The sequence below is a fragment of the Paenarthrobacter sp. NPDC091711 genome (assembly GCF_044756605.1).
In the GTDB taxonomy this organism is placed as follows: Bacteria; Actinomycetota; Actinomycetes; order Actinomycetales; family Micrococcaceae; genus Arthrobacter.
In genome coordinates this window covers 1-55,754 of the sequence record NZ_JBIVTF010000019.1, presented here as the reverse complement: position 1 = coordinate 55,754, position 55,754 = coordinate 1, and the positions used below count along the sequence as shown (strand labels likewise).

General features: G+C 62.1%; 58 protein-coding genes (1 of these 58 running past the window's edge). 26 read left to right on the top strand and 32 right to left on the bottom strand.

Annotation, left to right across the window (positions count from 1 at the left end):
- The 7 genes from ACIQH5_RS20355 to pxpA all read right to left on the bottom strand — a co-directional run.
- A protein-coding gene (locus tag ACIQH5_RS20355; RefSeq protein ID WP_400407039.1) for an alpha/beta hydrolase crosses the window boundary here: on the bottom strand, positions 1-574 show its 5' portion. Its footprint begins 446 nt before the window's first position; only the first 574 of its 1,020 coding nucleotides appear in the window; the start codon lies at positions 572-574; its stop codon lies beyond the left edge, outside the window.
- Positions 571-933, bottom strand: a complete 363-nt coding sequence (locus tag ACIQH5_RS20350; RefSeq protein ID WP_400407036.1) for a DUF1622 domain-containing protein — start codon at positions 931-933, stop codon at positions 571-573. The genes ACIQH5_RS20355 and ACIQH5_RS20350 overlap by 4 nt, the downstream gene beginning before the upstream one ends.
- A 113-nt stretch (positions 934-1,046) precedes the next feature.
- Positions 1,047-2,027, bottom strand: coding sequence for a biotin-dependent carboxyltransferase family protein (locus tag ACIQH5_RS20345; RefSeq protein ID WP_400407033.1), 981 nt, complete (start codon positions 2,025-2,027; stop codon positions 1,047-1,049).
- Positions 2,017-2,922 (bottom strand): allophanate hydrolase subunit 1, encoded by a 906-nt coding sequence (locus tag ACIQH5_RS20340; RefSeq protein ID WP_400407030.1) that lies wholly within the window; start codon positions 2,920-2,922, stop codon positions 2,017-2,019. The genes ACIQH5_RS20345 and ACIQH5_RS20340 overlap by 11 nt, the downstream gene beginning before the upstream one ends.
- A complete protein-coding gene (locus ACIQH5_RS20335; RefSeq protein ID WP_400407027.1) occupies positions 2,919-4,271 on the bottom strand; it encodes an acetyl/propionyl/methylcrotonyl-CoA carboxylase subunit alpha in 1,353 nt (450 codons plus the stop codon). The genes ACIQH5_RS20340 and ACIQH5_RS20335 overlap by 4 nt, the downstream gene beginning before the upstream one ends.
- Positions 4,272-4,280: 9 nt before the next feature.
- Entirely contained in the window at positions 4,281-4,520 is a 240-nt protein-coding gene (locus tag ACIQH5_RS20330; protein WP_090820234.1) for an acetyl-CoA carboxylase, read from the bottom strand.
- A 49-nt stretch (positions 4,521-4,569) separates the two neighbouring features.
- The gene (gene pxpA, locus ACIQH5_RS20325) at positions 4,570-5,364 is read right to left on the bottom strand and encodes a 5-oxoprolinase subunit PxpA (protein ID WP_400407023.1); all 795 of its coding nucleotides are present in this window, start codon (positions 5,362-5,364) and stop codon (positions 4,570-4,572) included.
- Positions 5,365-5,485: 121 nt separating this feature from the next.
- Here pxpA and ACIQH5_RS20320 point away from each other — a divergent pair, with 121 nt between their 5' ends.
- A complete protein-coding gene (locus tag ACIQH5_RS20320) occupies positions 5,486-6,931 on the top strand; it encodes a PucR family transcriptional regulator (protein WP_400407020.1) in 1,446 nt (481 codons plus the stop codon).
- 191 nt (positions 6,932-7,122) lie between these two features.
- On the top strand, positions 7,123-8,454 hold the full coding sequence (locus ACIQH5_RS20315) for a purine-cytosine permease family protein (protein ID WP_400407017.1): 1,332 nt from the start codon (positions 7,123-7,125) through the stop codon (positions 8,452-8,454).
- 97 nt (positions 8,455-8,551) lie between these two features.
- On the opposite strand, the gene ACIQH5_RS20310 is transcribed toward ACIQH5_RS20315, so the two are convergent.
- Complete coding sequence (locus ACIQH5_RS20310; RefSeq protein ID WP_400407014.1) at positions 8,552-9,466, bottom strand: MSMEG_6728 family protein; 915 nt, start codon at positions 9,464-9,466, stop codon at positions 8,552-8,554.
- 84 nt (positions 9,467-9,550) lie between these two features.
- Between ACIQH5_RS20310 and ACIQH5_RS20305 the strand changes: the two genes are divergently transcribed.
- The 3 genes from ACIQH5_RS20305 to ACIQH5_RS20295 all read left to right on the top strand — a co-directional run bounded on the left by ACIQH5_RS20305 (position 9,551) and on the right by ACIQH5_RS20295 (position 11,989).
- On the top strand, positions 9,551-10,582 hold the full coding sequence (locus ACIQH5_RS20305) for an adenosine deaminase (RefSeq protein ID WP_400407011.1): 1,032 nt from the start codon (positions 9,551-9,553) through the stop codon (positions 10,580-10,582).
- A gap of 145 nt (positions 10,583-10,727) precedes the next feature.
- Positions 10,728-11,612: a glycosidase gene (locus tag ACIQH5_RS20300; protein ID WP_400407008.1), complete on the top strand. Its 885-nt coding sequence runs from the start codon at positions 10,728-10,730 to the stop codon at positions 11,610-11,612.
- A gap of 92 nt (positions 11,613-11,704) precedes the next feature.
- Positions 11,705-11,989 (top strand): acylphosphatase, encoded by a 285-nt coding sequence (locus tag ACIQH5_RS20295; protein ID WP_400407005.1) that lies wholly within the window; start codon positions 11,705-11,707, stop codon positions 11,987-11,989.
- A gap of 14 nt (positions 11,990-12,003) precedes the next feature.
- On the opposite strand, the gene ACIQH5_RS20290 is transcribed toward ACIQH5_RS20295, so the two are convergent.
- Genes ACIQH5_RS20290 through ACIQH5_RS20275 form a run of 4 tightly spaced genes read right to left on the bottom strand, consistent with a single transcriptional unit; the run spans position 12,004 to position 14,421 of the window.
- A complete protein-coding gene (locus ACIQH5_RS20290) occupies positions 12,004-12,396 on the bottom strand; it encodes a type II toxin-antitoxin system VapC family toxin (RefSeq protein WP_400407002.1) in 393 nt (130 codons plus the stop codon).
- A complete protein-coding gene (locus ACIQH5_RS20285; protein ID WP_400406999.1) occupies positions 12,393-12,659 on the bottom strand; it encodes a type II toxin-antitoxin system Phd/YefM family antitoxin in 267 nt (88 codons plus the stop codon). The genes ACIQH5_RS20290 and ACIQH5_RS20285 overlap by 4 nt, the downstream gene beginning before the upstream one ends.
- A gap of 57 nt (positions 12,660-12,716) precedes the next feature.
- On the bottom strand, positions 12,717-13,610 hold the full coding sequence (locus ACIQH5_RS20280) for a ribokinase (RefSeq protein ID WP_400406996.1): 894 nt from the start codon (positions 13,608-13,610) through the stop codon (positions 12,717-12,719).
- Between the two features lie 37 nt (positions 13,611-13,647).
- A complete protein-coding gene (locus ACIQH5_RS20275) occupies positions 13,648-14,421 on the bottom strand; it encodes a GntR family transcriptional regulator (RefSeq protein ID WP_400406994.1) in 774 nt (257 codons plus the stop codon).
- 135 nt (positions 14,422-14,556) lie between these two features.
- Between ACIQH5_RS20275 and ACIQH5_RS20270 the strand changes: the two genes are divergently transcribed.
- Positions 14,557-16,008 carry an MFS transporter gene (locus tag ACIQH5_RS20270; RefSeq protein ID WP_400406991.1) on the top strand — a complete coding sequence of 484 codons (1,452 nt, stop codon included), beginning with the start codon at positions 14,557-14,559 and terminating at the stop codon, positions 16,006-16,008.
- Positions 16,009-16,100: 92 nt separating this feature from the next.
- A complete protein-coding gene (locus tag ACIQH5_RS20265; protein ID WP_400406988.1) occupies positions 16,101-17,093 on the top strand; it encodes a nucleoside hydrolase in 993 nt (330 codons plus the stop codon).
- 69 nt (positions 17,094-17,162) lie between these two features.
- Here ACIQH5_RS20265 and ACIQH5_RS20260 read toward each other — a convergent pair whose 3' ends face one another.
- Positions 17,163-17,915: a metalloregulator ArsR/SmtB family transcription factor gene (locus ACIQH5_RS20260; protein WP_062073783.1), complete on the bottom strand. Its 753-nt coding sequence runs from the start codon at positions 17,913-17,915 to the stop codon at positions 17,163-17,165.
- A 395-nt stretch (positions 17,916-18,310) separates the two neighbouring features.
- Here ACIQH5_RS20260 and ACIQH5_RS20255 point away from each other — a divergent pair, with 395 nt between their 5' ends.
- The 5 genes from ACIQH5_RS20255 to ACIQH5_RS20235 are packed head-to-tail and all read left to right on the top strand — an operon-like array spanning position 18,311 to position 24,681.
- Positions 18,311-20,377, top strand: a complete 2,067-nt coding sequence (locus tag ACIQH5_RS20255) for a beta-galactosidase (protein ID WP_400406984.1) — start codon at positions 18,311-18,313, stop codon at positions 20,375-20,377.
- Positions 20,378-20,387: 10 nt separating this feature from the next.
- Positions 20,388-21,368, top strand: coding sequence for an ABC transporter permease (locus ACIQH5_RS20250; protein ID WP_400406982.1), 981 nt, complete (start codon positions 20,388-20,390; stop codon positions 21,366-21,368).
- A gap of 56 nt (positions 21,369-21,424) precedes the next feature.
- On the top strand, positions 21,425-22,294 hold the full coding sequence (locus ACIQH5_RS20245) for a carbohydrate ABC transporter permease (protein ID WP_400407075.1): 870 nt from the start codon (positions 21,425-21,427) through the stop codon (positions 22,292-22,294).
- A 5-nt stretch (positions 22,295-22,299) separates the two neighbouring features.
- Positions 22,300-23,964 (top strand): extracellular solute-binding protein, encoded by a 1,665-nt coding sequence (locus ACIQH5_RS20240; protein ID WP_400406979.1) that lies wholly within the window; start codon positions 22,300-22,302, stop codon positions 23,962-23,964.
- Between the two features lie 6 nt (positions 23,965-23,970).
- Complete coding sequence (locus tag ACIQH5_RS20235) at positions 23,971-24,681, top strand: DUF624 domain-containing protein (protein WP_400406977.1); 711 nt, start codon at positions 23,971-23,973, stop codon at positions 24,679-24,681.
- On the opposite strand, the gene ACIQH5_RS20230 is transcribed toward ACIQH5_RS20235, so the two are convergent.
- The 4 genes from ACIQH5_RS20230 to ACIQH5_RS20215 all read right to left on the bottom strand — a co-directional run bounded on the left by ACIQH5_RS20230 (position 24,678) and on the right by ACIQH5_RS20215 (position 29,088).
- Positions 24,678-26,015, bottom strand: a complete 1,338-nt coding sequence (locus ACIQH5_RS20230; RefSeq protein ID WP_400406975.1) for an amidohydrolase family protein — start codon at positions 26,013-26,015, stop codon at positions 24,678-24,680. The genes ACIQH5_RS20235 and ACIQH5_RS20230 overlap by 4 nt on opposite strands.
- A 297-nt stretch (positions 26,016-26,312) precedes the next feature.
- On the bottom strand, positions 26,313-28,112 hold the full coding sequence (locus tag ACIQH5_RS20225; RefSeq protein WP_400406972.1) for a DUF222 domain-containing protein: 1,800 nt from the start codon (positions 28,110-28,112) through the stop codon (positions 26,313-26,315).
- A 53-nt stretch (positions 28,113-28,165) separates the two neighbouring features.
- Entirely contained in the window at positions 28,166-28,660 is a 495-nt protein-coding gene (locus ACIQH5_RS20220) for a DinB family protein (RefSeq protein ID WP_400406969.1), read from the bottom strand.
- The gene (locus tag ACIQH5_RS20215) at positions 28,657-29,088 is read right to left on the bottom strand and encodes a VOC family protein (protein WP_400406966.1); all 432 of its coding nucleotides are present in this window, start codon (positions 29,086-29,088) and stop codon (positions 28,657-28,659) included. Before ACIQH5_RS20215 ends, ACIQH5_RS20220 begins: the two co-directional genes overlap by 4 nt.
- A 50-nt stretch (positions 29,089-29,138) precedes the next feature.
- Between ACIQH5_RS20215 and ACIQH5_RS20210 the strand changes: the two genes are divergently transcribed.
- Positions 29,139-29,627, top strand: a complete 489-nt coding sequence (locus ACIQH5_RS20210; RefSeq protein WP_400406964.1) for a hypothetical protein — start codon at positions 29,139-29,141, stop codon at positions 29,625-29,627.
- Between the two features lie 50 nt (positions 29,628-29,677).
- Positions 29,678-30,367, top strand: coding sequence for a hypothetical protein (locus tag ACIQH5_RS20205; RefSeq protein WP_400406961.1), 690 nt, complete (start codon positions 29,678-29,680; stop codon positions 30,365-30,367).
- 132 nt (positions 30,368-30,499) lie between these two features.
- Here ACIQH5_RS20205 and ACIQH5_RS20200 read toward each other — a convergent pair whose 3' ends face one another.
- Together ACIQH5_RS20200 and ACIQH5_RS20195 are read right to left on the bottom strand one after the other, a co-directional pair.
- The gene (locus tag ACIQH5_RS20200; protein WP_400406958.1) at positions 30,500-31,000 is read right to left on the bottom strand and encodes a GNAT family N-acetyltransferase; all 501 of its coding nucleotides are present in this window, start codon (positions 30,998-31,000) and stop codon (positions 30,500-30,502) included.
- A gap of 41 nt (positions 31,001-31,041) precedes the next feature.
- Positions 31,042-33,399, bottom strand: a complete 2,358-nt coding sequence (locus ACIQH5_RS20195) for a glycoside hydrolase family 3 N-terminal domain-containing protein (protein ID WP_400406955.1) — start codon at positions 33,397-33,399, stop codon at positions 31,042-31,044.
- A gap of 208 nt (positions 33,400-33,607) precedes the next feature.
- Between ACIQH5_RS20195 and ACIQH5_RS20190 the strand changes: the two genes are divergently transcribed.
- From ACIQH5_RS20190 to ACIQH5_RS20175, 4 genes are read left to right on the top strand one after another with little or no spacing between them, the layout of a single operon-like run.
- Positions 33,608-34,714: a Gfo/Idh/MocA family protein gene (locus ACIQH5_RS20190; protein WP_400406952.1), complete on the top strand. Its 1,107-nt coding sequence runs from the start codon at positions 33,608-33,610 to the stop codon at positions 34,712-34,714.
- A 42-nt stretch (positions 34,715-34,756) separates the two neighbouring features.
- Positions 34,757-35,758: a PmoA family protein gene (locus ACIQH5_RS20185; protein ID WP_400406949.1), complete on the top strand. Its 1,002-nt coding sequence runs from the start codon at positions 34,757-34,759 to the stop codon at positions 35,756-35,758.
- A gap of 1 nt (position 35,759) precedes the next feature.
- Positions 35,760-36,506, top strand: a complete 747-nt coding sequence (locus tag ACIQH5_RS20180) for a cupin domain-containing protein (protein ID WP_400406946.1) — start codon at positions 35,760-35,762, stop codon at positions 36,504-36,506.
- Positions 36,507-36,531: 25 nt separating this feature from the next.
- Positions 36,532-37,551, top strand: coding sequence for a LacI family DNA-binding transcriptional regulator (locus tag ACIQH5_RS20175; protein ID WP_400406943.1), 1,020 nt, complete (start codon positions 36,532-36,534; stop codon positions 37,549-37,551).
- 9 nt (positions 37,552-37,560) lie between these two features.
- Here ACIQH5_RS20175 and ACIQH5_RS20170 read toward each other — a convergent pair whose 3' ends face one another.
- Positions 37,561-37,797 (bottom strand): hypothetical protein, encoded by a 237-nt coding sequence (locus ACIQH5_RS20170; RefSeq protein WP_400406940.1) that lies wholly within the window; start codon positions 37,795-37,797, stop codon positions 37,561-37,563.
- A 267-nt stretch (positions 37,798-38,064) separates the two neighbouring features.
- Between ACIQH5_RS20170 and ACIQH5_RS20165 the strand changes: the two genes are divergently transcribed.
- Positions 38,065-38,802, top strand: a complete 738-nt coding sequence (locus ACIQH5_RS20165) for an ANTAR domain-containing protein (RefSeq protein WP_400406937.1) — start codon at positions 38,065-38,067, stop codon at positions 38,800-38,802.
- Between the two features lie 6 nt (positions 38,803-38,808).
- Here the strand turns inward: ACIQH5_RS20165 and ACIQH5_RS20160 are convergent, their stop codons facing one another.
- From ACIQH5_RS20160 to phnD, 5 genes are read right to left on the bottom strand one after another with little or no spacing between them, the layout of a single operon-like run.
- Positions 38,809-39,441, bottom strand: coding sequence for a TetR/AcrR family transcriptional regulator (locus tag ACIQH5_RS20160; protein ID WP_400406934.1), 633 nt, complete (start codon positions 39,439-39,441; stop codon positions 38,809-38,811).
- Positions 39,434-40,201 (bottom strand): tyrosine-protein phosphatase, encoded by a 768-nt coding sequence (locus ACIQH5_RS20155; RefSeq protein ID WP_400406931.1) that lies wholly within the window; start codon positions 40,199-40,201, stop codon positions 39,434-39,436. Before ACIQH5_RS20155 ends, ACIQH5_RS20160 begins: the two co-directional genes overlap by 8 nt.
- A 10-nt stretch (positions 40,202-40,211) precedes the next feature.
- Positions 40,212-41,081: a phosphonate ABC transporter, permease protein PhnE gene (gene phnE, locus ACIQH5_RS20150; RefSeq protein ID WP_400406927.1), complete on the bottom strand. Its 870-nt coding sequence runs from the start codon at positions 41,079-41,081 to the stop codon at positions 40,212-40,214.
- Positions 41,050-41,865 carry a phosphonate ABC transporter ATP-binding protein gene (gene phnC, locus ACIQH5_RS20145; protein ID WP_400406925.1) on the bottom strand — a complete coding sequence of 272 codons (816 nt, stop codon included), beginning with the start codon at positions 41,863-41,865 and terminating at the stop codon, positions 41,050-41,052. Before phnC ends, phnE begins: the two co-directional genes overlap by 32 nt.
- A gap of 8 nt (positions 41,866-41,873) precedes the next feature.
- Positions 41,874-42,773, bottom strand: a complete 900-nt coding sequence (phnD, locus tag ACIQH5_RS20140) for a phosphate/phosphite/phosphonate ABC transporter substrate-binding protein (RefSeq protein WP_400406922.1) — start codon at positions 42,771-42,773, stop codon at positions 41,874-41,876.
- Positions 42,774-42,954: 181 nt separating this feature from the next.
- Between phnD and ACIQH5_RS20135 the strand changes: the two genes are divergently transcribed.
- From ACIQH5_RS20135 to ACIQH5_RS20115, 5 genes are all read left to right on the top strand, one after another.
- On the top strand, positions 42,955-44,319 hold the full coding sequence (locus ACIQH5_RS20135; protein WP_400406919.1) for an MFS transporter: 1,365 nt from the start codon (positions 42,955-42,957) through the stop codon (positions 44,317-44,319).
- A 32-nt stretch (positions 44,320-44,351) separates the two neighbouring features.
- The gene (locus tag ACIQH5_RS20130; protein WP_400406916.1) at positions 44,352-44,963 is read left to right on the top strand and encodes a hypothetical protein; all 612 of its coding nucleotides are present in this window, start codon (positions 44,352-44,354) and stop codon (positions 44,961-44,963) included.
- A 224-nt stretch (positions 44,964-45,187) separates the two neighbouring features.
- Complete coding sequence (locus tag ACIQH5_RS20125; RefSeq protein WP_400406913.1) at positions 45,188-46,183, top strand: NADP-dependent oxidoreductase; 996 nt, start codon at positions 45,188-45,190, stop codon at positions 46,181-46,183.
- Between the two features lie 28 nt (positions 46,184-46,211).
- Complete coding sequence (locus ACIQH5_RS20120) at positions 46,212-47,057, top strand: alpha/beta fold hydrolase (RefSeq protein WP_400406910.1); 846 nt, start codon at positions 46,212-46,214, stop codon at positions 47,055-47,057.
- A 44-nt stretch (positions 47,058-47,101) separates the two neighbouring features.
- Positions 47,102-47,704, top strand: coding sequence for a helix-turn-helix domain-containing protein (locus ACIQH5_RS20115; RefSeq protein ID WP_400406907.1), 603 nt, complete (start codon positions 47,102-47,104; stop codon positions 47,702-47,704).
- 20 nt (positions 47,705-47,724) lie between these two features.
- On the opposite strand, the gene ACIQH5_RS20110 is transcribed toward ACIQH5_RS20115, so the two are convergent.
- On the bottom strand, positions 47,725-48,912 hold the full coding sequence (locus tag ACIQH5_RS20110; RefSeq protein WP_400406904.1) for a TerC family protein: 1,188 nt from the start codon (positions 48,910-48,912) through the stop codon (positions 47,725-47,727).
- Between the two features lie 182 nt (positions 48,913-49,094).
- Between ACIQH5_RS20110 and ACIQH5_RS20105 the strand changes: the two genes are divergently transcribed.
- Both ACIQH5_RS20105 and ACIQH5_RS20100 read left to right on the top strand, forming a co-directional pair.
- Positions 49,095-49,538: a hypothetical protein gene (locus tag ACIQH5_RS20105; RefSeq protein WP_400406901.1), complete on the top strand. Its 444-nt coding sequence runs from the start codon at positions 49,095-49,097 to the stop codon at positions 49,536-49,538.
- Positions 49,535-49,840 carry a winged helix-turn-helix domain-containing protein gene (locus ACIQH5_RS20100; protein WP_400406898.1) on the top strand — a complete coding sequence of 102 codons (306 nt, stop codon included), beginning with the start codon at positions 49,535-49,537 and terminating at the stop codon, positions 49,838-49,840. The genes ACIQH5_RS20105 and ACIQH5_RS20100 overlap by 4 nt, the downstream gene beginning before the upstream one ends.
- Before the next feature lie 15 nt (positions 49,841-49,855).
- Here ACIQH5_RS20100 and ACIQH5_RS20095 read toward each other — a convergent pair whose 3' ends face one another.
- From ACIQH5_RS20095 to ACIQH5_RS20070, 6 genes are all read right to left on the bottom strand, one after another.
- Positions 49,856-51,091, bottom strand: a complete 1,236-nt coding sequence (locus ACIQH5_RS20095) for a hypothetical protein (RefSeq protein ID WP_400406895.1) — start codon at positions 51,089-51,091, stop codon at positions 49,856-49,858.
- A gap of 44 nt (positions 51,092-51,135) precedes the next feature.
- A complete protein-coding gene (locus tag ACIQH5_RS20090) occupies positions 51,136-51,480 on the bottom strand; it encodes a hypothetical protein (RefSeq protein WP_400406893.1) in 345 nt (114 codons plus the stop codon).
- A gap of 578 nt (positions 51,481-52,058) precedes the next feature.
- Entirely contained in the window at positions 52,059-52,691 is a 633-nt protein-coding gene (locus ACIQH5_RS20085) for a hypothetical protein (protein WP_400406891.1), read from the bottom strand.
- Positions 52,692-55,094 carry a DNA/RNA non-specific endonuclease gene (locus tag ACIQH5_RS20080; RefSeq protein WP_400406890.1) on the bottom strand — a complete coding sequence of 801 codons (2,403 nt, stop codon included), beginning with the start codon at positions 55,092-55,094 and terminating at the stop codon, positions 52,692-52,694.
- A gap of 4 nt (positions 55,095-55,098) precedes the next feature.
- Positions 55,099-55,470, bottom strand: coding sequence for a DUF6507 family protein (locus ACIQH5_RS20075; RefSeq protein WP_400406888.1), 372 nt, complete (start codon positions 55,468-55,470; stop codon positions 55,099-55,101).
- 30 nt (positions 55,471-55,500) lie between these two features.
- The coding region (locus ACIQH5_RS20070; RefSeq protein WP_400406885.1) for a pore-forming ESAT-6 family protein at positions 55,501-55,754 on the bottom strand (254 nt) is incomplete at its 5' end.

The following is a 55,754-nucleotide window of genomic DNA, read 5'->3' as shown; positions in this document are numbered from 1 at the left end:
CGGGCGGCAGCGGGGCGAGCGGGTGGAGCTTTGCATGGAGCCCAATCAGGGGCGCAATCGCGCGCCGGCCAAGCTCGGTGGCCTGGAATTCCAGCCACGGACTGTTGAGGATCAGCGCGGAGGCAATGCCCGGGTGTCGGTGGGTCCACAGGCTAAGGGTGAGTCCGCCCGTTGAGTGGCCCAGCAAAATGAGGGGGCGGTCTTCGCCAGGAACACCGGAGCGGCCCATGGCTGAGAGTGCTGCGGCGATGTCGGCGTCGTAATCGGTGAGGTTGGTGACGAAACCCGGAACGAGCCCGGGGCGCAGGCTCCGGCCGTAGTTGTGGAGGTCCAGGGCATAGAAGCGCGCGCCGGCACGGTGCCAGAACTCAGCCAGATGGCGTTGGAAAAAGTAGTCGGACCAGCCGTGGACGTAGAGGACATCGGCGTCGATGCCCGCACCGTCCGGAACATCCAGCCCCTGTGGATCGCCGCCGAGGAAGCGCACCAAGGTGGCGACAGCGCCGCCGTCGAGCGTTAGCGTTTGCTGCTCAAAGCCTTCGCCAAGAATGTCCGGGGTCCACGCCTGGGTCATGCGTCTTTTTCCTTTTGCCAGGGCCAGCGGCCCGTGATTTCCAGCTCCAGGGAGAAGCTGAGGAACGTCCGGATCAGCACGATGATAGCCAGGACGCCAACGCTTTCAAAGGTGGGGGTGACTGCCACGGTGCGGATGATGTCGGCGGCCACCAGGAGCTCAAGCCCCAGCAGAATGGACCGCCCCAGCAGCTGCCTGTAGGAGCGGTACGGGGAGAACGGGGCGAGGCCGCTGGCCCGTTTCGGTTGGTATCCCCGGAGAGCCATCGGTAGGGAAACCAGGGTTCCAATCACCATGACAGCCACTCCGGCGGCGTCCATGTACCGGCCGACTTCTTCGATGATGTGCTGGAAATCCATGGCCCTCCCCGGTTAGGTGCGTGCCCTTACCGTCTCACAGAGCGGGCGCCGCATGCAGCAAGGTGTGGCCGACCCGGAGGCCGGCCACACCTGCTTGATGTCAGCGCAGAGGATCAGGGCTTGGCGCCCACGGCCTCCCACGCCTTGGTTCTGAGTTCGGCGCGTTCCTTGCGTGCCCCTATTGCTTCGTCCTGGCTGACGACAACAAACGTGGTGACCGTGCCGGGGGCGGCGCGGGCAACGAGGTCCATGTCGGCGCTGATGACGGTTGCCACCATGGCGTAGCCGCCGCCGGAGACAGCATCGCGGTGCAGGATGATGGGCTGCGTTCCGCCGGGAATCTGGATGGAGCCCACAGCGTAGCCGGCATCGACGATATTGGAAGGATCGGAGCCAGCACCGAATGGCTGCTCACGCTCCTTCCATTCCACGCCCGGCCCCGAGTACCGGAGGCCCATCCGGTCGGCCACGGGGGTGACCTTCCATTCGCCGTTCAGGAGGTTATCCTTTCCGGTGTCCGTGAGTCTGTGGTCGTAGAGGCCCATGACAATCCGCACGGATTGTGCTTTGTCAAAGGAGGGCCGGAAGGCGTCGGGCATTTCCTCAACGCCGGGGACTTCGCCGCGGGGCGCTCCCACCGGCACCACGTCCCCGGCTTCCAGCTTCCTGCCGTTGAGCCCGCCAATGCCGCCAAGGGTGTAGGTGGACCGGCTCCCCAGGACCACGGGGACGTCTATCCCGCCCCGGACCGCTATGTAGTAGCGCGTACCGCCCTGGATGACTCCGAAGCTCAGCTCATCGCCGGCGCTGAGCTGCAGGCGTGTCCACTGGGGCTGGGTTTCACCATTGACCTTGACCTCCACAGGGGCACCTGTGATCGCCACGATGGCATCGGCATCCGTCACCAGGACAGGACCAAGGTAGGTGCACTCCAAGACGGCATCCGTGGCTGGGTTACCCACCAAGGCGTTCCCGAGTTCGGCCGAGTACTGGTCCATGGAGCCGCTCTGAGGGATGCCCACGTTGTAATAGCCCACACGGCCCTGGTCCTGAACGGTGGTGGCCAAGCCTGGATTCTTGATACTAAATGCCATTGAGTGCCTCCATGAGTTCCTGGTTGTAGGCCTGCGGATCGGACAGGGCCTTGGCCGCATCGAAGATGACGGGGACTTGGCGGTAGCGGTAGCTTCCGTCCTCAACCTGAGCCTGGATGGCGTAGTACTCGTCCTCGGTGACCGGCTTGAACTTGACGATGTCACCGGGGCGGAAGAAGACCATGAAGTCCTCGAAGTCCGCCAGTGACTGCGCGGGATCGTAGATCGGGGCTGCCGCGACGCCGAACATCTGGTACCCGCCGGCACCCCGGACGGAGTAAATGGCTGCGAAGCATCCGCCGTGGCCCACCGTCAGCTTTGGCGTGTCCGTACGCGGGCTCAGGTACTTGGGCACCTGCAGTTGCTTCTCCCGCTCCACCAACTGGAAGAGGAACGGCAGGCCGGCCACGAAGCCCACCATGGACACAAGCCACGGCTGTTCGTGGTGGCGGCGGATGAACTCAGCGGCGTCCTGCAGGCCGTTGACCTTCGCTGCGTAGTCGAGGTCCGTACCGTCCGGTTCTTGGTGGAAGCCTTCACGGAATCGCTGGGCTACTTCCGCCGTGAAGGGATCGTCGTACCAGACGGGGACTTCGATGATCCGGGTTTCCAGCGACTGTTCGTCGTGGTTCTGCAGCTCGAGTTCGATGTTGCGAACAGTGGATTCAAGGCTCGACGGCGGCAGCACGTCAGGATTGAACCGCACCAGCAATGAGGCGTTGGCAGGGCAAATATCGACGACGCCGGCCAAGGCCGCGTCCGAGAGTTTCCTGGCAATGGACATGACTTTGAAGTTGGCCGCCAGGCTCATGGATTCGTCCACTTCGACGAACAGGAACTCGTCGCCGCCCCACGTGTAGCGGGCTTCTTTCAGGACAGGGCTTGGGGTGGTCATTTCGCCTCCAACAGATCGGGAGCGGACTCGATGAACTTGGAGTGATGGGTGACTGCAGCGAACTCGGGACGGGCCAGCAGCATTTTGTGCACCGGGACAGTGGTTTTGACGCCTTCAATGTGCACGTGATCCAAAGCGTCCAGGGTGGCCGCGATGGCCGCGTCACGATCGGCAGCGTGGACGATCAATTTGGCGAGCATGGAGTCGTAGTAGGGGCTCACCACGGATCCGGTGTCCACGCCGGTATCCACCCGGATTCCGTCGCCGGTGGGCCATTCGATGGAATTCAAGCGTCCGGGACTCGGGAAGAAGTTGTTGCCCGGGTCTTCGGCGTTGATCCGGCACTCAATGGCGTGCCCCGTGAAAGTGATGTCCTCCTGCGTCAGGGACATGGACCCGGTGCCGGCGATGAGCAGCTGCTCCCGGACAAGGTCCACTCCGGTGATCTGTTCGGTGATGGGGTGCTCCACTTGGATGCGGGTGTTCATCTCGATGAAGGCGGCCTCGTGGTTCCGGGGGTCGTAGAGGAACTCCACCGTGCCCGCTCCTTGGTAGCCACACTGTCTGGCAAGTTCCACGGAGGACTGGCGGATGGTCGCCCGCACGGAATCGGGGAGGTCCGGTGCCGGAGCTTCTTCAATGACTTTCTGGGAGCGCCGCTGCATGGAGCAGTCGCGGTCTCCCAAGTGGATGAAGTTGGTGCCATCGCCAAGAATCTGGACTTCCACGTGCCGTGCGTGCTCAACAAAGCGTTCCAAGTACACGGTGGGGTCGCCAAACACGGACGCCGCCTCGCCGCGGGCCATGTCGATGGTTTCCAGAAGCTCTTCTTCACTATTGACGAACCGGATGCCACGGCCCCCGCCGCCTGCGGATGCTTTGACCACAAGGGGATAACCGATGCCGGCAGCGATGGCTACGGCGTCTGCCTCCGGGTCCAGGGGACCGTCGGAACCGCGCAGTACGGGAACTCCGGCTTTATGTGCGGACTCGCGTGCCAGTGATTTGTTGCCCATCATGTCGATGGCGTCGGCATCGGGTCCCACCCAGATCAGTCCTGCGTCCGCTACTTTGCGGGCAAAGGAAGAGTTCTCGGAGAGAAAGCCGTATCCGGGGTGGACAGCGTCGCAGCCGGCGTCCAGCGCCGCGGCAATGATCGCGTCTTGATTGAGGTAGCTGGCAGGGGCTGGGGCGGGGCCAACCACCACGAATTCGTCGGCGGTTCGTGCGGCGAGGGAAGTGGAATCGGGTTCGCTGACGATAACCACGGTGCCGATGCCCATGTCCCGTGCCGTCCTGATGATCCGTACGGCGATCTCGCCGCGGTTGGCGATGAGCAGCTTCTTCATGATGGTCGCCTAACCTTCGCGTACGACGACGATGGGGTCGCCCGGGTTGACCATGTCGCCCTCGGCTACCTCGAACGATTCGAGGACACCCGCGACGTCGGACTGGATTTCGGTGAATTGCTTCATGATTTCCACGATGCCCAGGGTCTGTCCGACCTCGATCGTGTCGCCTTCATTGGCGAACGGCGGCTTGCCCGGGCCGGGCTTGCGGTAAAAGATGCCGGGGAGTGGGGAGACGATGGTTCCCATAGGGGTGTTCTCGCTTTCAGGGAGTGGGGGATCGTGAAAAACAGGAAAATCAGCGGGCGTCGAGGACGGCTCGGACAGCCGATGCCACCGCAACGGAATTGGGTGCGTCCGAGTGGACGCAGATGCTGCCGAAGGTGATGTCCAATTCGGTGCCGTCCACGGCGAGGACGGGACCGCCGTCGAGGGCTTTTTGTACGCGGTTGGCTGCTGCCTCCGGGTTGGTGGGCTCGGGGCGGCGCTGGATCAACAGCTCACCGGCCGGACCGTAGTTGAGGTCCACGTACAACTCGGGGATGAACTCCACGCCCATGGCCCTGCACACGGACTCATGCGCGGTCCCCGCCAGGCCGAAGAACGAGACGCCGAACAGCTTGGCAGTGCCTGCAGCCGCGGCCATGAGTTCCTCGTCGCCGGCCAGCATCCCGTACAGGGCGCCGTGCGGTTTGATGTGGTTCAGGGCCAGGCCATGCTTGGCCAGGAAGGCAGTCAGTGCACCGGTTTGGTAGAGGATGATGGACTCGACTTCTTCCGGACGCAGCACCATGCGGCGGCGGCCGAAGCCCACGGGATCAGGCAGGCCGGGGTGGGCGCCAACGGCCACTCCGTGTTCGGCAGCAAGCTCCACGGTCCGGTTCATGACATCGGGATCGCCGGCGTGGTAGCCGCAGGCAACGTTGGCCACATCAATGATGCGCATCAGCTGCTCGTCATTGCCGAATTCGTGAAGGCCCACGCCTTCGCCCATGTCCGAGTTCAACAGCACGGACTTCACAGAGTTGGAAGCAGAGGCGCTGGAAGCAGGAGTGCTGGACGCAGAGGTGTTGGGGGTCACATTCGTTTGCATGGGGCCAACGCTATCCAAGCGCGGCACGCATAGTAATTGTGCAGGCTGCTGAATATGACGATGCGGATTATGATGTCTGCACTATCAGGCGAACATCTGCCTGCAGCTCGTGGAGGCCCAAATGCGTATTTCGGACTTGGTGGATGACCCTGACCTGAAGATTTCCCTGCGGGTGCCCGGAAGTCCAGGCCGCTTGGCGAGGCCCATCACGTGGTGCGCCCCCACGGAACACATGGACCCCACGCCGTTCCTCAGCGTCAATGCCCTGGTGCTGACCAACGGCATGGGCCTCAACGTGAAGGACTACCGGATTTGGGAAGCGTACGTGGAGCGGCTCCTGGCTGTGCCGGTCTCGGGGCTTGTGTTCGGGTTGGGCGCTGCGCACAGCGAACTTCCTGCCGGCCTGGTGGAAGCCTGCGAAGCGCACGGCCTTCCCCTGTTGGAGCTGCCACCCGAGGTGCCGTTTGTCTTGGTCATGCGCCACGTGGAGCACGTCATCGCCACCGACCGGTACGAGGAGCTGCGGTCCGGCTGGGAACTGGCGGACGAGTGCACCCGGCTCGCCGCCGATGGGCGCTCGTTGGCCACAGTCCTGGAGCGCGTTGCCACGTTCGTTCACGCACGGGTGACGTTGGTGGACGACGTCGGCTTCGAACTTATCGGGGCAGGAGACGCCGCCGGAGGTACTGCGCGAACAACCCTGCGCATCCCCAGCGGCGAATCGCAGCGTTTCCGGCTCATGATCGAGGGCATCAAAAGCACGGTGGTGCTGCAGCCCATCCTGGGTCCCGTAGCCGCTGTCATTGCCATGCAACTCAGCTACACCTTGGGTTCCCGTTCGCCGCTGCACTCCCGTGAGGCCGCACGGTTCATGGAAGCGCTCTACGAGGATCGCGGCATCACACCCGCGCAGCTGAAACGTTTGGCCGTGGACACTGGATTTGCCCCCGAAGAGACCTGGGGGTCGGTACTGATCGGCGCTTCCAAGGACATTCCGCGGTTGAAACTCCGTGCCATTGCGTGGCGGGCCAGGGTGGGGTTGGAGGCGAACTTCGGCATCGTCAGATTCATGGAGGAGAAGGGCCTCACCACCTTGTTGGTGCAGCAAAAGCGGGGAACGTCCGGGTTGTTGGCCATGGTCCGGGACTTCTTCAAGGATGCTCCGGAACTGGCTGTGGTGGTCACCGAGTCCAGCACCCTGAACGAGCTGCCACTGGCGTTGAGCCTCGCCAGGCGTCATGTGGGCTCACCCGGCGTCCGGACGGCTCCGCTCGCCGACCTGACCGGAATTGTGCAAGGGCTCCCGAGCGCAGGGTTGGTGGCCATGTCGCAACGCCTGTTGGCACCCTTGGAGTCCGAAGGCGGCACGGCACTGCGGGAGACACTCGACTCGTACTTGAGGCACAGCGGCAGTTCCAGGGAGATCTGCGATGAACTCTTCATCCACAGGAACACGCTGACGTATCGGATGCGGAAGATCGAGGATGCCTTGGGTCTGGACCTGGCCGACGGCGAAGTCCGCGCCACGTGCCTGCTCGCCCTGAGTATCGTTGCGGCGCACGCGTGAGGTAAATGTGCAATCTGCATAAACCGAAGGTGTTCTTTTAGGCGACGGCCCGATACCGACTTGTGCGCTGCGTCACTAACGTCAGTTCACGGGCCATGTTGCCCGCCAGCTATGGAACCGCTCCCCAAGAGGTTTCATCACGGCGGCAGGAATCCGGGCCCACTCCGTTCGCCTGAACCCTAGGGGTTACTTTGTCCTACGCAAATTACGTCATGCCCGAAGCGCGCCGTGCTCCGCGCTGGTCCCTGACCATGGCATGGTGGGCCTTGTTCTCAGCCATGTTCTGGATCTACGTGGCGGTGGCTTCCGCCAATGCAGTTGGCACCGTCAACACCATCATCGGCATGATCCTGACCATCGCCAGCTACGGCATCATCAACCTGGTCCTCTCCCGCTACGCCGCCCGGACAGGGCTCACCGTCGAGCTCCTCTCCCGGACCCTCTTCGGAATCGTCGGATCCGCGCTCGCATCCCTGATCTTCGCGGCCACGGCCATCTACTACGCCGTGTTCGAAGGGTCCATCATCGCGGTGGCGTTCCAAAAATTCTTCGGCGGTGAAATCACCATGTGGTACGCCATCGTGGTGATCTACGCCTTGCCGCTGGTTGCCGGTGGAGTGCAGAACTGGCTCGACCGCCTCAATGGCTGGTTGCTGCCGCTGTACTTCGCAGGGCTGGTGGCCGTCGTTGTCGCCGCCACCGCTATCCGCGGTTTCCCGGTCAGCTTCCCCGAGGGCGTCGCCGACGGTCCCATCCCGGGCTGGCTGACCTCCTACCTCATTTATATGGGCGTCTGGATCATGATGATGTACACGTTCGACTACGCACGGATGGCCCGTAAGAAGGATGAGAAATTCCATGGCCGGATCACCTTTGGCTGGGTTTTCTATGCCTTCACTTTCGGCATCAACGGCTTGGTGGGCATCTACATCATGAGTGCTTGGGGGCTGGCCGGTACAGAGACCGGGGTGGTGGACGCGTTCATCTCCTCTTTGGGAATCTTCGGCGTCCTGGTGATCTTCATCTCCCAAACCCGCATCAACACCGCCAACTACTATCTGGCTTCATCCAACCTGGACGCCTTCGCCACCAGGGTGTTCCGGTTGGCGTTGCCCCGTTGGGTCTGGGTGATCGTAGCTGGAGCTATTGCATACCTGCTGATGCTGACCGACGTGCTCTCTTATCTGCTCAAAGCGCTGGCCTGGCAAGGCGTCTTCGTTACCGCGTGGGTTGCCATCGCTCTGGTCTATATCGCGTTGAACCGCAAGAACGTCAACGAGGTGCCGGAGATCCGCCGCGACCGTCTGAGGGCGTTCAGCCCGGGGGCGGCGGCCTGGCTGCTGGCATCAGGAACCGGCATTCTGCTCACCGAGCAGACGGCTGTCCCGGTTCTGGCCCAACTTGCGCCTTTGATAACAGTGGCCCTCGCTGCCGGTGGCTATTTTGTGGCCTACCGGCTGCAGAAACCGCCTGCCATGGACATCTCGGAGGACGTCCACGTGGACGAGGAACAACTCGTCTAGGCAGCACTCCTCCCACAGAACAGACAACGACGGCGGCAGTCGGGTTCGGTAACTACGGAACCCGGCTGCCGCCGTCGTGCGTTGGTGAACGGTACCGCTACTGCGCAGGCGCCGGAACCGGGAAGAAGACCCGGGGATCCTGCAGCAACGCGGGGTAGTCGAAGTCGGTGCGCTTGATCACGTTGGTGACTTCGAAGTTGCGTGCGAAGCGGCCATCAACAGTGATGGGGCGGCCCTGAATCAGGCCGACGGCGAAGATTTTGCCACCGTCAAAGGGCACAGCGAGCTCGGTCTTGCCGGGCAGGGTGTTGAACGCCTGCTCCTGTGCTTGACGCTTGCGCGTGGGCTTCTTCTCCTGTTGCTTGACGGGCCGCTTCTTGGGCCCCTTTACCTGGCGGCGGGACTTCTCCTCGGCGTACACGAACTGGTATTCGTCGGGATCCGAGGGGGCTGCGGTGCGGGCTTTTCCGTGCGGTGGCATGGCCACGGTGGTGAGCTGCTCCGGGCGGAGGTCCTCCACGTTGGAGCGCAGAATGAGCAGGCGATCCTCTTCCGGGTCTTCCGGGTGGAACTCGTGCTTGGGTTCCGGCCACACGTACTCGAGTTTTTCCTCGGTGCCGGGGAAAAGCTGGGAGTAGTGCTTGGGGTCTTTGGTGATCAGCTTGGAGCGGTGGCTGAGGTGCAGGTCCTCATGCCCGAGCCATGGCGGCATGATGATCCTGGAGGCGTAATCCGGGTGTGCGGCCTGCGGGGCGAACTCGGCAATGTTGTCCCGGGTGTTGTCCGGGTGGCCGCGTTTCATCCACTCGTCTGCCATGGCGATGCCGTACATGGTGAGAGCCGGGACGTGGCCCATCCACATGCGGACGGCGGGGTGCTGCTGCCAACCGTACTCCGGGATGACCAACGCGCGGAGGACCTGGAGTGCTTCGACGCGCTGTTTGCCGAGCCTTGAAGTGTCGAGCGCCGCGGCACTCTCACGGAAATCGGCGAAAGGGAGGAAAGTCTGCATCCTTTCAGTTTGAGGGGTGGCGGGGGTCAGAACCAAGTTCAGTGCCGCGGGACACGCTCCCGGGTTGGGGCCTAGAGTTGCAGGGTGGAAACTTTTGGCGAGAAAACTACTGCCCCGGCGCTTCCTGTTGCCGAATTGCACCTGCACATCGAAGGGACTCTCCAGCCAGAGCTGATCTTTGCTCTGGCCGAACGAAACGGCATTGAACTGCCGTACCAAGACATTGAGGAACTCAGGGAAAAATACGAGTTCACTGACCTGCAATCGTTCCTGGACCTTTACTACGCCAATATGGCCGTCCTGCAGACCGAGCAGGATTTCACCGACATGACACGTGCCTATCTGAAGCGGGCCGCCGCCGGGGGAGTGCGTCACGCGGAAATCATGATGGATCCCCAGGCGCACACTTCCCGGGGAGTGGCTTTGGAGACCTGCGTCAATGGCGTGGCCAACGCCTTGGCCACCTCCGAGGAAGACTTCGGCGTCAGCACCCTCCTCATCGCGGCGTTCCTGCGCGACATGTCCGAGGACTCGGCGCTTGAAGTTCTGGACCAGCTCCAGGCGATGCACGCTCCGATCGCAGGCATCGGCCTGGACTCCGCAGAGGTGGGCAATCCGCCGTCGAAATTTGAGCGCCTTTACCAGCGCGCCGGCGAGGCGGGCTTGCGACGGATCGCGCACGCGGGCGAGGAAGGACCTGCGTCCTACATCACCGAGGCCCTGGATGTGCTTCACGTTGAACGGATCGATCACGGCATCCGGTGTATGGAAGACACGGACGTGGTGCAGCGGCTCGTAGCTGAACAGGTTCCCCTCACGGTTTGCCCGCTGTCCAACGTCAGGCTCCGCGCCGTGGATAAGCTGGCTGACCATCCTTTGCCCGAAATGCTCGCGATCGGCCTGAACGTTTCCGTGAATTCGGACGACCCCGCCTACTTTGGCGGCTACGTGGATGAGAACTTCGAGCAACTGGTGAAGGTCCTGGAATTCTCGGTGCCGGAGCAGGCCACCCTGGCAGCCAATTCCATCCGGTCCTCCTTCGCCAGCGACGCCCGTAAAGCGGTGCTGTTGGACGAGGTCGCGGAGTGGGTCAAGGCGTCCGTTACCACCGCCTAAGGCACGGCAGCCGAGACCTGCACATCACTTGCGGGGTCCGGCATGTCACACTCAGTCACGACACACGGTGTTTACCTTCCGCAGTCGCGGGAATTAACAATTCATTGGCAAACTTCTAGGGAGTATCCACCGTTGAAGGAGAAGCATGGGCGCGAATACCGCCGAGAACACCAACCTTCGTCTGAAGGCCGTCCTGGACATCCTTGCTGAAAGCGTATGGTCCGGGGCGACGCTGAACGCCGGCGAGGTGCTGGCCGAAGCGATCGTCCGAGTACCTTTCAATGACCACGAGGCCGAGCTTCTCAGTGGCGGCATTCCCCGCGGCCACAAGACCCTGACGTCGGCTTCGGCCAAGCTGGTCAAGGCCGGCTGGCTGGTCAAGGGCCGTTCGGGGTGGACCATTCCGGAAGACGGCCTGCGCGCGACGGTCGCCTTCCCTGACGCCGCGGCATTTGGTGCAGCGCTCGACGCCGGAACTCCGGTTCCTGCCGACGTCGCCGTTCCGACGGCCCCGCCTGTGAAGCCCCAAGCAAAGAAGGCAGCTGCAGCCAAGAAGGCCGCTCCTGCCAAGAAGACAGCTGAGCCGAAAGTCGCTGCGGCCAAGGTTTCCGCGCCGCGGGCCAAAGCGGCAACAGCCAAGGCTTCCGCCGCTGCAGCTGCCCCTGTCGCAAAGAAGTCCACCCGCAAGGCGCCGGCGAAAGCAGCGGCGGCGTCCGCCGTCGAGACCCTGCCGCAGCCGGACGCCGTGGCGATTGCCGGTGACTTCAACAAGATCCTTGGAGCAGCCGAAGACTGGGCGCCGCAGTATGACGAGGCCCAGATGGAGTTCAATCCCGTCGTCCAAGTGTGGACGTTGACGGCTGAACTGCCTGCCGGCTTCTACACCTACAAGATCGCGCTGAACCGTTCGTGGGACGAGAACTATGGTGCGTTTGGAGCCCGTGACGGCGCGAACCACGAGTTGAACCACGACGGCGGCCCCGTCACCATCACGTACAGCCACGCGACACGGGACATCGTGATCGGCTAGGTCTCCGTAGCTCGGAACCCGCCCTTGTTCGCTCTTCTCTCCGTTCAACGGGGAGCGGGACGGGCAAGGGCAGGTCTGGTTAAAGTGGACTCATGACTGACGAAACCCTTCGCCTCACAGCCCGTATCACCGGTGTGGTCCAAGGCGTGGGTTTTCGCTATTGGACTGCCCGGAAAGCTGACGAGCTCCTGTTGACCGGCACAGTCCGAAACGATCACGACGGCTCAGTGCAATTAGTGGCCGAAGGGGAAACCGGGAACGTCAGCGACTTCACGGGCTGGCTTCACTCGTCGCGCGTCCCGGGCCAGGTGGCGGACGTTGACTTCCAGATTTCCCAAGCCACCGGGGAGTTCGACGACTTCCGGATTATCGATTAGCGCCTAAGCCGCTGCTACGCCCCCGGCGACGCCGTGGTGAGCCCGGATTCCATGGCGGCAAGTAGTAACTCTTGGTCGTACGCCACCAAGGTGTCGGACTGCAGCCGTATGGCTGTGGCCAGGTGAATAGCGTCCGCGCTCCGAAGCTGTCTCGGCAACGCCGCGGCATACATGAGATCTGAACGAGTCACGTCAACTAGATTGATGCCGGCCAAAACGGCGTTGACAACGTCGAACGGCATACTCCTGCGACGAGCCGCACAGTGCATCTCCGTGTACAGGAGCATTGAGGCCACGAGTTGCCCGCCTGATCTGGCTAACTCGGAAAGATATGCGGCAGCGGCCGCAGATTCCCGCTCATCGATGACCAGCTTCAAGAAAGCCGACGTGTCAACGTAAACGATCACCGGTCGCCGCGCAGATCGGCCAAGATATCCACTGTGGTCATTTCGCTGTGGGTGCGAGGAACAATTGTGAAGTCCACCGGGGACTCACTGGCCGGCCGGACGCTCCCTGCTTGGAGCAAACGCTCAAAAGGCGAAGCTGACGGTGGAATGAGGGTGGCCGTCACCTCGCCGTTGTTGGTGACGTCAATGACTTCGCCATTCTTGACGCGTTCAAGAATCTTGCTGCTCTGGTTGCGCAGTTCGCGGTGCGGAATAGTTGTCATGATCTGCCTCCGTAGCAATCGTAGCACCCTGGGTGGAGGGGCTTCTTCCGGAGTCGTTCAGGCGGGCAAAGCGGCTGTCCGCGTCGCTTCGATGTAGTGCTCCAACTGCTTCAACGCGGGCTGCGAGGAAGCATCACGGACGGCGTCGGCACCCACAGCATTGGCAACAGCCAAAGCGTGCGAGTGCTCCAGGCCGGACTGGAGCGCCAGGACCAGAGCTGCGCAGAAAGCATCCCCGGCTCCGATGGTGTTGACAATATCGGTAACCCGTACGGCGGGCGCTTCGGCGACGCGTTCGCCGTCCACGAAGATCGCCGAACCCTCACCGCCGTAGGTCACGGCCACCAACGGCGCATCGCGGAGGGCGGGGATCAGTTCATACTCGGTCTCGTTCACGATCACCAGGTTGCAGCGTTCCAGCAGTTCCGGAATGAGGGGCATTGCGGGGGCAGCGTTCAGTGCGAAGAATCCCTTGGCACGGCGAGCGGCTTCCAGCACTACGTTCTGGTCCACTTCCAGTTGGCAGAGAACGGCCTCGTCGTCGTCGAAGTCCACGCCATCCAGGGCCACAGAAGCGTTGGCTCCCGGGCACACCACAATCTGGTTCTCGCCTTCGCCGTCCACCAGCACCAAGGCGGTTCCCGTGGCGGAGTCCACCCGGGCGATGTCCTGGACGTCGACGCCGGCCCCCGCCATCGCGGTGATGAGACTGAGTCCCGCTTCATCGTGGCCCACGGCCCCCACCATGCGGGACCTTCCTGCCAGTCGGGCGGCAGCGACGGCCTGGTTGGCGCCCTTGCCGCCGGGCTGCTGGCGGAGAACGCCGCCGCCCACGGTTTCACCGGGGGAGGGGAGGCGGTTGGCTGTGGCGGTGATGTCCAGGTTGATGCTGCCAACCACGGTGAGGGTGGGGGAGGAATTGGGCGCAGAAGACTGAGGGGTGGTGCTCATGGGAGGTCCTTTTCGGGAGATTGGCTGAGGCGGGATTTCAGGAGGACTGGATGACGGAGAGGTGCCCGGCCTTGGCAGCCACCAGGCACTTGGCCAGATAGAACGGGGCGCCATTTCGGCGCACGTATTGCGTGAGGACCAGAACGGGATCGGACGGACGGAGCCCGAGCAGTTTCGCGCGGCTGGGGCCGGCCGTGCTGAGGCTGATCTGGCATTCGCCGGGGCCAAGGGGTGCGCCGGGCAGTCCGCTGAGAACTTCCAGGAGCGTTGACGCGGGAAGCGTGGGAGCCTCGGCGGCTTCGGCCAAAGCTTCGGCCTCGGGGATTCCTTGGGCTACGTTCTCCTGGAGATGCGCCAGGGGCTCGCCGTTCCTGATGAGGACGCTTTCCCAGAACCACACGTCCTCGTCAGGCTGCACGCCAATGCCCGGCGCCACGAATTCGGACGCCGGCTGCTTGATGGCGGCTACCCGTTTGACCTGAATGTCCTGGTCCTGCCCGCCAAGAAGCTGATCGAACGGGCGGATGTGTTCTATGCCGATGCGGGGGAGCGAATCGGCAACAAAGCGGCCCACTCCACGGCGTGCCCGGGTGAGGCCGTCTTCCTCAAGCAACATCAGCGCTTCCCGGATCACGGTGCGGCTGACGTCCATCATGGTTCCGAGCTCAGTCTCCGTGGGGAGCAGCGAACCTGGCGGCAGGATCTTGGTCCGGATCGCTTCGGCGATGCGGGAGTAGGCCGCGACGCGCAGGGGCTGCCCTGGTTGGGTAGCGATGGGCCGGGACAGGAACTGGACGGCGTTGTCGGTCAAGGGTGCCTCACTTGAGATGGGTTACCGATACTGTACCGGATGACTGTGATAGGTTGCACAAGCTCGTAATACATGCTTGTATAACAACTCACATCTCGTGGCGCCGCCCCGCGCCCTCGGACAAAGGAGTTTGATGTGAACATCCCCACCGCCACAGGCACGCAGCCTGGAGAACCGCAGGCTGTAGCCTCAGTGGACCCCAACATGGCGTCTGACCAGGGCCGCTTCCAAGGCAAAGCCGCCGCACTGCTGATCACCACGCTGGTGCTCGCCGTCCTGGCCTTCCAGCTCAACGCCAGCATGATCACCCCTGCGCTCCCACACATCGGCTCCTTCTTCGGGGAGACGCCGGAAGCCGTGGCCCAGGTCCAGTCCATGTTCTTCCTGGCCGGCGCCATCTCCGGGCCCGTCATCGGCCGTTGGAGCGACTTCATCGGCCGCCGCAACGCACTCCTGCTGGTGCTGGCCATCATGGGCGCCGGAACAGTGCTGTGCATCTTCGCCCCCACCCTGCCGTTGCTGGTAACCGGCCGCTTCATGCAGGGTGTCTCGAGCGCCATCTTTGCGCTCTCCTACATCGTCCTCAACGAGTACCTGCCTGCCCGACTTTTCGGCACCTCCATCGGCATCATCGCTGCCATCAACGGCGGGGTCGGCGGCGTGGATGGATACTTCGGCGGACTCATGGCTGAGACCCTGGGCTTCCAGTCGATCTTTGTCGCAGTCCTTGTGCTGGCCGCGATCGCCGTCGTATGCGTCATCAAAGTGGTCCCGGGCGGTAAGTCCGCCGTCGCTCCCGGCCGGATGGATTGGTGGGGCGCAGGTTCGCTGTCCGTGTTCCTGGTGTTCATCACGTACTTCGTCTCCACGGGCTCTTCAGCAGGATGGACCTCACCCGCTGCCCTCGGCCTGCTCGCCGGCAGCATTGCATCCTTCACGGCCTTCTGGCTTATTGAGAAGAAGCGCGCAACCCCGTTGGTAGCTGTCCACCACCTCCGTTCACGCCAGGTGTGGCCCGTCATCGCCACCACTGTGCTGACGCTCGCGGGCATCTTCGCCATCATCAACTTCACCGTGGTGCTGCTGAGCCAGGACAAAGAAAACGGCTTCGGCCTCACCGCGTCCGTTGCTGCCCTGCTCTTCCTCACCCCGGCAGCGCTCATCGGCGTCTTTGCGGCACCGTTGGCCGGCTGGATCGCCGACCGCCGTGGCTGGATCAAAACAGTTCGTGTTGGCACCGCCACCAGCCTGGCCTGCGCAATCGTTGCGGCGCTCTTTGTCCACAACCAGATCGCTGTACTCATTGCCATCGCGGCGCTGGGCATCTTCTACAACGGCTTCTTCCTCACGGCCATCAACGGCCTGTCCGTCCTGCTCTCGCCCAAGGAAGCGCCTGCCGCTTTGCCGGGCATCAACGGTGCCTCCTTCGGCATCGGGGCGAGCCTCGGCGTCGTGGTTGTTGCGCCTTTCGCAGGCCAAGGCACCGCGGCAGGATACTCTGCAGCCCTGTGGATTTCGGTGTCCATCACCGCCCTCGCGTTCATCGTCAGCCTCTTCATCGCCGCCCCCAAGGGCGAAAAGATCTAACGCACGACGCCGGAACGCGGCTTCGCGTGCCACCTCACGGCTGGTTCGCCAGCCCCACCGTCAAACCCGCTACACCTGAAACGAGAGACATCATGACCCAGCCCGCCCCCTTCTTCCTTGACTGTGACACCGGGATCGACGACGCCCTCGCCCTGGCCTACCTCCTGGCTTCCCCAAGGGCGGACCTCGTTGGCATCGGCACTGTGAGCGGCAACGTCAGTGCGGCTGGCGGAGCCCGGAACACCTTGGACCTGCTGAACCTGGCCGGCCACCCGGACATCCCCGTGGCTGTGGGTGCGCACGATCCCCAGGTTGGCACTTTCCATGGTGGCGCTCCGCACGTCCACGGCGACAACGGCATCGGCGGGGTGGACCTCGTCCCGTCCGAACGTGAACCGGTGGAAGCAACAGCGGCCGAGCTGTTGGTCCAATTGGCCCGCCAGTACGCGGGGGAGTTGCGCCTGGTGGCCATCGGTCCGCTGACCAACATCGCCGAGGCCCTGCGCCTGGAACCAAAACTTCCTGAGCTGATCGCCGAAGTCACCATCATGGGCGGCGCGGCCTTGGCTCCGGGAAACATCTCACCCGTGGCCGAAGCCAACATCGCCAATGACCCCGAGGCCGCTGCCGAAGTCCTGGCCGCAAGCTGGAAAGTGACGCTGGTGCCGTTGGATGTGACCATGACCAACGTCCTGGAGGAAAACCACCGTCAGGAACTGCTGGCCACCGAGCACCCGGTCTCGCAGGCGCTGGGCGAAATGCTGGGCTACTACTTTGGCTTCTACGTCGACATCTTCGGGCGGGCTTGCTCGGCCATGCACGATCCCCTCGCCGCGGCCATCGCCGTCAGGGGAGTGGAGCTCGCTCTCGCCCCGACCGTCCGCGTCCAGGTGGACACCACTGACGGACCCGGCCGCGGCCAGACGGTTTGCGATCTCCGCGGCCAGTACGCGGGGTTCCCGGCACAGAGCGGTGCCCGTTGCCGTGTGGTGCTGGAAATCGGCGAAGACTTCGCTCCGCACCTGCTCGGAACCATGCAGGCGGCCTGGCTTACTGAAGCCCAGGCCGCGGCACCCGTCGCCTGACTGACGGCAGACTGAGGATCGACGACGACGGCGGCAGCGGCCCGCCGTCGTCGTCCTTCTTTAATGTGTTCACGTGTACATGAGTGAGCCGGGTGTGGTCAGTTTCTCGCCGGTTTCGAGCCATGTCTTGAGGCCGGAGAGGATCATGGGCCAGCCGCCGTAGAGCTGATCGTTAGCACCTTCGCGGAGCTGATCGTGCGTGACGGTGAGGTGGCATGAGTCGCCGACGGGTTCGATCTCCCACGTGATCCGTGACGTCCCCTCCGCCTTCACGTCCTCGCCCCAGAGCGCCCGCATGGTTTGGACGAGCCGGCGCGGGGGATCGACTTCAATGTTCTCGCCCTCGCCCAATGGAGCACCCGCTTTGTCGTTATGCATCTCGAAGCGGCTGCCCGGAGTCCAGTCCGAGGTGAAGGTGTTTCCGAACTGGTACTTGCTGCGGATCTCGCTATCCGTGATGGCTTCCCAGAGCCGCTCCGGAGTGGTCTTGATGTAAATCTCGAAGATCTTTTCCATGGGACTTTCCAATCTGGATTTGAGGTCGCTGAGGGCAGCGGCCCATGGTTCTGCGTATTTACTCACCCAACGATCGTGGATGAGGCGGATGGGCACCGGGTTCAGGAAGTGCAGCTTTTCACGCCCCCGACGGCGGGTGACCACCAATCCCGCATCCTCCAGCAGCTTGAGGTGCTTGGCGATGCCGAAACGGGTCATCTCGAACCGGGCTCCCAAGGCAGAGGCAGACTGACCGTCCTCGCGGAACAGCTCATCCAGCAGTTCCCTGCGGGTTGGATCTGCCAAGGCCTTGAACACTACGTCCATGGATTCAGAATAGGTGACCATTTGGTCACGTGTCAACGGATTTTTAGCGAGGTCGCGGGAACGCTGCGGGATCGCTGTCCCTGTCCGTGTGTATTCGCATGCTTCCCACGATCTCGGCGGGACCTCGCTCTCCTGACTTTTGGGCAGAGAGTTCCGATAGTTTCCATAAATGGCCGGAAACTTACTCGCTTCACCACTCGTCTGGGCCTGCTATCACTGCGATCTGCGACTCCGAAACACCCCTTATTCAGCCGCAATTCCCTTATTTAGACACTCCAAGATTACTCACGAGTTTCGGATAGTAGCCTGTTGTTATTGCGTAAACTTTACGATAGTTTCTCACTGTGATGTGCGTCGCACTGTGGTTCAGGGCGACGAAGGCCGAGTGAAGGACAATGATGACCATCCACCCTGAGGACGCGCGGATTTCCGAGGCGCGGCTGCAGCAACTGCATCGACGAATAGGCGGCATTGCCTACGGCGGAGATTACAACCCCGAGCAATGGCCGCGCGAAGTATGGCTCGAGGACGCCAAACTCATGCAGCAAGCAGGAGTGAACCTGGTGACCCTGGCGGTGTTCTCCTGGAGCCGGTTGGAAACCACTGATGGCGTCTTCGACTTCAGCTGGCTGGACGATGTTATGGACCTGATGCATGAGCACGGCATCGGCGTTGACCTCGCTACACCGGACGCCGTTCCGCCGGCATGGCTGGTGGAGCAGCACCCGGACATGATGCCGGAACGCGCCGATGGCAGCATCTTCGGTTTCGGATCCCGCCAGCACTTCGACGTTTCCCACCCCGTGTACCGGGCCAAGTCATTGGCCCTTACGGAGAAGATGGGGGAGCGCTACGCCAATCATCCTGCCCTTCGCATGTGGCACGTCGGGAACGAATACGGTCCGGTGTCCTACGGTCCGTGGGCTGAGAAAGCGTTCAGGGAATGGCTGCAGCGTAAATACTCTTCGCTAACTGAACTGAACGAGGCCTGGAGCACCGCTGTTTGGGGTCAGCTCTACTCGGACTGGAACCAGGTTCGCGTCCCGGAGCAGCCCCGCACATGGTCCAACCCCTCGCGCCGCTTGGACTTCCATCGGTTCACCTCCGACAGCATGCTGGAACACTTCACGGCAGAACGGGACATCCTACGCCGGCACAGCCCGGATTTGCCGATCGTCACCAACTTCATGCGCTTCTACAAAACCAACGACTACTGGGCTTGGGCCGCTGAAGAAGACGCCGCCGCGCTGGATATCTACCCGGACCCACGCGAAGAAAACGCCCATATTGCCGCGGCCTTGAACTTTGACCTCATGCGCTCACTGCGGAACGGCCAGCCGTGGATGGTGATGGAGCAGGCCACCGGCGCGGTCAGCCAATGGTCCGTCAACGTCTCAAAGCTTCCGGGCAAGATGCGCCTGGGTTCATATCAAGCCATAGCCCAAGGAGCGGACTCCATCCTCTTCTTCCAATGGCGTCAGGCCAAAGGCGGGACAGAGCGTTACCACTCGGCCATGGTGAGCCACGCTGGTCCGAACACCCGGATTTTCCGGGAAGTGTGCGAGCTCGGCCAGGAGCTGAAGTCCTTTGGCGATCTGACAGGCACGCGGTCAACGGCGAACGTGGCCATCATGTTCGACTGGGACTGCTGGTGGGCGTTGGAACTGGGCAACTCACCCCGCTCGGACCTGAACTATGCGCAGGAAGTCCTGCGTTTCTACCGCCCACTTTTCGACGCCAACATCACCGTTGATTTCGTCAACGCCAGCAGCGACCTCTCCCCGTACAGTCTGGTGATCATGCCGGCGTCGTACCTCCTCACGGACCACGCCGCCGGGCGTATCGAAAACTACGTTGCCGATGGCGGGCGACTGATGGTCTCCTACCTCTCCGGCATCGTGGATCAGAACAACACCATCCGACTGGGCGGCTACCCGGGCGCCTTACGGAACGTCCTGGGCGCGTGGAGCGAAGAGATGCATCCGCTCGCTGGAGAAGACGAGCAAGTAAAACTCGCAACATCCGACGGCGGAACCTCCTCTGCGAGCTACTGGACGGAGCATCTGCATGCCGAAACGGCGGAGGTCCTGGCCAGCTACTCATCTGGTCGCTTGTCCGGAACGCCGGCAGTCACGCGTAATTCGTTTGGCCTCGGCACCGCCATGTACCTGTCGGCACGCGTGGACGACGGCTTCCTGAACCGGCTTCTCGACGACGAGCTCCTCGCTGCCGGTGTGGAACCGGAACTGAAGACGCCTGCGGGGGTTCAGGTCCGACGTCGTACTGGCACCAGCGCTGACGGCACCGCCAAGAGCTTCCTCATGGTGCTCAACCACAACGACGCACCGTCCAGCGTGGACGTGCTCGACGGCGGCACGGACCGGATCAGCGGACGCGCGGTTGAAGGGTCTGTTGAGATCCCTGCCAACGGCGTCCTGATTCTCGACGAAACAGCAGGGTAGGAGGCGAACCATGGCACTTCGACTGGATGTTCCACCCAAGGTGGTCCCGGGCGCTGAGCCCGGTAGGGCGAAGAAGCGGCGCGACAAGCCCGGGAGCTGGAAACTGGCCATCAAACGCGACTGGCGTTTGTACACGCTGCTTGCGTTGCCGTTGCTGTACTTGCTGATTTTCAGGTACTTGCCGATGGCGGGCAACGTGATTGCCTTCCGCCAGTTCCAGCCCGGCGGCAGCATCTTCGGTGAGAAGTGGGTTGGCCTCAAGTACGTCACCCTTTTCATCAACGATCCCAGCTTCTGGCAGGCGTTCCAGAACACCATCATCCTGGGTGTTCTGACCTTGGTGTTCTGCTTCCCGATGCCCATCATCTTCGCGCTGTTGCTCAATGAGCTGAGGTCGCAGAAGTTCAAGAAGTTCGTGCAGACGGTGGCCTACCTGCCGCACTTCATGTCCGTGGTGATTATCGCCGGCATGATCCTGCAGAACTTCTCCATGAACGGCACCGTGAACCAGATCGCGGAATCCCTGTTCGGCACCACCGTGAACTTCACCCAGGATCCGGGCTGGTTCCGGCCCATGTACATCAGCTCCGAGGTGTGGCAGACCATGGGGTGGGGCGCCATTCTCTATCTCGCCGCACTGACGCGGGTGGACGAGTCCCTGTATGAGGCCGCACGGATCGATGGCGCCAACCGCTGGCAGCAGACCTGGCACGTGACCCTTCCCGCCATCAGGCCGACCATCATCACACTTCTGATCCTGAACATCGGCACGTTCATGGCTGTCGGGTTCGAGAAGATCCTCCTCATCTACAACCCGCTCAACTACGCAACGTCAGACGTCATCTCCACCTACCTGTACCGGGTGGGCCTGGAATCCAGCAACTTCAGCTACGCGGCCGCAATCGGAATGTTCGAATCCGTCATTGGCCTCACGCTGATCCTCTCAGCGAACGCGATCTCCAAGCGCGTCGCAGGAACGAGCCTGTGGTGAACAAGACAGCAACTGCCATTCGGGGCGCCGCAGCCCAAGGCGTCCTCTTGAAGGATATGAAAGTATCCCGCGGCATGCGGATCTTCCGGGCCTTCAACCTGGTGTTCCTGCTGCTGGTGGTGTTCCTGACGGTGTACCCGTTCCTGAACATCATTGCCCAATCGTTCTCCAGCGAAGGGTTCATCAACGCGGGACAGGTCAACCTGTTTCCGATGGGCTTCAACACCGAGACGTACAAGCTGATCCTGGCCGACTCCACCTTCTGGAACAACTACGGCAACACCGTCCTCTACACCGTGGTGGCCACCGCGATATCGATGGTGCTCACCACGTCCTTCGCCTATGCGATTGCCAAAAAGGACCTCAAGGGACGCAGCGTCTTCATTGGACTGGCCGTCTTCACCATGTTCTTCAATGGTGGGCTCATTCCCAACTATGTGCTGATCAGTTCCCTGGGCATGCGCGATTCCATCTGGGCCGTGGTGCTGCCGAACGCCATTAGCGTGTTCAACCTGCTCATCATGAAGTCGTTCTTCGAGAACATGCCCCGCGAACTGGAGGAAGCTGCTTCGATTGACGGGCTCACGCAGTACGGCATCCTCTTCCGGGTGGTGCTGCCGCTCAGCAAAGCAATCATGGCCACCATGGTGCTGTTCTACGCCGTGGCCAACTGGAACTCGTGGTTCCAGGCCTTTCTCTACCTCGACAACCCGGATCTCTTTCCGGTCACCATCTACTTGCGCAACATGATCGCCGGAGTCACCACAGCGGGCTCCGCAGGCGGCACAGCGGAAAACGTCGGCCAGATCGCCGCCAACATCCAGTCGGTCACCATCGTCCTGACCGTCATCCCCATCCTTTGTGTCTACCCCTTCGTCCAGAAGTACTTCTTCTCGGGCGTGATGCTCGGCTCCGTCAAGGAATAAGCCTTATGAAAGGACATCCAATGATCCACACACCTGAGTTCCGCACACGGGACTTCCGCCGGCGAGACTTTCTGGGACTCGCATCCGTTGTCACCATCGGATTGATGATGACCAGTTGCGATTCCGACACCACAGAAAAGGTGGACACGTCCAAGTCCCGCAACGGCGCGATGGAAAGCTTCGGTGTCGGTGACACGTTCAAGGCGACGGTGCCGTTGACGTTCACCTTCCTGTTCTCCGACCAGCCCACCTACCCCTACAAGAAGGACTGGCTGCTTCTGACCAAGATGGCCGGCGACAACAACCTCACGCTGGAACCCACCATCGTGCCCAACAGCGATTACGAACAGAAGCGCAGTCTGCTCATCAGCTCCGGAAGCGCGCCGGAAATCATCGCCAAAACCTACCCGGGGCAGGAGTCCGCGTTTGTCTCGGCCGGCGCAATCCTGCCCGTCAGCGACTACGTGGACCTGATGCCGCACTTCCAGGAAAAGGTGAAGAAGTGGAAGCTCGAGCCAGAGATTGAAGCGCTGACGCAGGAAGACGGCAAGTACTACGTCCTTCCCGGTCTGCATGAGGAACTGTGGCCGGATTACTCACTTTGCTTCCGCAAGGACGTGCTGAAGAAAGAGGGCCTTTCGGAGCCCACCACCTGGGACGAATTCCGGGAAGTGCTCCGGTCGCTTAAGAAGGCTTATCCCGACGTCGTGCCCTTCTCGGACCGCTTCAAGGGCGACAGCGTCCTCAACATCGGCGCCCCTTCCTTCGGAACCGTGGCCGGTTGGGGACTTGTGGACGGACTGTTGTTCGATGAAGACAAGAAGGAATTCGGCTTCGCGGCCGGCTCGGACAAGTTCAAGGAACTGGTTACCTACTTCAACTCGCTGGTCTCTGAAGGACTGATGGACCCCGAGAGCTTCACCCAGACTGACGACTCCGCGATCCAGAAGTTCGTGTCGGGCAAGTCCTTCGTGATCAGTGCGAACTCGCAGAACGTCATCACGTACCGCACGTCCATGGAGCAGTCCCTGGGCAAGGGTAACTTCGAGATCGGCAAGATCACGGTTCCGGGAGGTCCTGCCGGCGACATCATCGGTGGTACCCGTCTTGAAAACGGACTCATGCTGAACTCGTCCGTGAAGGACAAAGACAGCTTCGTGGCGCTCATCCAGTACATCGACTGGTTGTTCTATAGCGATGCCGGGCAGGAATTCAGCAAGTGGGGCGTGGAAGGAACCACCTTCACCAAGTCCGGCGGTAAGCGTCAACTCGCAGCAGACATCAACTTCCAAGGACTCAACCCGGCCGGCACCAAGGACCTGAGGGTGGACTACGGCTTCTCCGGCGGCAACTTCGCCTACGGAGGCGCCACCGAGCTGCTGCACTCCACCTTCAACGATGAAGAGCTCGCGTTCCAGAAGGCCATGAAGTCCAAGAAGCCGCGTCCGGTTGCCCCGCCGGTGCCGTTTAGCGATGTTGACCGCGAGCAGGCCACCCTGGCGCTGACCCCGCTCAAGGACCACGTGAAGCAGAACGCCCTGAAGTTCATCACCGGTCAGCGCAGCCTCAGCGAGTTCGACGCCTACGTCAAGGAGCTCGATAGCAAGGGACAGAGCAAGTACGTGGAGTTGGCGAACAAGGCGTACAAGGCGTACGCGGACAAGAAGTAGCCTCACATGGCAGCGAAGAAGGACGAATACGGATCCGGGCCGTTATTCAAAGCGGCAGGCACGGTGTACGGCGTTATGTTCGTGAGCGCTCTGTTGGCGCTGGCCAACGTGTTAGTGATTCTCCTTCCGCTGCTGCTTGGGCTGATTGGCCCCGCGGCATTGCTGGGCTTTGTGCTGCTTGGACCGTCCGTCGTGGCTTCCTGCTACGCCTTCAACCGACTCCTGGCGGGCGCGGACAGCGGGGTGTCCCACGATTTCCTCAAGTCGTATCGGAACAACTTCGGCCAGGCAATAGTGGTGTGGCTGCCCTACATGCTGTTGCTGGCGGTCATCGCGTTCAACCTCGCTGTCCTGCCGGGCAGCAACCCTGAAACGGTTGCTGCCCGGACCGGGCTGGTGGGGCTTGGCCTTCTGGTGAGCACAGCTGCACTGCATGCGATGCAGCTGCTGGCCCGCTTCACTTTCCGTACAGTGGACATCTACCGGCTGTCCATCTACAGCATTGGTGCCCGGAAGCGGGTAGCGATCGGGAACGTGGGGATCCTTTTTATTGCCGGGTTCGTGCTGATCTCCACCAGTGTGTGGCTGCTGCTGTTTGTTGGCGGCCTGGTGGTCTACCTGTTGTGCTTGAACTCCCGGCCGCTGCTGGCGTTTGTGGAGGAAAAGTTCACTGTGGATGGAGAAAGCTCTCCGGCCGGGCCCTCCCTGGTGGGCTAGAGGTTCGTCCGGACTACCGCACCTTGGGCGACCACTGTGCTGACCTTCTCCAGTGCGGAGCCATCCGTTAGCGGATCCGAGTCAACAATTACGACGTCGGCCATTGAGCCACGCACCAGGCGCCCCACACTTTCGCCGCGTCCCAGCAAACGGGCAGCATTCGTTGTGGCGGCTTGGAGTGCTTCCAAGGGTGTCAGGCCCGCTTCGGCCAGCAGGCGTGCTTCCGTTCCGATGGGAGTGACATCCGTTCCGAAGGAATCGGTTCCGGCCACAATCGTGACGCCGGCATCCTTGGCTGCCCGGACTGCGGCCTGCAGGATGGGCGTGTATTCCTTACCCCGGGCGGCAAGGATGGGGTTGGTGGAATTGGCCATACTGGTGATCGCATCCATGGTGGGAGTGAAGAACGTGCCTCGCCGGGCCATGTCATGGATGGTCTTCTCCGTCATGAAGACGCCGTGTTCGATGCTGCGGACACCGGCCCGAACCGCGCCGTCAATGCCCTCAGCACTGTAGGCGTGGCAGAGGACGCCGGCACCCTTGGCTGCCTTGACGATCGCTCCGATCTGGTCCACGTTGTACACCAGCTCGCGGGGGTCCTGCTCCGGAAGGCCTGCCCGTGGATTGGCTCGCGTCTTGATGACTTCCGCACCGCGCTTGAGGTTGATACGGGTGAGGTATGCAAGATCTTGGGGCTCTTTGACTCCACCGCTCAGGGTCGCCAGTGGCGCCAGGTCCGGATCGGCCAGCAGGGAGTCGCCCTGGTCCGGCGAGATGAACAGGCCCGCCGGAGTCATTCTGGGTGAGAGGCCAGGCGCCCACGATGGCAGGGCGGCCAGGGCAATGTCCTGATAGAAGGTGCTCGAACCGCTGCGGACACTGGTGGCCCCGCCTTGCAGCAGGGTGCGGGCGTCGGCCAGCGCGTTGGCGTGGACGTGGGCGTCGACGAGTCCCGGGAGCACCCATTTGCCCGAGGCGTTCAGCACGCGGGCACGCTTCGCGACGGCGGCCACGGCCTTCCGCGTTTCGTCGCGGCTTCCGACGGCGGTGACCTTGCCGCCGTCGAGCACCACCACGCCGTCGGCCACGGCGTCGCCGGTCTTGGGGTCAACCACCGTTCCGCCCTCAATGATCACGGACTGGGTGTTCAGCGGCTTGCCGGGGTAGTTCGGTCCCGCCTGGCCGTTGTCCGCAAGGGCGGCTGGCGCTGATGCCAGCTGTGCGGCGATACCGGCCACGGAGATCCCGGCTAGGGCTGCGGCTCCGGCGAGGATGCCGCGGCGGGGCAACTCGCCCTGGGGTTTGGGCGCTGAGGTGTGATCGTGAAGGCACATGGGGACTCCTGGGGAACGAGCTGCGGGGCCGCTACTTGACTGCGGACCGCATTTGGTATTCCAGAATGCCTCAGAAGGTGGATGTGATGCAAGCAATACCTGCAAATGACTGTGAGTGTTCGCAATCCTGGTATGCCAGATCTTCTTTTCGGGAAGTGAACACACCAAGCACTCATCCGCCCCTATCGGTCGGGCTGCGTATCACCCGCCCCCATCACCACACGGCGGAGGAACGCGCGCACCATGCTGGGGCAGCGCCCGGCCCAGTCTGTGGCAGGTTGATGTTCTCTGCGTTCTCTATGTTCTCTGTGGTGTGTGGTGGTGGTTTCGCCGGGGTGTTTGCCGGGGATCGATGTGGGGTGGAGGGACGAACCACGGGACCCCGGATGTCATGTCGATGCGCCACTGCTCTTTATGGATGAGGTGGTGGTGGTGGCTGCAGAGCAGGGTGCCGTTGTCGGTGCTGGTGGTGCCGCCGTGTGACCAGTAGGTGGTGTGGTGGGCTTCGCACCATGGTGCGGGCATGGTGCAGTCGGGGAAGGCACAGCCGCCGTCGCGGGCGGTGATGGCTTTGCGGATGTGGGGTGGGAAGATCCGGGTGGTCCGTCCGATGTCCAGTACGCGGGAGTCGCTGCCGAGCAGGACGGGGAGGATGTCCGCGTCGCAGGCAATTTTCCGGATGGTGTTCGGGTGGATCGGGCCCAGAAAAGTCGCCGTCCCTGAGCTGAGGTGGTTCCGGGCTGTGGCGTTGTGGCCGGGTTGGTTTCCCCGGTGGTGTGTGAGTTGTTCGAAGAGGTCGCGGTGGTCGATGGTGACCGTGAGTTGGGGTCGGAGGCCGCCGTTGGAGGGCAGCTTGCCGGTGCTCATCGCGACACCGCACGCACCGACGAGGCCGTCGAGGAGTTTCTGCGCCCGGGAGCGACGGTCCAGGTCCGGGCCGCGATCCGGTGCGGATTCGTCGTTGTGGGTGGTGTTCTGGAGTCGGGGGTTGGTGGCGATGTTCATGACGGTGGTGAGGGTTTCGTATTGCTCGGTGGTGGCGAAGATTTCGAGGTGGTGGAGACCGTGGCGGCGTTTGCGTCGGAGGAATGCGCCTTGGAGCTGGCGGAGTGCTTCTTCGGAGGGCTCGTGGCCGTCTTGATCGATCAGGTCGGTCCAGCGCCGTGCCATCTTGGCCACGAAGTCAGGGTCGGACTCCACCGCGGTGGTGGTGAGGGCTTGTTCCATCCGGGTGATGGTCTCTTCATCGGCGAGGTGCCGGACTTTGTCCAGGGCGCTACTGATGATCGTCGCGGACCGGGAAGGCACCAACGCCGATCCGATAGCTGCGGCCAACACTTCGCGTCGGGCCGGGACGTCTTGCCCGGTCATTCCCACCCGGGGCAGCACCTCGGCTGAGAGAGCAAGCCGGCGCCGGGCCTCCCCGATGCCGATCCGCAACCGTGCCCGAAGGAACTCCGCCGCGTTCCGGTACCCATCATCCAAACCGCCAGCCGTCGCAGCCGGGGTTGCTCCCGCCGGCTCCGCACCCGCCGGGACCGCACCCACCGGGGCCGTACCCGCTGAGACAGCGGCTGCGGGAACCGCCGAAGCCCCTGCCGGATCAGTCCAACCTGTACGCCACTCCGGTGCTACCGCCGACGACCTGCCCGGTTGGGCTTGCTGCGCTTCGTGTCGGGTACGTTCCACCGCCTGTGCCGCAACAACCTGCAAGTACTCCAATGACCGGGACATCTCTTCGATCCTGTCGGCAAAGCCGGCGGCCTCCTCGAACCCGAAGAGCCGGGCCTCGTCGGCGATGGATTCGCGGAGCGAACTCAGGGCGTCGTCCGTCTTCGTCATACGAAAAACATGATCCATGGCCGCTGGGTTCACGTTTGCTGTCGAGCTGAATCCCGACGACCACGTCAACGCCTCCCGGCCGCGAGGCAGCTCCCTGGATCGGGGGCGATCCGCGATGGCGCCTGCCGCCGTCGTACTTTTGAACGCTGCCAGCCTCTCTGGCACGCCGAGAGACCTTAGGGAGTCGCGTCGTGGGAGCGCCGGAGCGCGGGACAGCCCAACCCGCTGCGCGATGATCGTCCCGATGGCTCCCATACAACAAACCTGTCATGGGGCTCTGACATTTTTAGCGGGAAGGGCGTACCCGGTTACGTAGTGATCTGCTCGCGCAGGATATCCGCGTGCCCGCAGTGCTGCGCGAGCTCCCTCAACATGTGGAGGTAGACCCATCGGAGGGGGAGCGGCCCGCGGCGGTTCCCCAGCAGCAGATCGTCGAGGCCCAGCTCAGCAACCGCCCGCCGGGACGCCTCGCACGCTTCCTGGTGGGCTGCTTGAATGCTGACGATGGTGTCGTGCTCGTCCAGGATGAACGACTCGTCAGGTGACGCCGGGATGCCAATCTCTGCGCGGGACCTTCGCGTGATGGCTTCGTCGAACCACACCTTCTCCACGAAAGTCGCATGCTTTACCAAGCCCAGCAGCGTGGTCCGCGACGGGACCAGTCGCCGTCGTGCTTGTTCTTCCGTGAGCCCATCCAAACTGGCGTTCAGGGCTCTGCGGTGCTCGTCCAGAAAGGTGTCGAACTGAATGCGGGCACTCTGGTTGATGACGTCGTCGGCAACAGTCTGAGGGAGTTCGCTCATCCGAAAACCACCGTGCCGTCGTCGTCGATCTTCCAGCCGGGGTTGTGCGCAATCTCCCAGACGATCCCGTTCGGATCCTTGACGTGGCCGTGGAAGATGCCGCCGAAAGCGCCGGCCTGGGCGGGTTTGATGACCGTGGCGCCTGCGGCCACCAGGGCGTCGATGGTGCTGGACACTTTCTCCGGACTGCCCACGTTGTGTGAGAGAGTCACTCCGCTGACGCCCGGTGTAGGCGTTGCGCTGTTGAGGTCCTGATCGAACTTTTCGGCGTCGAACAGGCCGAGCATCAGCCCCGGCGCAATCTGGAAGAAGAGAATCTCTCCGGGAACATCCATGGCCGGATCCCAACCGAGCCCGTCCTTATAGAAGGCGCGCGCGGCGTCGAGGTCCGGCGTGGCGAACGTGAGGAAATGTAGTCGCTGGTCCATGAGGGAAGCCTAGCGGGAAGGTGCGAACGACACAGTGCCACAATGAGGGCATGGTGGAACCAGCTCATCCCAAGCGTCGCCGGGCAGCGTCGTGGATTCTTGCGGTGGTGCTGGCTGTGTGCGTCACGATGGGCGCTGTGGGGTGTAGCCCTTCCCTGGGTTCGCCGCCCTGCATGCCTCCCGAATATCAAGTGAAGCCTTCGTCTGCCAAACCTGGCGAAGCAGTGACGGTTTCGGCGCCGGATGCGACGTGTAACCCCCGTTATGGCAGCAATGCCCAAATCCGCATTGTGTTCACCGACGGCATGGGAGTTGAGGTCCTCAACACCACTGCGCCCATGACCGACAAAGGTGGGTTCGCCTTCACCACAGAAGTGCCCACTCCCACGGCAGTGGGTGAGGTGGCCGTTTACGCCGCGCCGGAGGGAGTCGACTGGTGTGATGACACGGGCAAGAACAACCGCGCCGGTTCCGGCGAGGGCGAGCTGGAGATGGCCTCCTGCGCGAAGCCCTTGAAGCCACTCACCATCACAAAGTAGCCAACGGCCAGTCCTGTTGAGACCCGGTCCGAGCGTGGGAGGATGGAGCAGTGGAACCCCTCTTCGACTTCCTTGGCAGTTACTGGTGGCTCATTTTCCCTATCGGCGGGATGGCTGGCGGCTGGGCAAGTCAGTGGTCCAAGGCCAGTGCGGAGCGGCACCGGCGCAAAGTGGAGTTGTTGAAGTTGAAGAACCAACTCGCGGTGCACGAGGAAGCCAACCAGGCCGAGGTAGTCTCGCTGATTGCTGCGCACGATTCCGTGAACCACAGGTGGCTTGAGTACGAGCTCGACGTAGGAAACCTCATCGACTTCCCGCTCATGACGGACGTCCGCGAACCGCTGACGGTCGCGTTCCTGCGCGCCAAGAAGGAGGCCGACGGCTTACGTCCCGCCACCCCTGAAGAAATTTCGACGCCGGCCAGGCTGGCTGAGTATCGGGCGGCTGTCCACAGCTATGAACTCGCTTTCGACGTTGCTGAGCGTGAAGCAAGGCGTATCAAGGACGGTAACTTCAGCGGCCCCGAACGCCAACGGCTGGCAACGGCCAGGAAACTGCTGCGCATCGCCGAGGACACCGCAGCCACCCCCGCCGAACGTCAAACGGCATACAAGCGTGCCCGTAAGGAACTCGATGGCCTGATCGTCCTTCCGGAGGCAACCGTCGCTGCACTCGAGAGCAAGATCATCAGCATGCTGGACGAACGCAAGGACCCGGACACAGACGCGCGGCTCGCTTGAGGTCGAGGCAGAGGCGTGTGGCTTCACCACCTTCTTTGAGCTGCGAAAGGCAGTTTTGCAACCCAATTTGGGTGAATTCGGGTGGCCGCGGCTCCAAAGAGGGTGGCGACGGTACGCCTGACGGGACGTGAGCTAGCTCAACTCCACGCCCATCACTGTCCGCACCATTGAACCGCCAAGATCGTCCTCGAGATGGCGCATGCCAAGGCGCTCAGCAACCCGGAGCGAGGCCGCGTTGTCGGGATGGATGATTGCTACAAGCAAGGCAGCGCCGACAACATCGCGGGCGTATTCCAGGCACGCCAGGGCCGCTTCCGTCGCATACCCTCGCCCCTGAAGTTCCAACCGTACGTGGTATCCGACTTCGAGTTCGGGCCGCCCATTGACGTTCTGCCACGTCAGTCCGCAATCGCCCACGAACCCGCCGTCGAGCGTTTCCACAATCCACAATCCAAATCCGTCGCGTGCGTAGTTAGCCTGGTTCCAGGCGATCCACTGCTCGGATTCTTCCCGTGACTTCGCTGCGGGGTAGTACGTCATCACTGCGGGATCACCGAGCATGGAACTCATGATGTCCAGATCTGCGAGCGTCATCTCGCGGAAGCGCAGCCGGGCCGTGGAGTGGGGGAGCATCCCCGAAGCCTAACTGCAACATGGCTGTACCGCCCCACCTTCTATCCGCGCCGCACCTCCACTGGCGTCAGCATCTCGCGTTCGAACCCCACCACGCGTCGCGGTCCATCCAGAATGACCTCATGGGTAGCAGCATCGGACGTACTGGACGTGGAAACGTGCAGTTTCACCAGCCCGGGCGTCACCACGCGCTGAAGGTCCAGCCCGGTGAAGGACGTACGGTCGGCATGGACCTCAAAATCGACGACGGCGGACGCGCCGGCTTCCAGCTCGACGCGGGCGTAGCCGATCAGCTCACGGACTGGACGGACCACTTCGCCCACCGGATCCTCAAGGTACAGCTGGACTACCTCTGCACCATCACGCGAACCAGTATTCGTGACCGTGCAACTCACAAGCACCGAGTCCGACGTCGACATGGTGGGCGCGCTGCAGCGGTGACCGGAAATCTCAAAGGTCGTATAAGACAGACCGTGCCCGAAGCCGAACAGCGGTGAGGGGTCCAACGCGCTGACCCCGCTGGGTCCGGCGAGCTTCGAATGTAAGTAGGTCCCGGGCTGTCCGCCAGGGGAACGAGGCACTGATACGGGCAGCTTCCCGGAGGGATTGACGATCCCGGTCAGAACGTCCCACAGAGCCTCGGCACCTTCTTCTCCCGGGAAGAAACCTTGGACGATCGCGTGGGTGCGGTCAATAAAGTCACCCAGTGCATAGGGTCGACCGCTGAGTACCACCACCACGGCGCGAGTCCCGGACTCGGCACAGGCAGCGAGAACCCGGTCCAGCATCCGGTGCTGGTCGCCGGGAAGACGGAGGTCGGCGGCGTCGTTCCCTTCGCCCGAAGTGCCGCGCCCAAACAGTCCGGCATTGTCACCCACCACCACCACGCACGTGTCCACGGAGGAAGCCACGCGGCAGGCTTCGCCGATCTGTTCTTCCGTGGCCGCTTCGCAGTTACCGGTGACGGAGGTAAGCACGCGACCAAAACGGCCAGAAGCAACACCTGCCACGGAGGGTACGGAAATGCCCATCGGCACCTCCGGATGCGACGCACCAACATGGGCGTCGAAGGAGTAACAGCCCAGCATCGCAAAGGGGTCCTCGGCCAACGGCCCCACGACGCCCAAAGAACCCAGGGAAGCACCCAGCGCGAGGGGCAGTGCCGGTGCACCCTGAAGCTCCCGGTTAGTCAGCAGCACCAGGGATTGCGCCGCCAACTCCCGCGCCAACGCCCGGTTCTCCACAGGATCCAGCTCAAGCGCCTTCACCTCAGACAACGCCGAGGGAGCAGCAGAGAAATCCGGCGACAACAAACCAAGCTCGGCTTTCTGCGTGAGCACCCGTCGCAGGGCCTGGTCAACCACGGATTCGTCCAACCCACCTTCGCGGATGCGCCGCAGCAGCGGCTCGCCGAAACAGTTCACGGTAGGCAATTCCACATCAACGCCCGCGGTAAGCGCCAGCACGGCGGCGTCACCGGAGTCTGCAGCTACTCCGTGCGTGATGTCCAGAAACGCAACGCCGAAGTAGTCGGCCACCACTGTGCCGGCGAAGCCCCAGTCCTCACGAAGCAGCCCGGTCAGAAGGGCGCGATTCGCGGCGGCCGGTACGCCGTCGACGTCGGTATATGCGTGCATGACCGAGCGCGGACCACCGTGGCGGATCGCCATTTCAAACGGTGGCAGCATGACGTCCGCAAGTTCGCGGGGGCCCATGGAGACGGGCGCGTGGTTGCGCCCGGCCTGGGATGCTGAGTAGCCCACGAAGTGTTTGAGGGTGGCCACGATGCCGGTGGATTCCAGGCCTTGGACGTAAGCGGTTGCGACCGTCCCCACGAGGTACGGATCCTCGCCGATGGTCTCTTCAACGCGGCCCCAGCGGAGATCACGCACAACATCCAGCACGGGAGCCAAGCCTTGGTGGATGCCCAAGGACCGCATGCTCGCGCCAATCCTGGAAGCCATTTCACGCACCAATGCAGGGTTGAAGGTGGCGCCCCAGGCGAGCGGTACGGGGAAAGCTGTAGCTTTCCAGGCGGCCAGACCGGCTAAGCATTCCTCGTGAACCTGCGCAGGTATCCCAAATCGGGACGCGGCCATGATCTGCTCTTGCGCGGCGGCCAGTCGGCGAGCGCCCTCAGCGGGTTCTAAGGGAACGGTTCCGTACATGCGGGTGATCTGACCCAGGCCGTTGGCGATGATGTCGTCCCAGGAGCGGGTTTCGCCGGCCATCTGGCTCTGCAACGGAGCCACGGAATCGCCGTCAGTGGAAGCGTTGACCCACACTCCCACCAGCTGCGCAAGCTTTTCCTCAAGGGTCATCTCACGGATGAGGTGCTCTACGACGTCCGATGTGGGTATGTGGGCAAGTGCTTGCTGATCGGCGGCGCCGGTGCTCACAGGCTTCTCCTTGATTCTGAAGATGGTTTTTAGAAACTATCAGAAACATCTAATTACTTTCCATAGCCCAAATACCTTGACTTCGCTGCGACTGGCTCCATAGCGTTGATGACTAGCAGGCGGAAACTGGCCTCACGGCTGCGGAAAGCTGCTCACTAGTTTTAGAAACTTTCGGACTTTCATCTTTGATCCTGACGGAGAGACTCACATGCAGAAGTACAGAGTGGCCATTGTTGGCACGGGCGGGATAGCGGCAGTACACGCCTCCAATTTGGCCCGCACAGACAGTCGGGCTGAGGTTGTGGCAGCGTGCGACGTCGACGACGCACGGCTTCAGGCCTTCGCCGCGCAGCACGGAATAGTTGGCCGATACCAGAGCCTTACGGAATTGCTGGCTGAGTCCAAGCCGAACATCGTGCACCTCTGCACACCGCCCATGATGCACATCGACCAAGCGATCGAATGCCTCGAAGCCGGCGCGCACGTCCTGTCAGAAAAGCCGCCAGCCCTCAGTCTGGCCGACTTCGACCGCCTCAATTCCGCGGCAGCACAAGGCGGCGCACAGTTCTCCTGTGTCTTCCAACACCGCTTCGGTGACGCCTCAGCCGCAGCTCGCTCCCTGATCGGCGGCAGCGACTTTGGCCGTCCGCTCGTTGCTCGCTGCGACACTCTTTGGTACCGCCCCGACGAGTACTTCGACCTCCCATGGCGTGGCACCTGGAAGGCAGAGGGCGGCGGACCCACCATGGGTCACGGTATCCATCAGTTCGATCTCCTTCTTCACCTGCTCGGCCCATGGGAGGAGGTCAACGCCATCGCTTCACGGCAAGCCCGCGCCACGTCCACCGAGGACTTCTCCGCCGCATTGGTCCGCTTCGAAAACGGTGCCGCCGCAACAGTGATCAACTCGCTGCTCTCACCGCGCGAAACTTCAGACATCCGGATCGATTGCGAATTCGCCACGATCGAACTAAGCCACCTCTATGGCTACAGCACCAAGGACTGGACCATTACGGCAGCGCCCGGACACGAGGACACTGTTGGTTCTGCTTGGACGAGCCAACCGTTGGAGCGGGGAAGCGGACACTCCGCCCAGTTCCTTGCCATGTATGACGCGCTCGACGCCGGACTGCCGCTCCCAGCCGGCGCGGACTCAGCGAGGCAAACACTGGAGTTCGCTGCCGCGATTTACGCTTCGGCCTTCACCGGTCAGCCCGTGCGCCGCGGAGACATTGTTCCCGGGCACGCCTTTTACGAAGGCATGGACGGTGAGGGTCGCGGCACCCGCGTCCTGGCCTCCACAGCCCGCGCCTGATACCTACAGCCACCCCGACTCGTTCATTCAACGGAGTACCTGATGACCAGCACAACCCAGACAGCCTCAACCCAGACCGGCACCCTCAGCTACACCGACGACGGCCGTTCCCTGACCTTCACCATCGGAGCCCAGGACATCGCTACCTACACCTACGTCCCCAGTGATGACCAGTACGAAAGCCCCCGCCCCTTCTTTCACCCGCTGACCACGCTGGAAGGTGATGAAGTCACTATTTCCCGGCCATGGGACCATGTGTGGCACAAGGGTCTCTCCTGGGCGTTGCCGAACGTTGGGGAACACAACTTCTGGGGCGGAGCCACGTACACGCGGGAGACCGGCTACGCCAACCTAGACAACAACGGCGCCATGAACCACCAGGCGTTCACCAGCATTGAAGGCTCCGGCACCTCCATCACAGCCACCGAGCACCTGGTCTGGACAGCCCAGCCAGCAGAATCATCCCAGTCAACTGCGGCCTCTGACCCGGGCGAACCCCACAACGCACGCCCTCTCATCAAGGAACAGCGTCGGTTCGCCATCCACCTCCTACCGGCCGTAAACGCCTGGGCGCTCCTCTTCGAAACCACCATGGACAACGTCTCCGGCGAACAGATCCAGATTGGCAGCCCCACCACCGAAGGCCGCGATAACGCAGGTTATGGCGGCTTGTTCTGGCGTGGACCCAGGTCCTTCACGGGCGGGGAATTCCGATCCGAGAACGGAACCGGCGCGGACGAGTTCATGGGCACACGCTCACCCTGGATCGCGTTCACCGGCCAGCACGACGTCACGTGCCGCAAGTCCAGCATCCTGTTTGTCGAGGACCAAGCAAACCAAGGTGCCTCCAACCAATGGTTCGCCCGCTCTTCCATGTTCGCGTGCCTGGGCTCGGCGCCGTTCTTCAGCGAAGAAGTTCCCCTCAAGGTGGGCGAACCGCTCACCTACAGGTACGCCGTCGTCATAGCTGACGGCCCACTTGAGGACCAACGTGCCGCTGCGCTCGCCGACGCAGCGACGTCTGCGCTGGATGCCTGGGCCTGACATGTGCACATCCTTTCCGGGCGCCACGGCGGTGTCCGAAGTCAGTATTTACGATTGGCCGGGATCGGACGGCGCTGCTGGAGGGTCGCCGCATTTGCACACGGCGTCAACGGAGGCGTACGTGGTGCAGCAGGGGAGCGGCCGTTTGGAGACCCTGGATTCGCGGGGCTTCACTTCTACTTCGCTGGTGCCCGGGACGGTGGTTTGGTTTACGCCCGGCACAGTGCACCGCGCCATTAATGACAGCGGAGACCTCAGGGTGCTGGTGGTCATGCAGAATGCGGGGCTGCCGGAGAACGGCGACGCCGTGATGACCTTCCCGCCCGAGCACTTGGTGGACATCGACGCCTACTCGCGTGCTGCCTCCCTTCCTTCCCGGGACGCCGACGACGGTGACGCGGCTGCGGAGGCGGCCGCGCGCCGTCGTCGGGACCTGGCATTGGAAGGGTATGTGGAGCTGAAGGCAGCTGTCCTTGAGTCAGGAGTAGTGGCACTCGCCGATTTTCATGCGTCCGCCGCCCGGCTGGTGAGTGGCAAGAACGGCATGTGGCGGGGGTACTTGGCCGGTGGCGCGCAACGCCAGGCGGATTTGACGGGGCAGCAGTTGGAGTCTCTCGAATCTATGGAAAGTTTCTACTTGCAAGCTGCGAGGACTACGATGGGCGAACGGAAAACCCGCAGAATCTATGGCATGTGTGGCCGGATTCAGGCGTGGGAACTTTCCGAAACTGCAATCGTCGGGACGTGATTCCCGGCTTGAGAGGTGGGGACATATGGTGACCAAGCAGGACTCGGGGCGGGCTACGATCAGCGAGATCGCGCGCGAGGCCGGAGTGTCCGTGCCAACGGTTTCCAAGGTCCTCAACGGCCATGCCCACGTCGCGGCAGCCACGCGGGCGAAGGTGGAAGAGATCATCGCCAAGCGCGACTACGCCCGCAGGCCTGCCAAGCGCAGCAAGAAAGCCGGGCTCATTGACTTGGTGTTCCCTGGCATGGGCTCGGAGTGGGCGTGCGAAATCATCGAGGGCGTGGAGCGCGTGGCACAGGAAGCCGGCTACGGCACGGTGGTCAGCAGCCTGTCGCTGGATGGCTCGCGCATCCGGCCCTGGCTGGCGAACCTGGCGGAGCGAAAGTCCGACGGCGTATTGCTCGCCGTATACGAACTGGACTCCAAGCAGATCCAGCGGATCAAGTCCCTCGGTATCCCCGTGATCCTCATCGACCCAGTCGGGCAGCCGGGACCGGATCTCATGACAGTGGGTGCCGCCAACTGGGACGGGGCGTTCTCGGCAACCGAGCACTTGTTGAAGCTCGGGCATACGCGGATCGGCATGATCGGTGGGCGTGAGGATCTCCAGTGCAGCGGTGCCCGTGAGGATGGGTATGTGGCGGCGCTGCGCCGTGCAGGACTTGATGTTGATTCTGCGTTGATGGTGCCAGGCGATTTCTCCACAGAGTCCGGAGCCCGGGGGACCGAGGCCCTGCTGGCACTCCCGGAGCGGCCCACAGCGATCTTCACCGGCAACGACGCGCAGGCCCTTGGAGCGTACCGCGCCGCTCGCTCGGCCGGGCTGCGGATCCCCGAGGATCTCTCTATCATCGGCTTTGACGATATCCCCGCCGCGGAATGGATCGAACCCGGCCTCACCACCATCCGCCAGCCAGTAGTCCAGATGGCCGAGACTGCCATGCGTACGCTGCTAAGGCACCTCGAAGGTGACGAGGAATTGCCGCAGCGCATCGAGCTGGGAACGGAACTGGTGGTGAGGGGCTCGACGGCGGCCGCCTCCTAGCGCTGCTTCCTAGTCGCGCCCGCCGTCGGGCAACCCTTCGGCGCGGTGGCGACCCGTCTGTGTGTTGTTCGGGGAGTGGTCCTCGTCCATGGCGTTGGAGCCTTCGCTGATGGAGGAGTGAACCTGAATGTCGTCGTCTTTCTCGCCTGGCTCCGGGACGTGACCGTCGTCCACGGGATCGGAGGTGCCTGCCAGGTCTTCCATTGCGTTTTCGGTGGCCTTGCGGATGCTGTCTTCTACGCCCATCAGAACGACTCCTTTGCACGAATGGTCCGTAGCCGGACCGCGGATTGCATTAGTAAGCATACTTACCTAATCGTGCAGACGAAAGCCTTCACTGGGTTGACAAAATCCTCTTCGCTGTTCATGTATCCGCAGGTCAAGACCGCCCGGGCCGCACTTTGTACCGGTGATCGTTGGACGATAAGGTATTGCCAGACCGTTTTGCAGAGGGCGGCAATATTCGCTCCTTTGCTGTCTGCTGGGGACGCATTTCAGTCAGTAGGAACGTGCATGGTCAACCCCCGCCCTGAGCAGGAAGCTCTCCAGAATGGATACTTTTTGGATCTCGTCCTGGGCAGCGAAGACGTCGAAGCTTTTCTCGGCGATCTCGCGGCTTTCTCCGCCGAAAGCCTCTCTCACCACCAAACGCCCGTCTTCTGCGGGATCACCGTATTGCGTCGCAAGAAGGCTGCCAGCGCAGCCAGCAGCGACGATCGCGCAAAAGCAATGGACGAGCTCCAAAACGACTTTGATGGTCCGTGCCTCACGGCCATGGACAAACTCACCCCAGTGATGGTGCCGGACCTTCTTCGCGAGCACCGTTGGCCCGGGTATGTACAGGCCGCCTCGGACTCCGGCCTCCGATCCATTCTCAGCGTGCCGCTCTTGGTGGAAGGCGATACACGTGCGGCGTTGAACCTCTACTCCGAGCAGCCGGACGCGTTCAACGATGACGACATCGAGCGGGCCGAAGTCTTCGCGTCCCACGCTTCAAAGTCCTTGCGGCTCGCCCTGAAGATCGCGCAACTGAGTGACGCCCGGAACGATCTTGCGGCAGCCATGCAGTCCCGCACTGTGATCGACCTTGCGGTGGGGGCCATCATGGCGCAGAACCACTGCAGCCAGGAAGAGGCCTTCACCATCCTTCGTACGGCTTCGAGTAACCGCAACATCAAGCTCCGGCACCTCGCAAAGTCGATTATTTCCGCTGTCTCGTCCGGGAAGATCACCACGCACTTCGAGGAGTAACCGGATCTACCGCAGCAATGCGCCCTCCCACACCAGCGTCACGGCATTGCGCACGCGGTTCCGTGAAGCTTCCACGGAGGGCGCGTCTGTGCCCCGCGGCCGCACCACGAACTGGTAGTAATACAGTCCGTTGATGAGGTCGATCATCGCCTCCACATCCACGTCCGGCGCGAGCTCACCTGAGCTGATGCCGCGTCGAATCTCCTCAGCAATCGGTTCGCGGCGCCGGGAAACGTGCCGGTTCCAGGACAAGGCGCGGAGGTCATCATTCTCCAGGCCCATGGCGATGCGCTTCTTCACCAGCGCGCCCACGGTGCCATCCACGTCGATTGCCGCTTCCTCGTATGAGGCGAGGATGGTCTCCAGCGTGGTGCTCCCGCGTTTGAGGCCGATGCTGGACCGAACACTGTCCAAGGCCGCGGCCAGGAGCTCCTCGCGACTACTCCAGCGCCGGTACAGTGCGGCGCGGCTTACGCCTGAACGCTCCGTGATGGCCGAAATTGTCACGTCCCGGGTGTCGCGTTCCAGCAGCAGCTCCACCGTGGCTGAGAGGACCGTGGTTTCCAGTGCGGTGTCGCGTGGGCGGCCCGGCCGCCGCTCCGCAACAACAGGTTCCACGGCAACTGCGGCATCAGGCATCGTCGACCACCAGTCGTTCGCGAAGCCTGGCAATGGTCGCCTCCGAAAGACCAGCTTGCCGGATCGGTTCCAGCACACTCCCGTGGCGTTCCACGAGAATCCGCTGCATGGCCTCCATCGATTCCGCATGCGCCCCCATCATGGCGCCCATGCCCTTGATGGCTTCCTCATCCAGGACACGGTCCGGCATGAGCCCGCCCATGATCGCCCGGAGCCGCGGAAACAATTGCGGCAGGCGGGTGGCTGTCACTGCATAGTCCGCGGAGATGGTCTCAGGGGCGGCACCCAGAGCGGAAAGCACGACGGCGGCGAACACTCCCGTGCGGTCCTTACCTGCCGCGCAATGGAAGACGGTTGTGCCCTCGCCCATGGCTACCAGGGTGACGCCGAGAGCCAATTGCCGGGCTTGGGTTTCGAGCAGGTTGGCGTACCAGGCGCCAACATGTGCAGGAGTAGTGGCGGCGGACATCATCTCGTGGCTGATGTCTTCCGGCGAGGAAACCGAGGCGGTCAAAGCGAGGTGGTGATAGTTCACCCCGGGCACCGTCAACGGGCCGCGGCCGGTCATGAGTGCTTCTTCCGGTGAGCGGAGATCGATCACGGAGGTGACGCCGTCGTCGATCATTTGTTGGGCGAAAGCTGCGGGCATCACGGAGACGTCATCGCTGCGGAGCAGCACGCCGGGGCGGACGGTACCACCGGAAACGGGCAGGCCGCCGAGGTCGCGCAGGTTGACGGGAGCGAGATCGAGAGTTTCCAAGAGTGTGTTCCTAGCTGAGCTTCGCACGGATGAACGCGCTGACCCGGTCGATGATGGTGACCAGCACCACGATGCTGATGATGATGGCGCAAAGGTGTCCGTAATCGTACATGCGCATTGCGGTAGTGAGCTCCAAACCGATGCCGCCTGCGCCCACCAACCCAAGGATGGTGGCGCCGCGGACGTTGCCTTCAAACAGGAGCAGTGTGTAGCTGACCAGTAGCGGAGCGGCCTGGGGGAGGACTGCGTAGCTGATGATCTGCCGCTTGTTGGCACCCACCGCGGTGAGCGCTTCCACAGGCCCAGGCTGCACGGATTCCATGGCCTCGGCGTAGACCTTGCCGATGGATCCAATCGAGCCAAGGACGATTGCGAGGATGCCGGCGAACGGACCCAGACCCACTGCGGAAACGAACATGAGAGCGAAAATCAGCTCGGGAATGGAGCGTAGTACATTCAGCACGGCGCGACAGGAGGTGTACACCCAGCGTGGAGCGATGTTGCTGGCCGCGCCGAAGCTCAGCAGCAGCGACGCGAGTGCGCCGAGGACGGTTCCCACCAGGGCCATCTGTAGCGTCTCCACCAGCAGTTTGATGATGATGCCGAATTTGTCGAAGGTGGGCGGGAACAGGCGGCTGAGGAAGTTGCCCATGTTCGGGATGCCGCTGAGGAGCTTTTCGGGATTGAACCCGGCGCCCATTCCGGCCCAGATGAGCACCACCGCAATGATCACCCAGAGCGCGGCGCCGCGTGGAGTTGGGAGGCCGAAGGGGCGGGAAAGGCGGAGGCGGTCAGCTTCAGGGAGGGTGGTGTGGATGGTTTTCTCAGCCGGTTTTTCCGGGGCAGTCTCAGTTTTCGAGGAGCTCAGTGTCTGTTCCATAAATCTGGTGCACCTCCTTTTCGGTGATGTTGGTGGCGGGGCCGGCGAACACGAGCTCGCCTGAGTGAAGCCCGAGGACCCGGTGGGCGTATCGGCGGGCCAGTCCGACGACGTGCAGGCTGACGATGACGGGGATCTGTTCCTCGCGGGCGATCTCGCGGAGTAGCCCGAGGATGTTCCCAGCGAGGCGCGGGTCCAGTGAAGCTACGGGTTCGTCGGCCAGGATTAGCCGCGGTTGCTGCATCAGCGCCCGGGCAATGGCAACACGCTGCTGCTCACCGCCACTGAGGCTCCGGCAAGGCTGCTTTGCCTTATGCGCCAGGCCAACCCGGTCCAGCAGGTCAAGGGCCATGGTCCGTTGGGCCCTGCTGAATGTTCCCAGCACGTTGAGGGGTCCTGCTGAGTGGAGGCCGCCTGTGAGGACGTTCGTCAGGGCGGTCAGGCGTGGCACCAGGTTGAAGTGCTGGAAGACATACCCGACGTCGGATCGCAGCTCCCGCAGGCCCGTTGCGTTCTGCTCGGCTACTGGACGTCCCGCAACTTCCAGAGTGTCGGCGGTGAAAGGTGCAATGCCCGTGAGGGTTTTCATAAGCGTCGACTTGCCGGAGCCGGAGTGGCCTAACAGGGCGACCACCTCTCCTGGGTACACGTCCAGATCAATCCCGGACAGCGCAACTTGCTCGCCGTACTGGACTCTCAGCCGACGCGCCCGAACGGTGGGGGTGGCGCCTAAGGTGGGCGTCCCCGACGAGGTGAGTGCCGTCGTCGTGAGTTCAACAGGCATCAACACGCTCATCGGATGTCCTGGAGGTCCACGCCGATGGACTCCGCCACGTCCACCAGGGGAGCGTAGGTGCTGAACTCCGGATCGGCCGTGGGTTCGCCGGTGATGCCAAAGGTCTTGGAAATCTTCTCGTTGCCGGTCATGAGTGCGGGAAGCTTGGCCTTGAGGGCTTCGCGGGCCTCGTTGTCCAAGTCCTTGCGGACAACAATGGAGATGCCCACCGGGATGGGATCGGACTTGGCGATGACGGTGATTTCGTCCTCTTTGATGACACCCTTCTGGACGAAGGTGGGGTAGAGCTGCCTGGCGGTACAGGCCACGTCAACTTTGCCGTTCGCCAAGGCCAGGACAGCGGAATCATGCGAGCCGGCGAAGGTGCTCTTGTAGTCGGTGCCGTCGGTGAGGCCGGCTTTTGCGAGCAGCGACTTGGGCATGAAGTAACCGGTGGTGGAACCAGGATCGATGAAGGCCACCTGCTTGCCCTTCACATCCGCCGCGGACTGGATGCCGCTGTCCTTCCTGGCGAGGCAGAAGCTGGCGGGTTCCGTGCTGGCGGGCCACACCAGAAGAGGATCCACACTTTCTGTCTTGTACGCGAGGGCCGCAGAGAACTGGCTGAGGACCGCGACGTCCACGGATCCGTTGCGGACAGCTTCCACGACGCCGAGGTAGTCGGCCGGCTGGAGGTTGTTCACGGTTCGGCCGGAAGCTTCACCCACCATGGTGGAAAGTTCGCCCATGAGGGCTTGCTCGTCGGGGTCGTCAGTACCTGGCGGGGTGGCGAAGACCAGCTCTGTTTTTGTGCTGTTGGAGCCGGCTGCGTTCGCGTCGCCGGAGCAGCCAGCGAGGGCGCCGATGGCCAGGAGGCCGATGAATGATGTTGCGATGATGCCTGCACGAGCGTGCATGGTGGTGCCTTCCGTCATGTGTTGGGGTGACGGGAATTACGAAACCAGCAGTATCTGAATCGGAATTACGAGACTGCCGTACTTGAAATGGCGGGAAGGTTAACTGTTTGGGATTGCCCCCGCAGTCCGCCCAGTGACCCCGTTTCGTGACCCGAGGCAACCATGGAGCAGACTTGGACAGGTGACCGCCAAAAAACCACGCCCCGGGCTCGCGATTGCCGCGCTGAGCATCGGGACGGCGCTGAATCCGCTGAACTCGTCCATGATCGCCGTGGCCCTGGTGGTCCTGCGCGAACATTTCGAGCTCGACGTCGCCACCGTCACCTGGGTGATCACCTCGTTCTACCTCGCGTCCGCGGCGGGGCAACCCCTGATGGGCCGGCTCGCTGACCGCTTCGGGCCACGCCGTCTGTTCATGTTCGGCATGGCGCTGGTCGCCGTCACCTGCGCCGTCGCACCGTTCCTCCCCAACTTCGCGCTGGTCTGCGTAGCCCGCGCCCTCATGGCTGTAGGGACCGCGACGGCGTACCCGTCCGCCGTCGTGATGGTCACCGAGCTGAGCCGGCTGGCCAACTTGCCCTCCACACGGCCGTTGGGGCGGATCCAGATGGCGAATACGTCCGCGGCCGCCATTGGCCCCGTAGTGGGCGGGCTCCTGGTGAGCCTGGTGGGATGGCAGGCACTGTTCGCGATCAACGTGCCCATTGCTTTGTTGGCTCTCTTGGTTGTCCGCCAGACCGCGCCCGCAGATACCGGGCGCGAGACCGGCAAACTCGGCCAGCTGATCCGCGATTCCGACATCCCCGGCATCCTGGCGTTCGTCACCTCGCTGATGCTGGCCATGATGGCCCTGCTCAACGTGCTGCCCGGCTACCGCTGGTACCTGCTGGGCGCCGCCACGGTCATCGGCGCGCTGTTCGCTTGGCGCGAGCTGCGTTTCCAGCCGCCGTTCCTGGACCTCCGTTTGCTGGGCCGGAACCGGCCGCTGCTGCTGGTTTATCTGCTGTTTGTGGTGTTCAGCGGCGTCTACTACTTCGCGTTCTTCGGCCTTCCGCAGTTGCTGCAGGAGGCAGGGAATTACGACGCCGGAGTGGTGGGCCTGCTCATGCTTCCCCTTGCGGCGTTGTCGGTTGTGGTGACGCCACTGACCGTTCGGTTCATTGAGCGGTTCGGCGTGCGTCCCGTACTGATCACCGGGGTGTTGATTCTGACGGTGGCGGCGGGAACGCTGGGCTTCCTGACCATGACGTTGTGGGCGCCGCTGGTGTTCGTGCTTACTGCCTTGATGGGTGTTCCGTATGGCGTGGTGAGCACGGCATCGAACCAAGGCCTGTACGTTTCGGCCCGACCCGAAGAGCGGGGAGTGGCTGCAGGGATTTTCCAGACCTGCCGCTACCTTGGGGCCATCACCGCCACTGTGCTGATCGGCGTCTTGTACGGCCCGGGCGTGAACCAGGCGAACTGGGGGATCATGGTTCTGGTGATGCTCGGGCTCAGTGCTGTGGTGCTGGTGCTGGCTGTGATGTGGCGGAAGCCCGCGGTTTAGGGGGAGCGTTGGTTCGATCAGTGGACTTTGACATGGACCTGCACAGGGATGGCGAGAGCTCTTTCGGCCCGGAATCCCTGTCCGCGGGAGCCATGCTGCCGTTCGAAGGACGCACCCTGATGCTGGGGCCGGACGGGTTGCCAGCGGGTGTGCTAGAGGCTGAGCGCGACGGATGGATATCTCCGAACAACCCCCTTCTGGTGCGCGGATTCGTCAAGATCCTGCCGCTCGCATGGAGGGGTGATCCCCGCAGCGGCTACAACCCGGCCGCTTCTTCGAGCGAGATCGCCGCGTTTGCGTCCAGGGTGCAGTCCGCTGGCATGTACTGGGCAGGACCTTGGCGGGTGCTGGATCTGGATGCGCGTAGCTCCGACAGCATCGGCTCATATGCGGCGGCCCTCCGTTCAGCGGGGGCCACTCACGTTGATTGTTGGACGTACTCCGAGGCAGTAGGGCTCGCACTTGTTTGGGCTGGGTCCGAGGAAGCGGGAACCATGTCCTTGGCGTTGCACGTGGTGCCGGCCAGCTGGGTGTCTGAACCTCGCGTCAAAAAGGCGGTGCCCGGCGTCGACGTCAAATGGTCTTGGACTGACGTGATTGACCTGTACGCCACGACGCACCACGGAGCTGCTGGGACGCTGTGAGGTGAGGACCGGCGTCGTTAAGACACGACGGCGTCACGTCCGGCGTCGCTGTTCTGCAATCCACGTGTGATTGACGGTCGCGGCCGCGAAGCGATGCGTTGGGCGAGGCCTGAGAGGAAGTCGTTGCCCTCTGAGCGGTACGTATGTACGGCTGTTGCTTGCTTAAGATACTGAGTGCGCTCATAATTGAGTCAAGTCAGAAATCTAATCATGGGAGAACCCACATGAAAGCCTTCGTCCTCACCCACTACAAAGAACCACTGCAGCAGCGGGACGTCCCCGAGCCTGTTCTCGGAGATCATGACGTTTTGGTCGACGTGAAAGCAGCAGGCCTGAACCAGTTGGACGAGAAGATCAGGCTGGGGGAGTTCAAGCAGATCCTTCCCTACAAGCTGCCGCAGGTCCTGGGCCACGATGTGGCGGGCGTCGTCCTTCAGGTCGGGGCAAAGGTGCGGTCCTTCAAAGCCGGCGACGAAGTGTTTGCGCGCCCCGGTAATGACAGCATTGGCACGTTTGCGGAGCGCATCGCCGTGGCCGAGGGAGACCTGGCCATCAAGCCGGCCACCATCAGCATGGAAGAAGCAGGCTCACTTCCGCTGGTGGCGTTGACCGCGTGGCAGGCGCTGGTGGAAAGGGGCTCCGTGCGGCCTGGCCAGAAGGTGCTCATCCATGCGGGTGCAGGGGGAGTGGGATCCATTGCCATCCAGCTCGCCAAGTACCTGGGTGCCACGGTGGCCACTACCGTCAGCGCCGGGAACAAGGACTTCGTGCGGGAGCTGGGCGCGGACGTGGTGATCGACTACCGGACCGAGGACTTCGCAGAGATTCTTCATGACTATGACCTCGTCCTGGACAGCCTCGGTGGCGAGAACCTTGAGCGCTCCCTCACCGTCCTGAAGAAGGGCGGCAAAGCCATAGGCATCGCTGGTCCTCCGGATGCCGGCTTCGCACGCCAACTGGGCGGAAACCCAGTCCTGCTGGGCGCCATGACCCTGCTCAGCAGCGGCATCCGGCGCAAAGCCCGCCGCTTAGGGGTCAGCTACGAGTTCCTTTTCATGCGCGCTGATGGTGGCCAGTTGAGGGAAATAGCGGCTCTCATCGATGCCGGAGACATCAAGCCCGTAGTGGGGCGGGTAGTCCCGTTTGATCAGACCTCAGAGGTCCTGGCCGCGCTTGATAAGGGCGGCATCCGCGGCAAGACCGTTGTTAGTCACCTCTAGCCACAAACACGCAGACAGGACAAAACTCTTGAGCATTGAACAGCACAACTACTTCCACGCGCCCACCAATACCGTTACAGCTAACGGCATCAGCTATGCATACCGCGAGATGGGGCCCAAAGGTGGGGTTCCGGTAATTTTCCTGATTCACCTTGCCGGGACCATGGACAACTGGGATCCACGCATCATCGAACCCATCGCGGCGAAGCACCACGTGATCACCTTCAGCAACCGCGGAGTCGGCGCCTCCACAGGATCCGTACCGGACAGCATCGAAGCCATGGCTGATGACGCTGCCGCCTTCATTCAGGCCCTTGGCTACTCCACCGTGGATCTCTTTGGATTCTCACTCGGCGGCATGATCGCCCAGTCGCTGGTGCTCAAACACCCCGGCCTCGTCCGGAAACTTGTCCTGGCCGGCACGGGCCCCGCCGGTGGGAAGGGCATTGAAAAGATCATCGGCACCACCTATGTCGATGTCCTCCGGGGAACCCTCACCCGGCAGGACCCCAAAGAGTTCCTCTTCTTCAACCGCAACGCCACCGGCAAACCCGCAGCGAGGGCGTTCATTAATCGACTCAAAGAACGCACCACTAACCAGGAGGCGCCCATCAAGCTCGGCGCATTCCAGACGCAACTGAAAGCCATCCGCAAGTGGGGACTGTCGCCGTCGGCCGATCTTGGCGTGATCACCCAACCGACGCTGATAGCCAACGGCGACAACGATCGAATGGTGCCCTCGGTACTGTCCAGCGACATGCATCGAAGGATTCCCGGCAGCGAGCTGGTCATCTACCCCGACTCCGGGCACGGCGGCATCTTCCAGTTCCACGACAGGTTCATCCCCGTAGCCCTCGAATTCCTGGGCCGCTGATTTGTCGAGCCGCTGATTTGTCGGCCCGCTGATACGGTAGCTAAATGCAGCCTGCGCCCCCAACACTTGGCCGACGTGAGCGGAATAAGCAGGAAAAGCTTGACCGCATCACCGCGGCCGCGCGAGAACTTTTCACCCAGTACGGAGTGGATGAAGTCACCACCCAGCAGGTGGCTGAAAAGGCCGACGTCGGATCGGGAACCTTGTTCCTGTACGCGAAGACCAAGGCGGAGCTGCTGCTGCTGGTGCACAACGCCAAATATGCCCAGGCGCTCGCCGCCGGGGTGGATGCAGCTGCAGCTGAAGTCGCGGTGCTCGACGCGGTGATGGCCATCATTCGTCCCATCATTGAATGTAACCGCGTCCAGATAGAGAACGGCCGCACTTATCTCAGGGAAATCGTCTTCGGTGATCCTGCTGAGCCGCACCATGCAGAGGCTTTGTCGCTCACCATCCAAACCGAGGCGGCAACCGCAGAGGTTTTCAGCCGGGACGAGCATTTGGTGGCCCGCGGGCCGGAGAAGCTGTCACGGATCGTCTCATCCATCATGTTCATCAGCATGACGTCCTCGGCCACCATCGAAATGACAGACGCCCAGGTTGGCGACGAGATCCGGGATCAGATCAGCGTGCTCCTGGGCGCCTGACGTCTTAGCTTTCGCGGTCCTTAGCGCTTGAGGAACTCCTCGTGCTGGCGGTGTGCTTCCTTCACCTGCTCGCGGATGGTCTCCACGTCCTTGGCCTTGTTCCGGTACTTCAGCGGCATCTGCACAATCTGCGCTTCCTCGGCGGTCAAAGCGCGGTAGATGCGCTCGCGTTCGTTGGCATCGGCCGTGTAGTCCAGGTCCAGATAATCGACGGCGTGACGGCGGGCGTTGTTGATTGCTGTTTGTGCCTTGCCGGCCGGGCTGATCAGCGAGAGCACCACGGTGACAATCAGGACGCCGATGATGACGCTCAACGAGAGGCCGGTGGTGATCTCGATGACGTTGACGTGTTCGCCACCGTTGATAAACGGCAGGTTGTTCTCGTGCAGGGCGTGCAGGATCAGCTTGACGCCGATGAATGCCAGGATGGCTGCCAGGCCGTAAGAGAGGTAGATGAGGCGGTCCAGCAGGCCGTCGATCAGGAAGTAGAGCTGGCGCAGACCCATCAATGAGAATGCGGTAGCTGTGAAGACGATGAAGACGTTCTGCGTGAGGCCGAAAATTGCCGGGATGGAGTCCAAGGCGAAGAGGATGTCCGTGCCGCCGATGGCCACCATTACCAGCAGCATGGGAGTGAGGGCCCGCTTGCCGTTGACCACGGTGAAGAGCTTGTCGCCGTCGTACTTATCCGTAGTGTGGAAGAGCTTCTTGGCGAGCCGGATGATGAAGTTGTTGGCCTGACCGTCCCCGTGGTCGCCGGGCTTGAGCAGGTTGCCTGCCGTCAGCAGGAGGATGAGGCCGAAGATGTAGAACACCCAGGCGAACGAGTTGATGAGTGCGGCGCCAAGGAAAATGAAACCGGTGCGGGCGATCAGGGAGAACACGATGCCGAAGAGCAAGACCTTCTGCTGATCTTCACGCGGCACCCGGAAGCTCGCCATGATGATCAGGAACACGAAGAGGTTGTCCACCGAAAGGGCCTTCTCCGTGATGTAACCGGCGAAGTACTCGGACCCCATTTGGCCGCCGCCGAAAATCAGGACGAGGATGCCGAAAACTATCGCGAGTCCCACATAGATGGAGGACCAGATGGCCGCTTCCTTCAGCGAAGGGACGTGGGCCTTCCGGATGTGGAAGAAGTAATCAAAGGCCAAGAGCGCCAGAATGACGACGATGGTGATGCCCCAGATGAGGGGAGAGACGGTCATGTGATCCTACTTTCGTGAGGCGCGCGATTGGTGTTGCTCACCGAGGGTCAAACTCGTGGGTTTAAATTTACCGGGATTGGCGGGGTTGTTGGTAACTCGACTGCCATGGGAAAGTACTTGACAACTTGGAAAGTACTTTCTTAGGGTGGGGGTATCGATCCGCACAAACTTTGGGGGACACCATGAACGAGACCACCGGCAAGATGTCAGCAGCCGAAGCACAGGAACTCCTTGCACGGGCGGATTCACTGGGCGCCTCCTCCATCAACGCGGCAGCTTGGCCGGTGGCTGTCACGTTCACCAGCCTCGCGATTATTGGTTCCCTGCTGATGATCGGGATGCACATTGTTTTGGTTGGCGGCTACGGCGCGGCGCTGTTGGCCTGTTCCGTGGGAGCCTGGGGCGCAATTACCGCAAGCATCTGGCCAATGTTCCAACGGTCCACCAAAGCGGGTTTCACCAAGCGCTTCCTGACATCTCTTCTGGGGTACTTCGCGCTCTATGTGGTGGCCCTCTTCTGCGGCGCGTATTTCTTCCGGGACGGCAACCTCTGGTTCTTTATTCCGGCTGCGATCGCCCTGGCTGCCGTTGGCCTTGCGGCCGCGTTCCGCGAGCTGCGCGCATGAGCACGCCGGCGGAACACCCGCGGCACCAGCTCAACGAGGTAGTGCACTCGCCGGTCCGGTTCTCCATCATGGCCGCCCTTTCCAAAGCTGAGTCATTGGATTTCAAGGACCTGAGGGACGCGATTCAGGTGAGTGACTCGGTGTTGAGCAAGCAGCTCTCGATTCTGGAGAAGGCCGAGTTCGTAAAGATTAAGAAGAGTTTCGCCGGGAAGATGCCTCGGACCTCGGCCAGCCTGACGGGTACCGGGCGGGACGTGTGGGCGGCGCACTTGCAGACGCTCCGGGACATCGCGGGCGGCTAGGTCCTTCGGTCCCGGCTAAATTCCTGCCTCGCGGAGTTTCTGCTTAAGCCACTCCGGCTGCCGGTGCTCATCTCGCGGATACTTCAGCTGATCCCTGACATACACGGCGGGAGCCACTGGGAAATCCCATTCTGGCTCGTGATCGAAGTTGTAGTTGGCGGTAGGGTTCCCAGATGCCGTGACAACGAAGTGAACTCCGAACCATGTGCCGGAACCAACCCGGTAGGACGCCTCTCGGAGAGCCTTAATGGCCCGCGATACCTCAGAGGTTCCGCCGTGATCATTGAAGGACCCATTCTGTGAGGAGAACCGGCCGTTCGGGTTGAATATGTAAAAATGCTGCTCGTTGGTGGACGTGGTCACGCTGGCAGTGAGTTCTATTCGTTCATCGCCCGGCCCAAGCAATCCGTGAAGTAGAACGCCCAACCTGTCGAATGCCTCCTGCTCTTGGAGGAGTCCGTTGTGCTGATTACCTAGGTTGCTAGAGTCGGTGTTCCGCATGTGGTTCCTAACTGCCGAACGCTCGTTCGGGATGCCATTGTTGACGGCTCTGAATGCGGCTTCGTATTTTTGGACAGCGTCCAAGGTCCAGTCCTTGAGGACCGCCAGGGTGCCGTTCGGTAGGTGGCGCAGTTCGACTAGTGGGTCTTCCGGGAAGACGTAGCCGCTGTCGTTAGCGAAATAGGTGACAACCCCAACTGGTGGGTACCAGATGGGCTGGTCTCGGTTGTTCCTGGTTATTGCGGAGCTGAAGAGGCCACCCCTCTCAGGGAGCCATAGATCGAAGAGCTCAACCAAGCAGGCTACGAAGGTTTCCCGACTCGGAATCATCGCCTGCTTGAAGGTGAGCTTGAGGGAGTTGTGGGAGGGGGCGTCACTCGCTCCGTCAGCAATCGATGCATGAAAGGGGCTCACACTGCGGTCGGTCCCGTTTAGAAAAGAGACTAACTGAACGAAGTAACCAGAGCCTTCATAGAACTTGCCCGCATCATCCTTGCGGGCCCCGGATTCCACTAGTGACGTTGCTTCGTCAATGTTTCGGGGTAGGAAGTCGCCTCCCGCGGTGGCCGGAGCGGCTCTGGTGACCGTGATCCATTCCATAGGCCTTGGATCGAGCCGCTCCAGTACCGAAACGCTGGCAAGGATTGTCGCAGCAATCTCATGTGCCGAGTCGGCCCTTACACCCAATTGGAGCCTGAGATTCAGCGTACCCAAAGCTGGATCAAAGATTGTGTGGCCGTCTTCTTTCACAGTGTCGCCCTTCTCTGATCAGTCTCCCTGGTGGAAGCATATTTCTACCCGGTCCCGTCAGCTCTGCGGGGGATACCGTCGTTGACAGCCCTGAAGGCCTCGCCGTACGCGAGGACGGCATCCAAGGACCACTCCTTGAGCACGGCCAGCACCCCATGTGGCAGAGGGCGCAACTCTACGAGTTCGTTGTCGGGTAGCACGTAGCGGCTGTCTGCCGCTGAGTACGTCAGAGCGCCGACTGGCGGGTACCAGATTTGTTCCCCGCGTCTTCGTCGGCTGACTTCGTAGCCGAAGATGCCGCCGTGTGTGGGTCTCCAGACCCCCACCAATGACGCAAAGGTCTCGACGATGGCGTCTTTACCCTGCACCTGCGCTTTCTCAAAGGTCAATGAGAACGAATCGCTGGAGGATCCGTGGTGCGCTCCATCGCTAATGGCAGCGTGAAACGGGCTTGTACGTCGTTCCGTCCCTTTGACGTATGAGATGAGCTGCACGAAATAGCCCCAACTTGGGTGAAAGCTCCCGGCATCGTCCTTTCGGGCACCGGCTACAACAAGTTCGACGAGCTCCTCGACGGTGCGTCCTAAAGTGTCGGATCCTGCGATCTGCCCAGCAGTTTGGGGAATTCCAACCCACTCCATCGGGCGTGTATCAAGCTGCTCGAGAATCGGAAGCGTCGCTAGAATCCTCGCCGCCACATCCCGAGGTGCCGCTTCCCGCCCGCCCAACTGCACGTCGAGATCTATATCGTCCAACGCGGAATCGAAGAGACCCGTTGCAGGTGTTCCGACCAAATTGCTATGGTGCACAGCCACCCCCTACCGACGCGAACTCCGTGGTCCATGGCGCTCATAGATGATTCAGTTTCAAGACCTGGGCTTCTTTTAACGCGGCGGCAGGGCCTGGAGGGTGACAAGACTTCCGACTGGCTGTAGTTGGCCTAACACCGCTGACCGGTCTCGGTCGTCTATGCTCCGAACAGCTTCTTGCTGATTTTGGCGAAGACACCCGGTTCATCCGAAGAGTCGATGACTGCAGGATCCTTGGAAAAATCCGTACCATAGTCGGTAACTGGTAGGCGCATGTTGTTCCAGTCAACGGTACCCTGCTCCCGGTTGTATAGCGGAGGTGACATGTGGGCGGCTTCAAGAATGGACCGCATCCAAGAGGGGATGTTTTCTAACGTCCGCGGAAATGCCAGTAACTCGGATGAGATGACTTCCGCTGTTCCTTTGCGTCCTGAAGTTTCCGTTGGCGGTTGAACTTCTTCATCAAAGACTTGAATAGAACCGGAAGCTGCAGGGAAAAGATGCACTTGAGCGGTCACCCAGCTTCCGATTCCCGGCTGGTAAGCATCCTTTTTTAGCTCTTTTAACCACATCAGTTCAGATCGACGAATACGCTGGTTTGTAGTAAACATCCATTCGTCAGCCCTACGTACGTCAACGTACCGGTGCGAATAACCAGCGAAGATATATTGGGTAATTAGCACTTCGTCCACATCAGTAAAGTCACCGTCTAAACCCATGCATGCCTTCTGAAGATTCACCAGACCTTCTTGTACTTTGTTGCTGTTGGTCGAGTTGCTGAAGTCAGGCACTTAGATATCTCCCTGAACGAGGTTGTCGAATTCTGCGGACTCCGCTCGCCCACCAGTGAATCTGTAGTCGACAGCCAGCGAGCTTGGAAGCCCTGGCTTGGGACCCGGGACGGCTTCTACTTCCATATGCAAGTCTATGGGTTGCCCAGAGATGACGCGTTCTTGGGCCTGGGTGAAGAGATTTCTCTCGAGTTGGTAGAAGGCCAAGGCGTTGGCATCACTGTTCGGATTGCCGTGCCCTCTGTTCTGGAACATGTGCTGAGCGAGTAGATTGGCGCTCTCACCTGGACCGCCAAAAAGTGACGCGATCAGGTGTCCGCCATCATATGCAGAACCGCCAACCTTCCTGCCCGCTAACAGTTGCTGCCAGGCATTGCGATTCATATCACCCTTGAGCGTTCCAGTGATATGCGCCGCAATGTATTTTGGCTTAGCGAAATCGTCGGTGATGAGCGTGAACGTGTTTTGCAGTCCGCCGTCGACTTGGGCGACTACGTTATAGGTGACGTTGGGCATTGGTTTGTTCAGTTCAGGGGACCAAGCGCCCTTTACCCCTGCGTATGTATCTATGCGAGTGACTGTGCCGGTGTCATCGGTGTAGTACTTCTCTACGGTGTTTTCCTTCAGTTCACCCGCGCTGTCTTTCATCAGGCCGCGACCTTCGATGATGTACTCAGTGTTTGGTTCAAGAGTGGTACGCGCTGCGAAGTTCTCCTTGGGGTGGACCGGGAAGGCGCTGTTGCCGTGCCGATACACCACGGTGTTGGTAACGTTGTCCGGCTTTGGGAAACGTTCGGCCATGGTCGTGGCAGCGGCTGGAGGTACCGACGTGTCGCTCGGAGAGGCCTTGGGCGGCGTGACGGCTGGTGGATTGTTCTGGCGGATACCGGCGGCGGTGGTGTCGAGTTTGTCGGGAAAGCCGGTGTCGATGCTGGTGCGGGCCATGACGCCACTGGGGTGCGGGATGAACGGACCCGAAATGGTTGCCTCTGCTGCGCGGATTCCGTCGGCGAGGCGTTCAAGCTCGTTGGCCGCCGCATGTTTGGCGGTGGTGATTGTTTCTAGGGTTGCCGCTTTTGCACTGCTTACCGCGGTCCAGGCCGCGTGGCGGGCCTGGGCTGCGGTGTTGATGACCTTGGCCGTGGTGTTTGGCATAAGGATGTCAGAGATCTTCAGGGTGAGTGAGCCGGGTTTGGCCAGGAACACTCCGGTGGTGTTGAGGCCATTCGCGGTGGTGCCGAGCATGGCCGAGAGATTCCCGAGGCCTGTTCTCTGCACGGTGGCAACGCTTAGACGTTCGGCCAGGGACCCGGCTTTGCTGGCCAATACCCCGGATTTTACGGCCGCACCGGCACCGTAGGAAGCGGCGATGCTGGCGATGTTAAAGCTCGTCGCGCCGGCTGCCCAGTTGGCGTTGGTGTCGGCCTCATCGGCGTGGATGAACGCAGGCCCCATGGATCCGAACAGGTCCAAAGCCTTTTGGACGTCCGGGGCTTCGCGTTGTTTGCGGGGCTCGTCCCAGAGGGATAGGGGCGTCATGGCCAGTGTGCCGAGCGCTCCCACGGTGGCGCCCATACCGGCCCATGCCTGTTGTTCCTTGAGGTCATTGCCGCTCAAGCCGGAGATTGTCAGGACGCCGTCGACGAGTTCGATGGCTCCGGCCCCGAAACCCTGCAGCAGTCCCAACGTCCCGTTCGGGCGGTAAGGGACTGTTGCTTTGCCCCAGGGTTGCTCATCCTGTGGGTGTTCTACGCCTAAAAATGTCCCGGCGTTCCAGAGGGCGTCGTCCAGCCAGTGTCCGGATTTCAAGTCAGGGCCGGAGGGGCGGGTGGCGGAGTATGTTTCCCCGCCGGAGACAGACGACAGCGCGCCCGCGCACTCGTTCTGTGCCGTGAGATAGTCGTCATGAATGGCTTTGACTTCGGCGGCGAGCGTGTCATGTCGGGCGGTCAGATCGGCTTCCCCGGACCAATGCTGATCCACACGTTTGGTGATCACTTGGTCTTTGGTCACGGTGACTTTTTCCACCGATGTGGGAAAGGCGCCGATGTCAGCGTTCAGTGCATGAACCTTCCGGGCGTAGGCCTCGAGGCGCAGCTTCAAGTCCCGGCATGTGGAGGAAAAAGTCGCCAAGGCGGCAGAGGTCGAAACAGCCGTGCCCTGCACGCGCTGGGCTGAGGGCATGATGGTCCCGAACGCGGCGAGCACAGTGGGAGACTCATCCGAGGAATACGAGGACGACAAACCACGCCATACCGCCGTCGAGGTCGCTACCCCGGAGAGGAACTCATCGGCGTGCTGCCTCAGCGACTTTGCCGCAGCGTCCAGGGCATCAACGTCGGGCAGTGCGAACCCGCCGGTGGGATTCAACCCGCAGGGGCCAACATCCGAACTATTCGACATGTTCTTAGTCCCTTAAGATTTTCGCGGGGCCGCCATGTGGCGCAGCCACGGCGTGTTGATCTACCTGGCCAGCGCTGCGCTGTGCCGCAGTGGCCATGGTCAGGTCACCTTGTTGGTAGAAGTTCAGCGCTTGGGCGGTGGAAGTGATGACGTTTTCCGAGCGGCTAACCACCTCATTGGCTGACGGTGTAAGTCCGAGGACCACTACATCATTGAGCGCTGCGAGGACCACAGCCGCGTCTGCCGGTAGCGCGGCCGCGGCCTGTTCCAACGCCTTGCCCATGCCTTCAAGACAGGGCTGGATACCCTCGACCTGTGCCGCCGTTGCTTTGATGGTGGACGACGCGGCGGCCATGTCTATGTTCCAAACTGCCATACCAGTCACCTGCCTCTAGAGACCGGCGGGTTAGCCGATGCTCTGCACGGCGTTGCGGGCAGAGGTAGCGGCGGTGGTGGCGGTGTCGTCGTTGGTGCCCAGGGTGGTCTGGACCAGGGCGATGATGGCTTTGACTTCGTCCGCCGCTGAGGTCCAGCGGGTTTCGACTGCCTGGTATTCGGTGTCGATGCCGTCGGCGCGGAAGTCGGCCATGGCCTGGTTGACGTCGGTTTGGCGGGCGGCGATGAGGGTTTCGAGGTGCGCGGCGAGGGCTTGGATGTCGG

Bases quoted from the DNA above. Each gene is read 5' to 3' on its own strand.
- ACIQH5_RS20240 (WP_400406979.1), top strand. From the start codon at position 22,300: ATGAAAGGACATCCAATGATCCACACACCTGAGTTCCGCACACGGGAC.
- ACIQH5_RS20310 (WP_400407014.1), bottom strand. From the start codon at position 9,466: ATGCAGACTTTCCTCCCTTTCGCCGATTTCCGTGAGAGTGCCGCGGCG.
- ACIQH5_RS20185 (WP_400406949.1), top strand. From the start codon at position 34,757: ATGACCAGCACAACCCAGACAGCCTCAACCCAGACCGGCACCCTCAGC.
- ACIQH5_RS20280 (WP_400406996.1), bottom strand. From the start codon at position 13,610: ATGAGCACCACCCCTCAGTCTTCTGCGCCCAATTCCTCCCCCACCCTC.
- ACIQH5_RS20330 (WP_090820234.1), bottom strand. From the start codon at position 4,520: ATGGGAACCATCGTCTCCCCACTCCCCGGCATCTTTTACCGCAAGCCC.
- ACIQH5_RS20225 (WP_400406972.1), bottom strand. From the start codon at position 28,112: ATGGGAGCCATCGGGACGATCATCGCGCAGCGGGTTGGGCTGTCCCGC.
- ACIQH5_RS20210 (WP_400406964.1), top strand. From the start codon at position 29,139: ATGGTGGAACCAGCTCATCCCAAGCGTCGCCGGGCAGCGTCGTGGATT.
- ACIQH5_RS20220 (WP_400406969.1), bottom strand. From the start codon at position 28,660: ATGAGCGAACTCCCTCAGACTGTTGCCGACGACGTCATCAACCAGAGT.
- ACIQH5_RS20285 (WP_400406999.1), bottom strand. From the start codon at position 12,659: ATGACAACTATTCCGCACCGCGAACTGCGCAACCAGAGCAGCAAGATT.
- ACIQH5_RS20350 (WP_400407036.1), bottom strand. From the start codon at position 933: ATGGATTTCCAGCACATCATCGAAGAAGTCGGCCGGTACATGGACGCC.
- ACIQH5_RS20170 (WP_400406940.1), bottom strand. From the start codon at position 37,797: ATGGGCGTAGAAGACAGCATCCGCAAGGCCACCGAAAACGCAATGGAA.
- ACIQH5_RS20105 (WP_400406901.1), top strand. From the start codon at position 49,095: ATGAACGAGACCACCGGCAAGATGTCAGCAGCCGAAGCACAGGAACTC.
- ACIQH5_RS20190 (WP_400406952.1), top strand. From the start codon at position 33,608: ATGCAGAAGTACAGAGTGGCCATTGTTGGCACGGGCGGGATAGCGGCA.
- ACIQH5_RS20335 (WP_400407027.1), bottom strand. From the start codon at position 4,271: ATGAAGAAGCTGCTCATCGCCAACCGCGGCGAGATCGCCGTACGGATC.
- ACIQH5_RS20265 (WP_400406988.1), top strand. From the start codon at position 16,101: ATGACCCAGCCCGCCCCCTTCTTCCTTGACTGTGACACCGGGATCGAC.
- ACIQH5_RS20165 (WP_400406937.1), top strand. From the start codon at position 38,065: ATGGTCAACCCCCGCCCTGAGCAGGAAGCTCTCCAGAATGGATACTTT.
- ACIQH5_RS20215 (WP_400406966.1), bottom strand. From the start codon at position 29,088: ATGGACCAGCGACTACATTTCCTCACGTTCGCCACGCCGGACCTCGAC.
- ACIQH5_RS20075 (WP_400406888.1), bottom strand. From the start codon at position 55,470: ATGGCAGTTTGGAACATAGACATGGCCGCCGCGTCGTCCACCATCAAA.
- ACIQH5_RS20235 (WP_400406977.1), top strand. From the start codon at position 23,971: ATGGCAGCGAAGAAGGACGAATACGGATCCGGGCCGTTATTCAAAGCG.
- ACIQH5_RS20180 (WP_400406946.1), top strand. From the start codon at position 35,760: ATGTGCACATCCTTTCCGGGCGCCACGGCGGTGTCCGAAGTCAGTATT.
- ACIQH5_RS20110 (WP_400406904.1), bottom strand. From the start codon at position 48,912: ATGACCGTCTCTCCCCTCATCTGGGGCATCACCATCGTCGTCATTCTG.
- ACIQH5_RS20160 (WP_400406934.1), bottom strand. From the start codon at position 39,441: ATGCCTGATGCCGCAGTTGCCGTGGAACCTGTTGTTGCGGAGCGGCGG.
- ACIQH5_RS20260 (WP_062073783.1), bottom strand. From the start codon at position 17,915: ATGGACGTAGTGTTCAAGGCCTTGGCAGATCCAACCCGCAGGGAACTG.
- ACIQH5_RS20115 (WP_400406907.1), top strand. From the start codon at position 47,102: ATGCAGCCTGCGCCCCCAACACTTGGCCGACGTGAGCGGAATAAGCAG.
- ACIQH5_RS20175 (WP_400406943.1), top strand. From the start codon at position 36,532: ATGGTGACCAAGCAGGACTCGGGGCGGGCTACGATCAGCGAGATCGCG.
- ACIQH5_RS20130 (WP_400406916.1), top strand. From the start codon at position 44,352: ATGGACCTGCACAGGGATGGCGAGAGCTCTTTCGGCCCGGAATCCCTG.
- ACIQH5_RS20125 (WP_400406913.1), top strand. From the start codon at position 45,188: ATGAAAGCCTTCGTCCTCACCCACTACAAAGAACCACTGCAGCAGCGG.
- ACIQH5_RS20100 (WP_400406898.1), top strand. From the start codon at position 49,535: ATGAGCACGCCGGCGGAACACCCGCGGCACCAGCTCAACGAGGTAGTG.
- ACIQH5_RS20255 (WP_400406984.1), top strand. From the start codon at position 18,311: ATGATGACCATCCACCCTGAGGACGCGCGGATTTCCGAGGCGCGGCTG.
- phnE (WP_400406927.1), bottom strand. From the start codon at position 41,081: ATGGAACAGACACTGAGCTCCTCGAAAACTGAGACTGCCCCGGAAAAA.
- ACIQH5_RS20250 (WP_400406982.1), top strand. From the start codon at position 20,388: ATGGCACTTCGACTGGATGTTCCACCCAAGGTGGTCCCGGGCGCTGAG.
- ACIQH5_RS20320 (WP_400407020.1), top strand. From the start codon at position 5,486: ATGCGTATTTCGGACTTGGTGGATGACCCTGACCTGAAGATTTCCCTG.
- ACIQH5_RS20230 (WP_400406975.1), bottom strand. From the start codon at position 26,015: ATGTGCCTTCACGATCACACCTCAGCGCCCAAACCCCAGGGCGAGTTG.
- ACIQH5_RS20300 (WP_400407008.1), top strand. From the start codon at position 10,728: ATGGGCGCGAATACCGCCGAGAACACCAACCTTCGTCTGAAGGCCGTC.
- ACIQH5_RS20245 (WP_400407075.1), top strand. From the start codon at position 21,425: ATGAAAGTATCCCGCGGCATGCGGATCTTCCGGGCCTTCAACCTGGTG.
- ACIQH5_RS20200 (WP_400406958.1), bottom strand. From the start codon at position 31,000: ATGCTCCCCCACTCCACGGCCCGGCTGCGCTTCCGCGAGATGACGCTC.
- ACIQH5_RS20295 (WP_400407005.1), top strand. From the start codon at position 11,705: ATGACTGACGAAACCCTTCGCCTCACAGCCCGTATCACCGGTGTGGTC.
- ACIQH5_RS20345 (WP_400407033.1), bottom strand. From the start codon at position 2,027: ATGGCATTTAGTATCAAGAATCCAGGCTTGGCCACCACCGTTCAGGAC.
- pxpA (WP_400407023.1), bottom strand. From the start codon at position 5,364: ATGCAAACGAATGTGACCCCCAACACCTCTGCGTCCAGCACTCCTGCT.
- ACIQH5_RS20340 (WP_400407030.1), bottom strand. From the start codon at position 2,922: ATGACCACCCCAAGCCCTGTCCTGAAAGAAGCCCGCTACACGTGGGGC.
- phnD (WP_400406922.1), bottom strand. From the start codon at position 42,773: ATGCACGCTCGTGCAGGCATCATCGCAACATCATTCATCGGCCTCCTG.
- ACIQH5_RS20080 (WP_400406890.1), bottom strand. From the start codon at position 55,094: ATGTCGAATAGTTCGGATGTTGGCCCCTGCGGGTTGAATCCCACCGGC.
- phnC (WP_400406925.1), bottom strand. From the start codon at position 41,865: ATGCCTGTTGAACTCACGACGACGGCACTCACCTCGTCGGGGACGCCC.